This is a genomic window from Streptomyces sp. NPDC017095 (genome assembly GCF_044332325.1).
Lineage (GTDB): Bacteria > Actinomycetota > Actinomycetes > Streptomycetales > Streptomycetaceae > Streptomyces.
Genome location: NZ_JBIROU010000005.1, coordinates 378,963 through 435,561, shown reverse-complemented (window position 1 = coordinate 435,561; position 56,599 = coordinate 378,963). Strand labels below are relative to the sequence as shown.

Genomic DNA, 56,599 nt, shown 5'->3' with positions numbered 1-56,599 from the left:
TGCCCAGGTCGAAGACCTGCTGGCCCTTGAGCTGCTTGTTCTGGTTCAGCGAGTTCTCGATGATGACCGAGACGGCCTTGTCGGCGCCGATCAGGTTCGGCAGCAGGGTGCAGCCGCCCCAGCCGGGCACCAGGCCGAGGAAGACCTCGGGCAGCGAGAACGCCGGGATCGCCTTGGAGACGGTCCGGTAGGAGCAGTGCAGGCCGACCTCGACGCCGCCGCCCATGGCCGCGCCGTTGTAGTACGCGAAGGTCGGCACGGCCAGCTTCGACAGGCGCTTGAAGACCTCGTGGCCGCCCTTGCCGATGGCGAGCGCGTGCTCGTGCTCCTTCAGCAGCTCGACGCCCTTGAGGTCGGCGCCGACCGCGAAGATGAACGGCTTGCCGGTGATGCCGACACCGACGATCCCGCCCTCGGCCGCCTCCTTCTCGACCTGGTCGACGGCGGCGTCCAGGTTCGCCAGCGAGGCCGGGCCGAAGGTGGTCGGCTTGGTGTGGTCCAGGCCGTTGTCCAGCGTGATCAGCGCGAAGCGGCCGGCGCCGAACGGCAGGTCGAAGTGGCGTACGTGCGCGGAGGTGACGACCTCGTCGGGGAACAGGTCCGAGGCCTGCTGCAGAAGCTGGGCGGTGGTGCTCACTTGTCCCCCTCGAAGTGCGGGTTCTCCCAGATGACCGTCGCGCCCATGCCGAAGCCGACGCACATGGTGGTCAGACCGTAGCGGACGTGCGGCTGGTCCTCGAACTGGCGGGCCAGCTGCGTCATCAGACGGACGCCGGAGGAGGCCAGCGGGTGGCCGAAGGCGATGGCGCCGCCGTACTGGTTGACGCGCTCGTCGTCGTCCGCGATGCCGTAGTGGTCGAGGAAGGCCAGCACCTGCACGGCGAAGGCCTCGTTGATCTCGAACAGGCCGATGTCGGAGATGGACAGGCCCGCCTTGGCGAGGGCCTTCTCCGTGGCCGGGATCGGGCCGTAGCCCATGACCTCCGGCTCGACGCCCGCGAAGGCGTACGACACCAGGCGCATCTTGACCGGCAGGCCGTTCTCGCGGGCGAACTCCTCGCTCGCGATGATCGACGCGGTGGCGCCGTCGTTCAGACCGGCCGCGTTGCCGGCGGTGACCCGGCCGTGCACACGGAACGGCGTCTTCAGACCCGCGAGGTTCTCCAGCGTGGTGCCCGGGCGCATCGGCTCGTCGGCGGTGACCAGACCCCAGCCGGTCTCGCCGCCCTCCGGGCTCGTCCGGCGCACCGAGATCGGCACCAGGTCCGCCTGGATCTTGCCGTCGGCGTACGCCTTGGCGGCCTTCTCCTGGGAGCGCACCGCGTACTCGTCCGCGCGCAGCTTGGTGATGTGCGGGTAGCGGTCGTGCAGGTTCTCCGCGGTCATGCCCATGAACAGGGCGGACTCGTCGACCAGCTTCTCGGAGACGAAGCGCGGGTTCGGGTCCACGCCCTCGCCCATCGGGTGGCGGCCCATGTGCTCCACGCCACCGGCGATCACGGCGTCGTAGGCACCGAACGCGATCGAACCGGCGGTGGTCGTCACGGCGGTCAGCGCGCCGGCGCACATGCGGTCGATGGAGTAGCCCGGCACGGACTGCGGCAGGCCGGCGAGGATGCCGGCCGTACGGCCGAGGGTCAGGCCCTGGTCGCCGATCTGCGTGGTCGCGGCGATGGCGACCTCGTCGATCTTCTTCGGGTCCAGCCCGGGGTTGCGGCGCAGCAGCTCCCGGATCGCCTTCACGACCAGGTCGTCGGCGCGGGTCTCGTGGTAGATGCCCTTCGGGCCCGCCTTGCCGAACGGGGTGCGGACGCCGTCGACGAAGACGACATCCCTGACGGTACGAGGCACGATGGCTCTCCTCCAGGGTGCGGGACGCTGAGCGCTTGCTTAAGCCCATGCTACTTGCCGGTAATGTAGCTGCCCAGTCCCCTCGCTTCCAGCGGTGAACATCACACCGCCGGGCCGGGGTCACCGCCGCGTCCGCCTGCCGCCGCCGGGCTCGACCTGTACATGTCATAGTTCCGACCGCAGCAGGATCTTGGCGTGATATCGCCGTTCCTCCTGCTGCTGCGCGACCCCGGCGGGCCCCCGCCGGAAAGCCGTCCCGGCGGGCCCGGACCCGCCCGCGCCCGTGCCGCCTAGGCGCCGGCGCCCTTGACCGCCAGCGCGTCCACCAGCACCGGCGTCACCAGCTCCACCTGCCACGGCCGCGCGCCGTACCCCGTCAGCGCGGCCTCCACGGACCCGGGGTCCACCACGGCCGGCGGCTCCCAGCAGATCCGCCGCACGGTGTCCGGGGAGATCACGTTCTCCTGCGGCATGGCGAGCCGCTCGGCCAGGGCGGAGACGCCCGCCCGCGCGGCGGACAGCCGGGCCGCGGCGGCCGGATCCTTGTCGGCCCAGGCCCGCGGCGGCGGCGGTCCGGTCACCTGCTGTCCCGGCTGCGGCAGCGCGGTCTCCGGCAGGGTCTTGGCCCGGTCCACCGCGGCCTGCCACTGCTCCAGCTGCCGCCGTCCCATCCGGTGCCCGAACCCGTTCAGCGCGGCCAGGGCGTGCACGTTGCCCGGCAGAGCGAGCGCGGCCTCCACGATGGCCGCGTCGCTCAGCACCTTGCCCGGCGAGACGTCCCGGCGCCGGGCGATCCGGTCCCGGGTCTCCCACAGCTCGCGCACGACGGCGAGCTGCCGGCGGCGGCGCACCTTGTGCATCCCGGAGGTGCGGCGCCAGGGGTCCTTGCGCGGCTCGGGCGGCGGCGCGGTCGCGATCGCGTCGAACTCCTGGAGCGCCCACTCCAGCTTGCCCTGCCGGTCCAGCTCCTTCTCCAGGGCGTCGCGCAGGTCGACCAGCAGCTCCACGTCGAGCGCGGCGTACCGCAGCCAGGGCTCGGGCAGCGGCCGGGTGGACCAGTCGACGGCGGAGTGGCCCTTCTCCAGGACGTAGCCGAGGACGCCCTCGACCATCGCGCCGAGGCCGACCCGGGGGAAGCCGGCCAGCCGGCCGGCCAGCTCGGTGTCGAACAGGCGGGTCGGCGTCATGCCTATCTCGCGCAGGCAGGGCAGGTCCTGGGTGGCCGCGTGCAGCACCCACTCGACGCCGGACAGGGCCGCGCCGAGCCCGGACAGGTCGGGGCAGGCGACGGGGTCGATCAGCGCGGTGCCGGCGCCCTCGCGGCGCAGCTGCACCAGATAGGCGCGCTGGCCGTAGCGGTAGCCGGAGGCGCGCTCGGCGTCCACGGCGACCGGGCCGGTGCCGGCGGCGAAGGCGGCGGTCACCCGGGCGAGGGCCGCCTCGTCGGTGATCACGGGCGGAATGCCCTCGCGGGGTTCGAGCAAGGGAGTCGGCGCCCCCGGCACAGAAGATCCGGCGTCGTCCGGAGGAGTGCCTCCGGGTGTGCGCAGGGAGCTGTCTGCTGCGGTGTCTTGGGCGTCGGTCACCTGTCAAGGGTATCCGTGCGCGCACGGCGCCCGTCGACGGAACGTTCCGCCGACGGGCGCGGGAGGGGCGTAAACCAGTCAGTGCCGGGCCTGGTCCGCTTCACCCGGGTGAACGCGGATTGCGCCGAAGGGGGCAGCGGGCGGGCTCGGTGGGCGAATGCGGTACGGGGTGCTCGGTGGGCTCGGCGGGCTGAATGGGCTCGGTGGGCTCGGTGAACTCGATGGGCTCGACGGGTGGGCTCGGTGCGGGGGCGGCGGATCGGGTCGGCGGGTGGTCACGGCAGGGGGAGTGGTGAGCGGGGTCAGTGGATGATTCCGGTGCGCAGGGCCACGGCCACCATGCCGGCGCGGTCGCCCGTGCCCAGCTTGCGGGCGATGCGGGCCAGGTGGCTCTTCACGGTGAGGGCGGACAGGCCCATGGACACGCCGATCGCCTTGTTCGACTGGCCCTCCGCGACCAGTCGCAGCACCTCGACCTCGCGTCCGGACAGCTCCCGGTAGCCGCCCGGGTGGCTCGGGGCACCCGGGGGGCGGCGGTGCATACGGGCGGCGGCGCCGAGGGGAGCGGCGCCGGGCCTGGGGGGCAGGCCGATGTTGGTGCGGGTGCCGGTGACGACGTAGCCCTTGACGCCGCCGGCCAGCGCGTTGCGCACCGCGCCGATGTCGTCGGCGGCGGAGAGGGCCAGTCCGTTGGGCCAGCCCGCGGCCCGGGTCTCGGACAGCAGGGTGAGGCCGGAGCCGTCGGGGAGGTGGACGTCGGCGACGCAGATGTCGCGCGGGTTGCCGATGCGGGGACGAGCCTCCGCGATGGACGAGGCTTCGATGACATCGCGCACGCCGAGCGCCCACAGATGGCGGGTGACGGTGGAGCGGACGCGCGGATCGGCCACGACCACCATGGCGGTCGGCTTGTTCGGGCGGTAGGCGACCAGGCTTGCGGGTTGCTCAAGGAGAACGGACACCAGGCCTCCTGGGTGGGGGACGGGGCCGGCTTGGGGGATGAAGCCGGGACGAACCGTGCTTTCAAGGTCACAGTCGTCTTCGGCAGCAAACTCGTCCGCCTTTAGAGAGTGATCACGATCTAGTGAGTAACAATCTGTGCAATTCGGACACGCGATCGATCATCCGAAGATCGAATCGGTTCGAGCTGGTGCGATTCGAGTACAGAAAGTGGCCGTATCGACAAAGAGATGGTCAATACGGCGTTTCGTGCGACCGTTTCAGCGGGACTGCGGGCCCCGGCGCTGCGGCAGGGTCACCACCGACGCGTCCCCGGGACCCGCCGGCGGCAGGCCCGCGACCTGCGCCAGCAGATCGCACCAGGACACCAGGTGCGCGGCGGTGTCCGGCACGCCGCCCAGGCCCTCGCGCGGCGTCCACGAGGCGCGGATCTCGATCTGCGAGGCGGCCGGCCGCTCCGCCAGCCCGCCGAAGTAGTGCGAGCCCGCGCGCGTGATCGTGCCGCTCGCCTCGCCGAAGGCCAGCCCGCGCGCCTGGAGCGCCCCGGTCAGCCACGACCAGCACACCTCCGGCAGCAGCGGATCGGCCGCCATCTCCGGCTCCAGCTCCGCCCGCACCAGCGTCACCAGCCGGAACGTGCCCCGCCACGCCTCGTGCCCGGCCGGGTCGTGCAGCAGCACCAGCCGGCCGTCGGCCAGCTCCTGCTCCCCGTCGACCACCACCGCCTCCAGCGCGTGCGCGTACGGCGCCAGCCGCTGCGGGGCGCGCACCGGCTCCACCTCGACCTGCGGCCGCAGCCGTGCCGTCCGCAGCGCGTCGACCGCGGCCCGGAAGGCCGGCGGCAGCGAACTGCCCGCCCGCCCCTGAGCGGTGTCCTCCGCGTCGTCCATTCCGTCAGCGCCGTCCGACAGTCGTCCCTGAGCCGCAGCCATGCGGGGAAGAGTAAGGGGAAGCGGGCCTGAGTGCGGGGCAAGACACCCCGCGCCGCCGGTCACCGGTGTCATGCGAGACTTGCCCCGTGACCGCCAACGACACCTCCACGGGCCAGCCGCCCGCCGCCACGTACGACAGCGCGTTCCTCAAGGCGTGCAGGCGCGAGCCCGTGCCGCACACCCCCGTGTGGTTCATGCGCCAGGCCGGCCGCTCCCTGCCCGAGTACCGCAAGGTGCGCGAGGGCGTCGCCATGCTGGAGTCCTGCACCCGGCCCGAACTGGTCACCGAGATCACGCTCCAGCCCGTGCGGCGGCACGGCGTGGACGCGGCGATCTACTACAGCGACATCGTCGTCCCGCTGAAGGCCATCGGCGTCGACCTCGACATCAAGCCCGGAGTCGGCCCGGTCGTGGAGCAGCCGGTGCGCACCCGCGCCGACCTGGCCCGGCTGCGCGACCTCACCCCCGAGGACGTGCCGTACGTCACCGAGGCCGTCGGCCTGCTCACCCGCGAGCTGGGCGGCACCCCGCTGATCGGCTTCGCGGGCGCGCCGTTCACCCTCGCGAGCTATCTGGTCGAGGGCGGCCCGTCCCGCACGTACGAGAACGCCAAGGCGATGATGTACGGCGACCCCGCACTCTGGGCCGACCTGCTCGACCGCCTCGCCGACATCACGGCCGCCTTCCTGAAGGTGCAGATCGAGGCCGGCGCGAGCGCCGTGCAGCTCTTCGACTCCTGGGCCGGCGCCCTGGCCCCGGCCGACTACCGCACCTCGGTGATGTCCGCCTCCGCGAAGGTCTTCGACGCGGTCGCCGGCTACGGCGTCCCGCGCATCCACTTCGGCGTCGGTACCGGTGAGCTGCTGGGCCTCATGGGCGAGGCCGGCGCGGACGTCGTCGGCGTCGACTGGCGCGTCCCGCTGGACGAGGCGCAGCGCCGCGTCGGCCCCGGCAAGGCACTCCAGGGCAACCTGGACCCGACCGTCCTGTTCACCGACAAGGACACCGTCGCCGCCAAGACCCGCGAGGTGCTGGACGCCGCCGCCGGCCTGGAGGGACACGTCTTCAACCTCGGCCACGGCGTCCCGCCGAACACCGACCCGGACGCCCTGACCCGGCTCGCGGAGTACGTCCACACCGCCACCGCGCGCTGACTCACCAGGTGGGGCGGGGCCGCGCGCGCCTGCCGAACAGCAGGCCGGGCGGCTCCGGCGGGGGCGGCGTGCCGGGCTTGAGCGGCCAGGCCAGCAGCATGCCCGCGAGGAAACCGGCCACGTGCGCCGCGTACGCCACCGTGCCCGCGCCGGACACCCCGTGCCCGGAGGAGTACACCGCCTGGAGTGCGAACCAGAAGCCCAGCACCAGCCAGGCGGGCAGCCGCAGCGGCAGGAAGACCAGGAACGGCACCAGCACCCACACCCTGGCCCGCGGATACAGCACCAGATAGGCGCCGAGCACCCCGGCGATCGCCCCGGACGCGCCGATCAGCGGGTCCGGGGAGGCCGGGTCGAGCAGCGCGAAGCCGTATCCGGCCGCGTAGCCGCACACGACGTAGAAGAGGAAGAAGCGGATGTGGCCCATCCGGTCCTCGACGTTGTTGCCGAAGATCAGCAGGAAGAGCATGTTGCCCAGCAGGTGCGGCCAGCCGCCGTGCAGGAACATCGCGGTGAACACCGACAGCGCCGGCGACTTGTCGTAGCCCGGCGGCGCCACGACACAGCCCGGGCCGTGCGGGCCCACGCCGGTCTGTCCGGTCGGCACGAGCCGGGGCAGCTGATCGTGGATCAGCTCCCGGGGCACCGCCGCGTAGTGGTCCATGAACGCCCGCAGCCGGCAGAGCTGTGCCAGGTCGCCGCCGCCGGTCACGGAAGCCGCTATGCCGGGCATGCCGAGGAACACCAGCACGTTGGCGGCGATGAGCGCGTACGTCACCCAGGGCGTGCGGCGCACCGGGTTCACATCATGGACGGGGATCACCACACAGGAGGTGTGCCCCCGATCGGACGGGCGAACCGGTGCCCACCGCCGGGCGGGCGTGGGCCGGACCACAGCCGGCCCGGCACGCTGCGGACCGCTACCCGGCCTCCCGCACCTTCGCCGTGGCCTTCCGTGCGGCCACCAGCACCGGGTCCCACACCGGTGAGAACGGCGGGGCGTACCCCAGGTCCAGGGATGTCATCTGTTCCACCGTCAGCCGCGCGGTCAGCGCCACCGCCGCGATGTCGACCCGCTTCGCCGCGCCTTCCCTGCCGACGATCTGCACCCCGAGCAGCCGGCCCGTACGGGTCTCGGCGAGCATCTTCACCGTCATCGGGGCGGCACCGGGGTAGTAGCCGGCGCGGCTGGTCGACTCCACGGTGACCGTCTCGAACCGCAGGCCCACCCGGCGGGCGTCCTTCTCCCGCAGACCGGTGCGGGCGATCTCCAGGTCGCACACCTTGCTCACGGCGGTGCCGACGACACCGGGGAAGGTGGCGTACCCGCCGCCGGCGTTGGTGCCGATGACCTGGCCGTGCTTGTTGGCGTGGGTGCCCAGCGGGACGTACTGCTCCTGCCCGGAGACCAGGTTCAGCACCTCCACGCAGTCGCCGCCCGCCCAGATGTTCTCCTGCCCGCGCACCCGCATCGCGAGGTCGGTGAGCAGACCGCCGTGCGCGCCCAGCGGCAGCCCGGCCGCCCGCGCGAGGGCGGTCTCCGGGCGGACGCCGATGCCCAGGATCACCACGTCCGCCGGGTAGGCGGCGTCCTGCGTGGCCACCGCGCGGACCCGGCCGTCCTCGCCGGTGAGCACCCGGGTCACCTCGGCGTCGTTCACCATGGTGATCCCCAGGCCCTCCATCGCCCGGTGCACCAGCCGGCCCATGTCCGGGTCGAGCGTCGACATCGGCTCCTTGCCGCGGTTGACGACGGTCACCTCGAAACCCCGGTTGATCAGCGCCTCGGCCATCTCGACGCCGATGTAGCCGGCCCCGACGACCACGGCCCGGCGGCCCCGCGTGCGCCCCAGCGTGTCCAGCAGGGCCTGGCCGTCGTCGAGGGTCTGCACACCGTGCACGCCGGGAGCGTCCACGCCGGGCAGGTCCGGGCGGACCGGGCGGGCACCCGTGGCGATCACCAGCTTGTCGTACGGCGTCCAGGACTCGGCGCCGGAATCGACGTGGCGCGCGCGTACCCGCTGCCCGGCCACGTCGATCTCCGTGACCTCCGTGCGCATCCGCAGGTCGATGTCCCGCGCGCGGTGCTCCTCGGGCGTACGGGCGATCAGCCGGTCCCGCTCCGGGACCTCGCCGCCCACCCAGTACGGGATGCCGCACGCCGAGAACGAGGCGAAGTGACCGCGCTCGAAGGCCACGATCTCCAGCTCGTCCGGACCCCTCAGCCGCCGCGCCTGCGACGCCGCGGACATCCCCGCGGCGTCACCGCCGATCACGACCAGTCGCTCTCCGCCGCCGCCCCGCGCACCGCTCATGCTCATGGGCACACGCTACGGGCAGCGCCCCGCCCGCTCCCGGCCGCCCCTGTCGTCCCCGGCCGGGTCCCCGAGGGCGGTCCCGCGGGGTCTGAGAGAGTGGGGACATGAGCACAACGGGTGAGGATCTGGGGCACGTCGTCGTCATCGGGGCCGGCATCGCCGGGCTGGCCGCCGCGCACCGGCTGCTCGGGCGCGGAGCGCGGGTGACCGTCCTGGAGGCCGCCGGCCGGGTCGGCGGCAAGCTGCTGCCCGGCGAGATCGCCGGCGTACGGGTCGACCTGGGCGCGGAGTCGATGCTGGCCCGCCGCCCCGAGGCGGTCGCCCTCGCGCGCGAGGCCGGGCTCGGCGCGGCGCTCCAGCCGCCCGCCACCGCGACCGCCTCGATCTGGACCCGGGGCGCCCTGCGGCCCATGCCCAAGGGCCATGTCATGGGCGTGCCCGGCACCGCCGCCGCGCTCCGCGGCGTCCTCTCCGACGAGGGCGTGGCCCGCATCGAGCGCGACGCCGGCCTGCCCCGCACCGAGATCGGCGACGACGTGGCCGTCGGGGAGTACGTGGCGGTCCGGCTCGGCCGCGAGGTCGTCGACCGGCTGGTCGAACCCCTGCTCGGCGGGGTGTACGCGGGCGACGCGTACCGGATCTCGATGCGCTCGGCCGTCCCGCAGCTCTTCCAGGCCGCCCGTGCCCACGCCTCCCTCACCGAGGGCGTCCGCGAGATCCAGGCGCAGACCGCGGCACAGCAGCGGACCGGGCCGGTGTTCATGGGCATCGCCGGCGGGGTCGGCCGGCTGCCGCTCGCGGTCGCCGAGTCGGTGCGCGCCCGGGGCGGCGAGATCCTCACCGGCACGCCCGCCCGGGAACTGCGCAGGGAGCCGGCCGGCTGGCGGATCACCGCGGGGGAGCGGGTGCTGCGCGCCGACGCGGTGATCGTCGCCGTACCCGCGCCGGCCGCCGCCGCGCTGCTGCGCGCCGAGTCCCCGGGCGCCGCCGCCGAGCTGGCCGCCGTCGAGTACGCCTCCATGGCCCTGGTCACCCTCGCCTACCGGCGCGCCGACGTGCGTCTGCCCGAGGGCAGCGGCTTCCTCGTCCCGCCCGTCGACGGCCGCACCATCAAGGCGTCCACCTTCGCCTCCCACAAGTGGGGCTGGATCGCCGAGGAGGACCCGGACCTGCTGGTGCTGCGCACCTCCGTGGGCCGCTATGGCGAGACGGAGATCCTCGGCCGGGACGACGCCGGCCTGGTGGAGGTCTCCCGGCACGACCTGCGGGAGGCCACCGGCCTGGACGCCGCGCCGGTCCGCACCCGGGTCACCCGCTGGACCGACGGCCTGCCGCAGTACCCGGTCGGACACCACGCGCGCGTGGCCCGCGTCCGCGAGCGGATCGCCGGGCTGCCCAGGCTCGCGGTGTGCGGCGCGCAGTACGACGGCGTCGGCATCCCGGCGTGCGTGGCGAGCGCGTACGCGGCCGTCGACCAGCTCGGCGGCGACGCGCGCGGGGTGCGGGAGCTGACGGCCAACCCGGTGCAGAGCCTGCACGGCGGCGCGGGAGAATAGGGGCCATGAGTGACGACGCCCCCACCACCGAGTCCGGCAGGATCCCGAACAAGGGCAAGCTGGCCAAGGACCTCAACGAGGTCATCCGCTACACCCTCTGGTCGGTCTTCAAGCTGAAGGACGTGCTGCCGGAGGACCGCGCGGGATACGCCGACGAGGTCCAGGAGCTGTTCGACCAGCTCGCAGCCAAGGACGTGACCGTCCGCGGCACCTACGACATCTCGGGCCTGCGCGCCGACGCCGACCTCATGATCTGGTGGCACGCCGAGACCAGCGACCAGCTCCAGGAGGCGTACAACCTCTTCCGCCGCACGAGGCTGGGCCGCGCCCTGGAGCCGGTCTGGTCGAACATGGCGCTGCACCGCCCGGCCGAGTTCAACCGCTCGCACATCCCGGCGTTCCTCGCCGACGAGACGCCCCGCGACTATGTGAGCGTCTACCCGTTCGTGCGCTCCTACGAGTGGTACCTGCTGCCCGACGAGGACCGCCGCCGCATGCTCGCCGACCACGGCAAGATGGCCCGCGGCTACCCGGACGTGCGCGCCAACACGGTCGCCTCGTTCTCCCTCGGCGACTACGAGTGGGTCCTCGCCTTCGAGGCCGACGAGCTGCACCGCATCGTCGACCTCATGCGCCACCTGCGCGCCTCCGAGGCCCGCAGGCACGTCCGCGAGGAGGTCCCGTTCTTCACGGGCCGCCGCAAGAACATCGCGGACCTGGTGGCGACCCTCGCCTGAGACGGCCCGAAGGGGCGCGGGGAGCGGCGCGGGAAGCCACGGCGCGCCCCGAGCCGCCCCGCGGGGTCAAGCGCCGCCCCCGCGGGCGGTCCGGCGCCCGCCGGCCTCGGCCGCCAGGCCGTCCCGCTGAGCGGTTGCGCCGGCCGGACCGCCGGAGGCGACCGGTTCCGGGCGCGGCGCGCAGAACGCGTGCCGCGCCGGCAGCCGGCCCTCCAGCAGGTACGCGTGCAGATGCCCGTTGACGCAGCCGTTGGGCCCGCCGGCGGTGCCGTGCGTCCCCGCGTCCCGTTCCGTCACCAGCACCGAGCCGGCCAGCCGCCGCCTCAGCTCCAGCGCGCCCTGGTACGGCGCCGCCGCGTCCCGCTCGGCCGCCAGGATCAGCACCGGCGGCAGCTCGCCCGGCCCGGTCCGCACGTCCAGCGGCCGCTGCCGGGGCGCCGGCCAGTAGGCGCACGGCAGGTTCATCCACGCGTTGTCCCAGGTCTCGAAGGGCGCCACCCGGGCGAGCCGGGTGTTGTCGCGGTCCCACACCCGCCAGTCCGTGGGCCAGGGCGCGTCGTTGCACTCGACGGCCGTGTACACCGCGCCGGCGTTCTCCGCCTCGGTGGCCGTCGCCGGGTCCGGCGTGCCCAGCCGGACCAGCGGCCCCGGGTCGCCGCGCAGGTACGCCGACAACGCCGCGGCCCGGCTCGGCCAGAAGTCGTCGTAGTACCCGGCCGACAGGAACACGTTCTGCAACTGGCCGGGGCCCACCTTCCCGCCCGCCGCCCGTCCGGCCAGCCGCTCGCGCGCGGTGTCGTAGGAGCGCTGCACCGCGGCGGGCGTGGCGCCGAGCCGGTACACGTCGTCGTGCCGGGCGGCCCAGTCCCGGAAGTCCGCCCAGCGCTCCTCGAACGCCGCCGACTGCTCCAGGTTGCCGCGGTACCAGATCTCCCGCGGGTCCGGGTCCACCGGCGCGTCCAGCACCATGCGCCGCACGTGCGAGGGGAACATCGCCGCGTACAGCGCGCCGAAGTAGGTGCCGTACGACGCGCCCAGGTAGGTCAGCCGGTCCTCGCCCAGCGCGGCCCGCAGGACGTCCAGGTCCCGGGCGTTGGCGAGCGAGGTGTAGAACCGCAGCCGGTCCCCGGAGCGTCGGGCGCAGCCGCGCGCGTACGCCTTCGCCTGGGCGATGCGCTGCCGCTTGTACGACTCCGAGGGGTGCTCCGGTGACGCGGTGGGCGCCTTGAAGAACCGCGCGGGGTCCTCGCAGGACAGCGGCGCCGAGCGGCCCACCCCGCGCGGGGCGTAGCCGACGAGGTCGTAGGCGGCGGCGATCCGCTGCCACTTCGGGACGGCGCCGATCAGCGGGAAGTACATGCCGGTGGCGCCGGGGCCGCCCGGGTTGAAGACCAGGGCGCCCTGCCGGGGCACCTTGCGCTTGCTGTTGTGCGGGTCCTTCTGGCTGGCCCGGGCGCGGCTGACGGTCAGCTTGATCTGCCGGCCGTCCGGGTGGGCGTAGTCCAGCGGGACGCTCACCGTGCCGCACCGCACCCCGGCCGGGGTGCCGGGCGCGTCGGCCGGGGCGCACGGGCCGAAGTCGATGCCGGCCGCGCGGGCGCGGGCCACGGCCACCGCGGTGCCGCGCAGCTCGGCCGAGCCCGCGGCCGGAGTGCCCGGGGCGCCGGACGCGCCGCCCGCCGGGGCCGCGATCAGGGAGGTCAGCAGCAAGGACCCGGCGGCCGAGCAGCGGGCGGCGGCTTTCATCGCGTATCCCTTCGGTGCGCGGCGGCGATGGCACGGCTGCCACGGCCCGGCGGCGACAGAAGGGATGTTTCGTACGGCGGTGCCGGAAGGCAAGCACCGCCCGGCCGGTGTCGGCGCCAATGCCCCCTACGCGCCCCCGCGGTCCGCCGCGCTCCCGCCGTCCCCCAGGCTCACTCGGAGCCGGGCCGGTCGCGGTGGGCGAAGGCCGCGCGCAGTTCCGGCTCGCCGATCGCGCGGACCCCGCGGACGGCGACCGAGGTGAGGAAGGACCGCTCGTCGCCGGCCGGCCGCCCGGGCAGCGCGCTCAGCAGCCGCTGCCCGGCCGGCGAGGCCCGGCGCGGGTAGGGATGCATCTCGAACCGGGCGATGGCCAGACAGCTCAGCACCAGGGCCAGAGGCAGCGCGAACCACGCGCCGACCAGCGTGCGCGGCGTCCCGCTCGGGACGGGCAGCAGGACGGCGGTGACACCCAGCACGGCCACCGCGGGCGCGGCGGCCCGCACCCGGCGGACGGCGGATCCCACCGTCGTCCCCGCGCCCTCCGGCACCGCGAGGCCCGCGCGGACCAGGCCGTCGGCCAGCCGGCGCACCGCCTCGGCGCCGGCCGCCCGCGCCCGCGCCGCCGCGATCCGCGACTGACCGGCGGGCCCGATGGCCCCTATGACGGATCGTTCCATCTCGTCCCGGCCGCGCGGGTCCACGACCGTGGCCCAGCCGGTGTGCGCGAGCAGCAGCCGGCGCTGGCGGGCCATGGAGACGAGGGTCACCTCGGCGACCCGGGCGGGGCCGCCGGCGAGGAACGCCGCCTCGTACAGCGACAGCTCGCGCGCGCCGTCCACGGTTGCGTCCCGCGCGTCCGCGGCGGCCGCGCGCACGGCCGCCAGACACAGACGGGCGCAGGCCGTACCGGCGAAACCCCAGGCCAGGAGCAGGAGAAGGACCCAGAACATGACGTGTTTGTATGCCAGGAACCAGGGCGAACGCCATGGCCTGTTCACGATCCGGACGCCCGGTGACCGGTATGTGGCGTTCCGTTACCCCTGCCGGTCAGGGCGCGGCGAGGCACCGGCGGCCGGGGGCGGGGAGGACGGCTCGCCCGAGGACGGTACGACGGGGACGGCGGCGCCCGGATCGGCCGCGGGCGGGGCCGGCACCGGGGAGGCGGAGACCGCCAGCTCCCTCGCCAGCGCGGCGAAGTCGACGTAGCCCGTCGCCTCCAGGACCCTGATGTGGTCAAGGACGGTCGCGTTGGCGTCGTCGGCGAGATCGCGGACCAGGGAGTTCTGGGTTCCGGCCCGGATCTGGGCGACCAGCGAGAACACCCGGCCGTGGGCCAGCCGCAGCAGACCGGCGAACCGCCGGTCGAAGTCCTGGCCGCCGGCCGCCTCCAGGGTGGCGAGCCACTGTTTCTGCTGCGCGTTCGGCTCGTTGGGCAGCGGCACGCCGAGCTGGAGGGCGACGGTGCGGACATGGGCGTCCAGGGCGGTGTGGCCGTCGACGAGGTGCCGGCCGGCCGTGCGGACCGCCGCTGTCGTGCCCTTGCGCTCGGCCAGTTCCCCGGCCGGCAGCTCCCACAGTCCGGCCAGCCGGACCTTGGTGACGAAGTCCCGGTCCGCGGCGGACAGCGGGCCGTACGGCGTCGTCACCGTGCGCGCGCTCCGGGGGCTCGCGGCCGCCGGGTCCGGCCGGCCGGCGTAAAACCACAGCGGCACGAGCAGGGCCGCGGCGGTGGCCGCGAGGGCGGTGACGATCAGCCCGGTGCCGCTGAACACGCCTCGGCCGGTGACGGGGGGACGCGGTCGCATGGTGCCTCCTGCACCGCACGCCGGGGAACTGGGGGCGGGTGCGGGGTTGGCATAGTACTGGTGCGCCACGAGGGTTCTCGCGGCGCGGGAGCGGGACGGGACACCGCCGGGCCGGGGGCGGGACGCGGACCCGGGGCGGGGTGCGGGTGCGCTGTGGCCGGCCGCCGCGGTTGCCCGCACCCCCGGCGGAACGGCCCTCGCCCGCGCTGGCCCGGACGTTCTGCGCAGTGCCGGACGTTCTACGCGCTGCCCCGGACGTTGCACGCAGCGCCCCGGACGTTCTACGCGCTGCTCCGGACGTTCTGCGCAGTGCCCCGGCGGTGCAGCAGCCGGGCGGTGAGGCGCTGTTTGCGCGGGGCCGGGCCCGCCCGGTCCAGCCACCATTCCCGCAGCGCCCGGCGCGTGTCCGGCGTGGAGGGCCGGCCCCGGTCCAGGAGCTGTCCGGCGAAGTCGAGCGCGTCCCGGCGGTAGCCGCCGGTCATCGGGCGCCGCCGGGCGTACTCCAGGAACGTCTCCCGGTAGTCGGGGCCGAGGATCACCGGCAGTTCGGGTGCCACCTTGGCCACCACGTCCGCGCGCTTCGCCGCGAGCGTGCGGGCCTGCACCCCCATCCGGACCCGGTCGAAGCCCTCCGGCACCGGCGTCCCCGCCACCAGCGACGACAGCACGGCGGCCTGGGCCACCCCGAGCCGCTCGCGCGCCCCGGCCACCGCCCCCGCCGGCACCCCGGTGCCCTCGGCCTCCGTGCCGGCGGTGTCCGCCCCCGCCGGGACCCCGGCGGACGCGCCGTCCGCTGCCCGTGCCCGGCCGTCCGCTGCCCGTGCCCGGCCGTCCGCTGCCCGTGCCCGGCTGTCCGCTGCCCGTGCCCGGCCGGCCGCCACGGCCCGGCGGATCGCGGTCAGCTCGCCTTCCAGTTCCGCCGGTTCCGGGAAGTTCTCGTCCCGTTCCAGCAGTACGCCGGGTGGTGCCACCCGGGCGGCGAGGCCGGTCAGGATGTCGAGCACCGGGCGCGGCACGGGATGGGCGTGGCTGTCGTGCCAGACCCCGTCGCGTTCGACACCGCCCGCGACATGGACGTAGGCGAGCGCCTCCAGGGGCAGCGCGGCCAGCTCCTCGGCCGGGTCCTCTCCCCGGTTGACGTGGTTGGTGTGCAGGTTGGCCACGTCGATCAGCAGCCGTACGCCGGTCCGCTCCACCAGCTCGGACAGGAACTGCCCCTCCGTCAGCTCCTCGCCCGGCCAGGAGAACAGCGCGGCGATGTTCTCCAGCGCCAGCGGCACCGGCAGCGCCTCCTGGGCGATCCGGACGTTCTCGCACAGCACGTCCAGCGCGTCCCGGGTGCGCGGCACGGGCAGCAGGTGGCCGGCCTCCAGCGCGGGGGAGGCGGTGAGCGCGCCGCCCGCCCGGACGAAGGCGATGTGCTCGGTGACCAGCGGGGCGCCGAGCGCCTCCGCCCGCTCGGCGAGCGCCGTCAGCCGTCCCTCGTCGGGGCGGTCCGCGCCGCCGAGGCCGAGGGAGACACCGTGCGGGATCACGGTCACCCCGCGCTCGCGCAGCCGCAGCAGCGACGCGGGCAGATGACCGGGGCAGACGTTCTCCGCCACGACCTCCACCCAGTCGATGCCCGGCATCGCCTCCACCGCGTCCGCGATCTCCGGCCGCCACCCGATCCCGGTCCCCAGTCCCCGCATGCCGCCTCCCCCTCCTCGCCCCGTACGCGTGCGTCGGGTGAGGGCACTATGGCCCGGCCGACCGGCAGCGAACCACGTCTCGGAGGGCGTTCAGAGCAACATTTGAGGTTCCACGCTGCAACGCGGTCCGGCGGCGGAGGGGACCGGGGCCCCGGCCACCTCCGGGCGATCCGGACTTGACCATGATCTCCGGGTTGCCGGTGGCGGCCCGGCTTCGATCCTCCTTGACCGTCTACCGGCTTCGAGGTCGGTCAGTGGCTTCGCCGGGGTGTACGGGAGCGGAAGCTGTGGCCGAGTTCAGGGCCCAGTCCGTAGTAGTGGCGGAAGTTGTAGATCAGTGGGCTCCAGGCGGCCGGGTCGATGTGCTGGGAGCCGGGGACGACGATGCGCGGGTCGGCGTGGACCTTGAGCACTTGGGCTTCGACGATGAGGAAGGTCCCGGAAGCATCGGGTTGCACCCGTGCGGCGCGGGCCTCCAGCTGGAGGGGGCATTCGGCGGCCCTGGGGGGCCTGACCAGCTCGGAGTGTTCGGGTCGCAGGCCGGCGGCGGCGAACTTGTCCGGCTCGAAACGGAAGGCGCCGCGCTTTTCCACGGGTATCGGCGTGCGTCCGGTCAGCGGCGCCAGCCGCTCCACCGCCGGCCACTGGGCCGGCGCGGGGAGGTTGACCACGAGATCGGGTCGGCTGCGGAGATTGTGCGCGGTCTGTCCCTCGGGGCCCAGACCGAGGACGATGACGTGGCCGAGTGCCCAGGCCGAGGACATCGGCGCCAGGTTGAAGGAGCCGTTCTCGTTCTCTGTCGAGAGCAAGACGACCGGCGTGCCGAAGTACAGGATGCTCGGCTCGACGGCCACATGGGCGGCCGACGTGCCGTCGGGCGTGGTGCCGGGTGTCGCGGTGTTCATGAGAGCCGACCGTAGAGTGAGGACTCTTCGGCCCTCGCCGAAGGATCGCCGGGGAATGATGGACGACCATGAGAGACCGTGACGCGCACGTGGAAGGTCCGGACCTGGCCGCTCTGGCCGGACTCCTGGCGGACGGCACCCGCGCGAGTTTCTGCCTGGCCCTGCTGGACGGCCGGGCATGGACCGCGACCGAGTTGGCGCGTCATGCCGGGGTGGCCGCCTCGACCGCGACCGAACACCTGAACCTCCTGGTCGGCGGGGGATTGCTCGCCCAGGAGCGTCAGGGTCGTCATCGCTACGTCCGCCTCGCCGATCCCGAGACGGCCCGACTGATCGAGACCCTTGCCTCCATGGCGCCCCGGCGCGTCACTCCGCCACGCTCACTGCCCGCTGTGAATCGGAGTCGGGCGCTGGCCCGCGCCCGGACGTGCTACGACCACCTTGCGGGCGCCCTCGGGGTCGCCATCACCGAGGCGATGACCGACCGCGGGCTGCTGGACTGGGAGCAGGGGCCGACGCTCACCGGCGACGGGGTCGCCTGGCTGGCCGACCTCGGCATCGTGCTGCCGCCCGCCACACGGCGTCCGCCCGTCCGCTCGTGCCTGGACTGGACCGAACGCCGCCCACATATGGCCGGCGCCGTCGGTGCGGCCCTGTGCCGTCACGCCTTCGGCTCCGGGTGGATCACCCGGATCGGCACCAGCCGCGCCGTCGCTCTCACCGAGATCGGCTGGCGCGCGCTTCGGGACCACCTCGGCCTGTCCGAGGAGATGCGCCCTACTGGGGCTACGGGGAGATGAACACCGCTCCCACCCGGTCGGACACCGTCATTACTCGCGCCTCATGCCGCCGCACAGGTCGGCGTGGCCGAGACACGCTCCTTCCGCCGAGCCTGACCAACCGTCACCGGGTGGGGCCGGGAGCCCCCGCAGGCCCGGCTCAGCGCAGTGCCGGGTGGTCCGCCGCCACCGTGCAGGAACCCGGGGCGATCTCCGTGAAGCCGGCGTCGCGGACCACCGGCAGGCCGCTCGTGGTCAGGCGCGGCCAGTCGGCCGGGGCGGCCGTGCGGACGGCCAGCGGGTAGCCGGCGTCCCGCCACGCGGCGCGCTCCGCCCCGGACAGCGCCCACCAGGCCAACTGGGCGCCGTGGCCGGCCTGCGCCATCGCCTTGCCGGCCGACATCTCCAGCTCCGGGTTGAGCCAGAGCACCGGCTCGGCGGCCGGGTCGGCGGCCGCCGGCGGCTCCGGGTCGTCCAGTTCGGTGCCGGACACCTGGAGCTTCGCCAGGTCCTTGGGCCAGCCGTCCAGCGGGACGGGCGGGAAGACCCGGACCTGTGCCGACTTGCCGGTCAGGGTGATCCCGGGCAGTGCCTCGGCGCGCCGCCACTCGGCGCCGCGGGCCCGCCGGACCACCTTCCTGATGCGGGCGTCCTCCCAGTTCCGCACCGCCTCGGCCCACTCCCCGCCCTCGTGTGCCCGCTCGTCGCCGAGCAGGGTGAGCACGGCCCGGGCGGCCGTCTCCAGCGCGTCGGTACGGGCGGGCGGGTCGCCGCGCTCGATGCGGACGACGAGCGGCAGCACGAACTGCGGCGCCTCGTCGCGGGCGTCGGGTGCGGGGCGGGCGGGCGCGGGTGCGGGATCGTGGCTCACGGGAGCCCAGCCTACGAAGCCGCGGGCGGCCCGATCAACGCGCGGGCCCCGAGGGAAACCCCGGCGACCGGCGGACCCCCCGCGGGCTACGCTGACCCGGCCCGGCCGGAGGGAGCCGCGGCCGGACGGGGAGCGAGCGCGCGTGAGCCAGTACTTCGACATCGGTGACGAGACGCTGTGGAACCCGTCCAACGGGGCCGCGCGGCTCTTCCTGCGGCAGGTCGCGGTCTTCGAGGCCGAACTGGACCTGCCGTCCGGCTTCGGGCCGATGGAGAACGACGAGTGCCGGATCGACCCGGAGGCGTTCGCGGTCTTCGTGCACGCCCTCCTCGCCTGGCACCGGCGGACCGGCCACGCCGTCGTCCTGGCCCTCGGCGAGGGTTTCGTCGGCGTCGTCGTCGCCCTCGCCGAGCGCGCCGGGATCGCCGTCGACTGGGCCCGGCTCGCGGCGTTCCCGGACGGCCCCGCGGTGGATGTGCAGGTCTCGGCGGCCGGCGTCTCGGGGCCGGCGGACGGGGGCGCGTGGGCCGCGGCGGTGCGGGCCCGGGCGGCGGAACTCGGCCGGGGCATGGCCCGCTGAGCCGGGACGCGGCCGGCGGCACCCCGGACCCGGCCCGCCGCGCGGCGCCCGGGGAGCGGGCGCCGCGCCACAATGGCCCCCATGCACCGTGACCACGAGCGTGACCTGCGCCTGACCGCCGTAGGCCGTCGCTACGGCGTCCGCGGCCCGTGGGTGTTACGCGGCGTCGGCCTCGCCGTCGCACCCGGCACCCTCACCCGGATCGACGGGGCGAACGGCAGCGGCAAGTCCACCCTGCTGCGGCTCCTGGCCCGGCTCGACACGCCCAGCGAGGGCCGGATCACCGGCCGGCCGCGCACGGCGTACGTACCCGAGCGATTCCCCTCCGCCCTGCCCTTCACGGCCGCCGGCTATCTGACCCACCTCGGCACCGTCCACGGCCTCGGCCGGAACGCCGCCGCACGCGCCGCGCACGCGTGGCTGGAGCGGTTCGGCGCACAGGAGCACGCCGGCACGCCGATGGCGCGGCTGTCCAAGGGCGGCAGCCAGAAGGTCGCCGTCGCCCAGGCCCTGGTCGGCGCCCCGGAGTTGCTGGTGCTGGACGAGGCGTGGACGGGGCTCGACGCGGCGGCGCGGGCCGAGCTGGACCGGGTGGTCGCCGAACGGACCGCCGCCGGCGGCGCGGTGGTGTTCGTGGACCACGACCCGCGACGGCTCGCCGGGGCGGAGGACGCGACGTACACCGTGGCCGGCGGCGGGCTGAGCCGCCGTACCGAGCGGGCGCTCGTGGCGGACGGGCCGCTCACCGTCGTCGTCGCGCAGGGATCGCCGGGCGGGCGGCTGCCGGCGGACGCGCTCCAGGCCGCCGTCCGCGCGGAGGAGACGGCGCCCGGCAGCCACCGGCTCACCGTCCCCGCCTCCCACTCCGACCTCCTGCTGCGCGCCCTGCTCACGGCCCGCCCGCCGTGGCACGTGGTGCGCGTCGAACCCGGGAGCCGTCCGTGACCGCCCTGCTGCGCTACCAGGCCGACCTGCTGCTGCGTTCCCAGCGCTGGCTGCCGCCGGTGATCCTGTACGCCGTCTTCCTCACCGTCGGCGTGGGCGCGGGCCAGCCGGTGCTGGACTCGCTCGGCTACACGGCCGCCGCACTGCTGCCGGTGGCCGCCTGGCTGGTCCGGATCTGCGTCACCGGCGAGCCGCCCGCGGCCCGCGCCTGCGTCGCCACCGCGCGCGGCCCCGCCCGGGCGCACCTCGCCTGCCTGCTGACCGCCCTGCTCGCGGCCGTGCTGCTCGGGCTGGCGGCCACCGTGGTGGTGATCCTGATCAGCGACCCCGCGAGCAACGGCCACCGCGTGCGGATCGCGCCGCCGCGGGCGCTGGCCGCCGGGCTGCCGGCCGTCCTCGTCTGCGCCCTGCTCGGCACGGCCGTCGGCGCGCTCACCCACCGCCCGGTGCTGCGCTCCACCGGACGCGCGGTGCCCGCGATGCTGCTCGGGGCGCTGCTCGCGGTGGTGTGGGCCGGCTCCCCGGCGCAGGCCGCGGTCAGCGGTCTGGTCACCGGCTCGCAGACCGGCCGGGCGCCCCTGGCGCTGCTGCCGACGGCCGGCGCGGCCCTGGTCACGGCCGGCGCCTTCGCCGCCGCGGCCTGGCTCACCGGCCGCCGCTCACCCTGAACAGGCGGTGCGCTGGGCCTCCTGCCACTCGCACACCGGGCACAGCGTGATGCCCTTGTACGACTCCGGGTACTCGGTCGGCTCCCGGCACAGCACACAGGCCGCGTACGGCGGGCCGTCGGCCGTGGCCGGCCGCGCCGCGTCGGTGATCGTGCAGTAGTCCTCGTCGCTCATGCCTCCAGCGTAGGACGGTCACCGGGCGGGGCGGGTCTCGGCGATCAGCTCGGAGACCTTGACGAAGCGGTAGCCGCGCCGGCGCAGTTCCGGTACGACCGCGCGGACGACCCGCTCGGTGGTCGGGGCGGCGCTGCGGGTGCAGTGCAGGACGACCACCGAGCCCGGTTTCACCCCGTCCAGCACCTGTCGCACCACCGCGTCGGCGTCCGTGGCGAAGGCGTCACCGCTCACCACGTCCCACTGCACCGCGGTCACCCCGAGCCCGCTGAGCGCGCGCAGCGCCTGCTGGTCGTAACAGCCGCCGGGGAAGCGGAAGTACGGCATCGGGTGGGGTACGCCGGCCGCGCGCAGGGAGTCGTAGGCCCGCTGGACGTCCGCGCGCATGCGGTCGGCGGCCACGGTCGGCAGGCCGTAGCAGTCGGCGGTGAACGCGTAGTGGCTGAAGGAGTGGTTGGCCACCTCGAACCGCGGGTCCCGGCCCAGGTCGCGGGCCTCGGCCGGGTACTGCTCGGCCCAGCTGCCGGTCATGAACACGGTCGCCGGCACCTTCAGCGCGCGCAGCGCCGTGATCAGGCCCGGGTTGTCGAAGTGCTCGCCGGCGGCCGCGCGGGGCCCCTGGTCCGCGGTCATGTCGGCGTCGAAGGTGAGCGCGACGGTCTTGCCCCGGGTGCGCGGGCCGTGCGCGAACACCGGGGTCAGCCCGCCGGGGCCGGGCGCGAGGACGGGGGTGCGCGCGGAGGCGGAGGGGGAGGAGGCGGCCGGGGCGGGGCGCGGGGCGGTCGCGGTGCCGCAGGAGGCGAGCGCCGCGCCCAGGGCGCAGAGGGCGGTGACGGTGGCGAGACGGTGTGCTGGTGGGATCACCGTACCAACGTAGGACGGAAAGTACGTTTATATGACGATCCGTCCCGAGTGTGGTGCTGCCGTCACCCGGCCGGCGGGCCTTCTTCCGTCGCCTGGTCCAGCTCGCGCCGCTCCAGCGGTTCGACCGCCGGGCCCTGGATCACCGTGCCGTCCACCGCGAACCGCGAGCCGTGGCACGGGCACTCCCACGCGCGTTCGGCGCGGTTGAAGGAGACCAGGCAGCCGAGGTGGGTGCAGCGGGCGGACACGGCGTGCAGGGCGCCCTCGTCGTCGCGGTGCACCGCGAGCCGCTCGCCGCCGCACCGGACCAGCGCGCCGTCGCCCGGCTCCAGACCGGCCACCGAACCCGGCGGCTTCAGCCGGTCGCCCACGAAGTGCCGGGCCACCTCCGCCTGCGTCTTCAGCAGCGTCGGCGCCTCCCGGGCCACCGACTTCAGCCGGCGCGGGTCGTACAGCTCGCGCCAGGCGCACTCCCGGCCGGTGATCAGCGCGGTCAGCAGCAGCCCGGCCATGATGCCGCCGCTCAGGCCCCAGCCGCCGAAGCCGGTGGCGACATAGGTGTGCCGGGCGCCCGCGTGGAACGGGCCGACCAGCGGGACGGAGTCGGTGGACTCGTTGTCCTGGGTGGCCCAGGCGTGGTCCAGGCTCACCCCGGGGAAGTGCTCCCGCGCCCAGGCGGCGAGCCGGTCGAAGCCGGCCTGCGGATCGCCGGTGCCGGGCGTGAAGTGCTCCCCGGTGACCACCAGCAGCCGCTGCCCGTCCGGGCCGTAGGGCGCGGTGCGCACCGAGCGGGTGTTCTCGTCCGGGGTGATGTACATGCCGCCCGGGTCCGGGCCGTCGCCCAGCGGTCCGGCGACGACCAGTTCCCGGCGCGGGGACAGCCGGGTGAACAGCAGGGCCCGGTCGAACACGGGGTAGTGGGTGGCGATCACCACGTCCCGCGCGGTCACCGTGAGGCCCGCCTCCGTGGTCAGCCGGCACGGCTCGCCCTCCGTGAGCCCGGTGACCCGCGTGTGCTCGAACACCTGGCCGCCGTGCGCGAGCAGGTCCGCGGTGAGCGCCCGCAGGTACTTCACCGGGTGGAACTGCGCCTGCCCGGTCACCCGGACCGCGCCCGCCACCGGGAACGGCAGCCCGGTCTCCGTGGTGAACGCGGCCGGCAGCCCCGCCTCCCGGGCGGCCTCCGCCTCCGCGCGCACCTCCGCGACCCGCGCGGGGTCCCGGACGTAGGTGTACGCGTCCCGGGTCTCCCACTCGCAGTCGACGCCCAGCTCCGCCGCCAGCGCCGCCGCGTGCGCGATCGCCTCCGACTGCGAGCGGGCGTACAGCCGGGCCCCCTCCGGTCCCCGGGTGCGCCGCAGCCGGTCGTAGACCAGGGTGTGCTGGGCGGTCAGCTTCGCGGTGGTGTGACCGGTGACCCCGGCCACCGCCCGCCCGGCCTCCAGCACCGCCACCCGTCGCCCGGCCCGGGCCAGCTCGTGGGCGGTGCTCAGCCCGGCGATGCCGGCGCCGACGACGGCCACGTCCACGTCGAGGTCCGCGTCCAGGACCGGGTGCTCCGGCCCGGGAGCGGTCCGCAGCCAGTACGAATCGGTGACCTTCCGCTGTTCGCGCATGCCCGTCGGGTACCCCGGCCCGCCCGCCTCACGTCCCCTCCAGCAGCCGCTCCCGGCACTCCGCCACGTCGAAGCGGGCCGGCGGATAGCGCGGGTCCAGCTCCCGCAGCCGCTCCAGCAGCAGCCGGCTGATCGCCCAGTTGCGGTACCACTTGCGGTCCGCCGGGACGAGGTACCAGGGCGCGTGCGGCGCCGCGCAGCGCTCCAGGGCCGTCTCGTACGCCTCCTGGTAGGCCGGCCACAGGGCGCGTCCCTCCAGGTCGGCCGGGTCGAACTTCCAGTGCTTGTCGGGGCGGTCCAGGCGGCGCAGCAGCCGGCGCCGCTGCTCGTCGTAGGAGAGGTGCAGGAAGCACTTGACGACGGTCACGCCGTCCTCGGCCAGCTCCCGCTCGAAGTCGTTGATCAGCCCGTAGCGGCTGCCGATCTCGGCGGGCCGCGCGAGATGCCGGACCCGGGCCACGAGCACGTCCTCGTAGTGCGAGCGGTCGAAGATGCCGATCTCGCCGGGTCCGGGCAGCGCGCGCCGCACCCGCCACAGGAAGTCGTGCCGCCGCTCCTCCTCGGTGGGCGCCTTGAACGCCCTGACCCGGCAGCCCGCCGGGTCGAGCCGGCCGATCACGTGCCGGACCGTGCCGCCCTTGCCGCTGGTGTCCATGCCCTGGAGCAGGAGCAGCACCCGGCGGCGGTCGCCCGCGGTGCCCGCCGCCCACAGCCGCTCCTGGAGCTTGGCCAGGTGCCGGCCCATGCGGTCGGTGTCGGCCAGCGCGGCCTGTTTGCCGTCCGGGGCGCCGGGGGTGGCCCGGGGGTCGTACCCGCCCAGGTCGACCCGCTCGCCCGGGGGGAGACGCAGCAGGTCCCCCAGTGTGCTGTCCTTCTCGGCCGGGTGCTTGGGCACGGGCGCTCCTCTCGTCCGGTGGGCCGGGTGCCCTCACGGGTGCCCGGTCCGCCGGCCGGGATGCGGCCGCGTGCCCGTCGGAGCGCGGTGCGCGCCGGCCCCGGCGCGGTGCGCCGCTATCCGGGACGCGGGCCGCCGTCGGTGTGCGGCAGGGGGTGGGGCGTCCGGTCCGGCTCCGGGACGGGCGGCTGCGCGCCGCGTTCCAGGAAGTGCAGCAGCTCGACCGGGATGGGCAGCACCAGGGTGGAGTTCTTCTCGGCCGCCACCGCCATCACCGTCTGCAGCAGCCGCAACTGGAGCGCGGTCGGGGTGTCGGCCATCTGCTGGGCGGCCTCGGCCAGCTTCTTGGAGGCCTGCAACTCGGCGTCGGCGTTGATGATCCGGGCCCGGCGCTCGCGGTCCGCCTCGGCCTGGCGGGCCATCGACCGCTTCATCGTGTCCGGCAGGGACACGTCCTTGATCTCCACCCGGTCCACCTGGACGCCCCAGCCCACCGCCGGGCTGTCGATCATCAGCTCCAGGCCCTGGTTGAGCTGTTCGCGGTTGGAGAGCAGGTCGTCCAGATCGCTCTTGCCGATGATCGACCGCAGGGAGGTCTGCGCCATCTGCGAGACCGCGAACTTGTAGTCCTCGACCTTCACCAGGGCGCTCACCGCGTCGACCACCCGGAAGTAGACCACCGCGTCCACCCGGACGGTGACGTTGTCCCGGGTGATGCCCTCCTGGGCCGGGATCGGCATGGTCACGATCTGGAGGTTGATCTTCCGCAGCCGGTCCACGAAGGGAATGACCAGGTTCAGGCCCGGCGTCCGTACGTCCCCGGTGACCCGGCCGAGCCGGAACAGCACCCCGTGTTCGTACTGCTTCACCACCCGCGCCGCCGCCGCCAGGTACACGACACCGAGGGAACCCACCGTCGCAATGGCCACCACAAGGTACTCGACCATGGTGACCTCCTCACCAGAGGCCCGTTTTATCCGTTGTTGCCACGATAGGCCCGTGGGGCCGGGATGCCGAGAGGTCCCGGCATCCCGACCCCACGGGCGGACGGTCACGCGGCCGTGCACAGCCTCACGGTCGCGCGGCCGTGAGCGGCTGCCCGGTCACGCGGCCATGAGCAGCTTCACCGGTTCCGTGCCGGCCGCGCTGTGCCGCTCCGCCCAGTTGTCCAGCGCCGTACGGCAGGCGTGGTCCAGGTGGTGCAGCCCGGACAGGTCGAGCCGGACCGGGCGGTCCTGGGGCAGCGACTCCAGGCTGTCCAGGATCTTCGGCAGCCGCAGGAAGGTCGCGTTGCCCGACAGATGCGCCTCGACGGGACCGGCGCCCTTGTCCACGACCTCCAGCCTGACGGCCGAGGCGTCCCAGGCGGTCTTCACCACCGCCAGCGCCAGCCCGATCAGCACGCCCTCGAACATGCTGACCGCCACGATGGAGACGGCCGTGACGGCGAGGACCAGCGCCTCCCCGCGGTGCTCGCGCCACAGCCCGGTCAGCGCCCGGACCGGGACCAGCTTGGCACCCGCGTGAATCAGGATGCCCGCGAGGGCCGGGATCGGGATGTAGGCGAGCACACCGGGCAGCAGCGCCGCGAACAGCAGCAGCCACACGCCGTGCAGCACGCGGGATGCCTTGGTCCGGGCGCCGGCCTGCACGTTGGCCGCGCTGCGCACGATCACCGCGGTCATCGGCAGCGCGCCGAGCACCCCGCACAGCACGTTGCCCGCGCCCTGGGCGACGAGTTCCTTGTTGTACTGGGTGCGCGGCCCGGAGTGCAGCCGGTCCACGGCCGCCGCGCTGAACAGGGACTCGGCGGACGCGATCAGTGTGAAGGCGACGACGGTGCCGAGCAGTCCGGCGCCGGCCAGTTCGCCGAAGGCGCTCAGCGGCGGCGGCTGGACGGAGCCGAGCAGCCCCTGCACCTCCACGGTGGCCACCGGCAGGTCCAGCGCGAACGCGGCCAGCGTGGCGAGCCCGACCGCGGCGAGCGGGCCGGGCACCGCGCGCACCTTGGCCGGGGTGTGCTTCCACAGCAGCAGCACCGCGACGGTGCCCGCGGCCACCGCCAGCGAGGCCAGGGCGCCGGTGTCGCCCAAGGCGTCCAGGAAGGCGCCGGGCAGCCCGGCGATCTTGCCCAGACCGGAGTCGGGAGCCTTCGTGGCCAGCGCCGGGTAGAGCTGTCCGGCGATGATCACCAGGCCGATTCCGGCCAGCATGCCTTCCACGACGGAGACGGAGATGGCACGGAAGTAACGGCCCAGCCGCAGCAGGCCCATGGCCACCTGGAGCACTCCGGCGGTGAGCACGATCACGCCGAGCACCGGCAGTCCGAACTCCTTGACCGCCTCGAAGACGAGCACGGTCATGCCGGCGGCCGGGCCCGACACCTGAAGGCTGCTGCCGCGCATCAGCCCGGTCACGATGCCGCCCACGATGCCGGTGACCAGGCCGAGTTCGGCCGGCACCCCGGAGGCGACGGCCACGCCCACGCACAGCGGCAGCGCGACCAGGAAGACGACGAGGGAGGCGGCGAAGTCCTGCCGCAGGTACGGGAAACGGGATATGCGGGCGGAGTGGTCGGTCATCGGCGCGCTCACAGGGCCTCGAAGGTGTCGGACTGCGGGCGGTGCGTCCGTACGGTGCCGGTGTGCACCTCGTAGTACCAGGCGTGCAGGCCCAGCCGGCCGTCCGCCAGTCTCCGCTCCACGCACGGGTACGAGCGCAGCCGGAGCAGCTGGGTCAGGACGTGGCTCTGCACGCCCTCGGCGACCTCCGGGTCCTCGGCCGGGCCGGCCGGGCGCGGGGTGGCGGAGACCAGCCAGTCCCGCACGGCCGGTACGGCGGTCAGGTCGTCGCCGCGCACCAGCGCGCCGACGGCGCCGCAGTGCGAGTGCCCGCAGACCACGATGTCGCGGACGCCGAGCACCTCCACGGCGTACTCGATGGTGGCGGCCTCGCTGGTGGGGTGCGCGGAGGCGTGGGGCGGGACGATGTTGCCCGCGGTGCGCAGCTCGAAGAGCTCGCCGGGGCGGGCGCCCGTGATCAGGGCCGGGACCACCCGGGAGTCGGAGCAGGTGATGAAGAGCACCTGCGGGGACTGCCCTTCGGCCAGCTTGGCGAACTCCTCAGGGCGCTGTCCGAAGGTACGGGCGTTGTCGATGAGGGGCTGCATGTGTGTGGGTTCCTCCTGGCGCGCCTGTCCGGCGCGTCGGACTCGGACGACGGTCGTGTGGGGGAGAGGCGGGGGTGTGGCGGGAGGCGGGCGGGAGCCCGGCCCTCAGCAGCGGAAGACCTGGAGCGCGGCCGGTGTGTGGGCTCTGAGGGCTCCGGCGGCGGGGCGGTGCGGGACTCCTGCGGGTCGCGCCGGCTCCGTCCCGGCGGCCCGCACGGGTATCCCGGGGCGCGCCGGGGCGCCGACGGGCACGGGGCCGCGGTGCCGGTCGCGCATCTGCGGGACGCCCGCGGGAGCGCCCGCCCGGCCGGATGTGCGGACCGTCTCCGCGTCCTCGTGCGCCGAGCGCGCGAGGGAGGTGGTCCCGGTCTGCGTCGCGGTCAGCGCCGGGCCGGCGGTGACCGCGGCCGCGAAGGGCGCGCCGGGAGCGCGGAGCTGGAGCGCGAGCAGGAGCACGCCGAGGAGGGCGAGCAGGATGCGGGCCGTCGTACCGCGGAACATGAGCCCCCCTCCGCTCCGTTCACGTTCTAGTCCGTACCAAGGGTTGGTCAACGCTTGGTCAAGAAATACGTTAGCGGGATGCGGCCCCACGCCGGGTTAACGGCACGTTACGCGCGGAAGAGAGCGTGAAAAGCGCGGGTCGCGTGGCGGAAACCCGCCCTTGACCCGCGCTCGTTGATCCGCTATTGGGGGATGGTCAGGAGCCGACGAGCCCCTTCGCGTCCCGGGCCAGTGCCGTGAGCCGGGATATCGCGCGGAAGTACTTCTTGCGGTAGCCGCCGTTCAGCATCTCCTCGCTGAACAGCCTGTCGAACGGCAGCCCGGAGGCCAGCACCGGCACCTCGCGGTCGTAGAGCCGGTCGGCGAGCACCACCAGCCGCAGCGCCGTCGACTGGTCCGGCACGGGCCGCACGCCGGTCAGGCACACCGCCCGCACCCCGTCCGTCAGCGCGCCGTACCGGCTCGGGTGCACCTTGGCCAGGTGCTCCAGCAGGCCGGGGAAGTCGTCCAGCGAGGCGCCCTCCGTGGCGAAGGCCGTCTTCATGACCTCCTCGTCGGAGAAGGGCGCCGGCGCCTCGGGCAGGCCGCGGTGGCGGTAGTCCTCGCCGTCGATGCGCAGGGCGCGGAAGTGGGCCGACAGACCCTGGATCTCCCGCAGGAAGTCGGCCGCCGCGAAACGGCCCTCGCCCAGCTTGCCGGGCAGCGTGTTGGAGGTCGCGGCGAGCGCCACGCCCGCCTCCACCAGCTTGCCGAGCAGGGTCGACACCAGCACCGTGTCGCCCGGGTCGTCCAGCTCGAACTCGTCGATGCACAGCAGGCTGTGCCCGGAGAGCGTGCGCACCGTCTGCTGGAAGCCGAGCGCGCCGACCAGGTTGGTCAGCTCCACGAAGGTGCCGAACGCCTTGCGGGACGGATCGGCCGGGGCGGCGTGCCACAGGGAGGCGAGCAGATGGGTCTTGCCGACGCCGTAGCCGCCGTCCAGATACACCCCGCGCGGCCCGGCCGGGGTCTTGGGCGCCTTCGCCCGGCCGAAGCCGAAGAAGCCGCGCCGGCCGGCGCCGGCGGCCCGGTCCCCGCCCAGGCCGGCGGCGAAGTCCGCCAGCACCCGGACGGCCTCCGTCTGGCTGGGCTGGTCCGGGTCCGGGAGGTACGTGGCGAAGCGCACCGAGTCGAAGCGCGGCGGCGGCACCATCTCGGCGACCAGCCGGTCCGCGGGCACGTGCGGCTCGCGGGCGCACAGGGAGAGGGGGCCCGCGTCGGGCAGAGGACCGGGGGTGCTGGTGGAGGACGACACGGTTATCCATGCTAAGCGCCGTGTCACACTGCACGGATGCGACGCCTCTTCCCTGTGACCGAAGAAACAGCAGCCCAGGCCCCCGCCGCCGGCGGAGCGCAGGCCGCACCGGGCACCGCCGGGGCCGCGGCGAACCGGGAGTGGGACCTCGCCGAGCTGGCCGCCGCCTACGCCTACCCGGAACCCGCGCCGGGCGCCCCGCGGCCGTGGCTGCGGGCCAACATGGTCTCCTCGCTCGACGGCGCCGCCCAGCACGAGGGCCGCTCGCAGCCCCTCTCCAGCGCCGCCGACATGCGGATCTTCGGCACGCTGCGGGCGCTGGCGGACGTGGTCCTGGTGGGTGCGGAAACGGTACGGCAGGAGGGGTACCGCCCCGCCCGGGTGCGGGCCGAGTTCGCCGGCGCGCGCTCGGCCGCCGGACAGGCCCCGGTCCCGGCGGTCGCCATCGTCAGCGCCGGCCTGGAGCTGGACTTCACGCTGCCCCTGTTCACCTCGCCCCTGGTCCCGACGCTGATCCTCACCGGAGCGGCCGCCGCTCCCGACCGGGTCGCCGCCGCGGAGAAGGCGGGCGCGCGGGTGGTGGTCGCCGGCGAGGGGATGGGCGTGGAGCCCGCGCGCGCCGTCCAGGCCCTGGCCGGCCTCGGCCACACCCGGCTGCTCACCGAGGGCGGCCCCCGGCTGCTCGGCCAGCTGATCGCGGCCGAGGTGCTGGACGAGCTGTGCCTGACCGTCTCGCCGACGCTCACCGCGGGCGGCGCGCAGCGCATCGCGGGCGGGCCGGCGGTCTCCGTCCCGCACCGGTTCGCCCTCGTGTCCCTGCTGGAGGAGGAGGGATTCCTGTTCAGCCGCTACTGCCGGTCCTAAAGGAGCGGAATCTGCCGTTCCGGTCAGCTTCGGGCGGGCAGACTTAAGTCCGGCAGTACCCGTGCGATCACGGGGAAGGATGGTTTCCGCACGGGCCCCTGGCGGGCCCCTCTAGAAAGAAGAGGCGCCTGGTGTTCACAAGCGTTCTGATGATCGAGAAGGCCCTGACGTCCGCCGACGTGGAGTTCGTCACCACCTTGCACGGAGACGAGCCCGTCTCCTTCCACGTACTGCTCCAGCCGCGCGGCGACCAGGCGGACCGGCTGCTGCGGGCCATCGACGACATCGCGCTCGGCGAACTCGACGAGGCGGTGCGGGAGGGCGGGACGCCCGAGGGGCACGAGGCGCTCAGCGTGGGGCGGCAGGCCCTCGACGTGTCGCTCCAGGCGCTGCGCGCGGCCGGGAGCGGGGCGGAGGGGCGGCTGGTGGAGGAGCACCCGCTGGACGCGCTCAAGGGGCTCGTGGCCGAGGTGGGCGCCGACGAGGTGATCGTGCTGACCGATCCGCACTACGTGGAAGAGTTCTTCCACCGGGACTGGGCCTCCCGGGCGCGGCACAAGGTGGGTGTGCCGGTGCTGAAGCTGTTCTCGCACAGCAAGGCGTGATGCGGCGCCCCCGCGCCCCCGCGGCGGGGCCGGCCCCCTCGCTGCACGGCGGCCCGGCCTCCAGCGCATAGGCTAGGCGTGCTCTGGCTCGTACCGTCTCTGGGGAGAAACGCATGGCACCCGGCCTTCCTACCGCCATGGACCGACCGCACTTCATCGGCATCGGCGGCGCCGGAATGTCGGGAATCGCCAAGATCCTGGCCCAGCGCGGGGCCGAGGTGGCCGGCAGCGACGCCAAGGAGTCGGCGACCGCCGGGGCGCTGCGGGCGCTCGGCGTCACCGTGCACATCGGGCACGCCGCCGCGCACCTCGCCGACGACGCCAGCTGTGTCGTCGTGTCGTCGGCGATCCGCGAGGACAACCCCGAGCTGGCCCGCGCCGCCGAGCTGGGCATCCCGGTGGTGCACCGCTCCGACGCGCTCGCCGCGCTGATGGACGGGCTGCGCCCGGTCGCCGTGGCCGGCACCCACGGCAAGACCACCACCACCTCCATGCTGGCGGTCTCCCTGGCCGAGCTGGGCCTGAAGCCGTCGTACGCCATCGGCGGCGACCTGGACGCGCCCGGCTCCAACGCGCTGCACGGCGCGGGCGACCTCTTCGTCGCCGAGGCGGACGAGTCCGACCGCAGCTTCCACAAGTACGCGCCCGAGGTCGCCATCGTCCTCAACGTGGAGCTGGACCACCACGCCAACTACGCCTCCATCGACGAGATCTACGAGTCCTTCGAGACGTTCGTGGGCAAGATCACCGAGGGCGGCACGCTGGTCGTCTCCGCCGACCACGAGGGCGCCCGGGAGCTGACCCGGCGGGTGCGCGCGGGCGCGGTGCGGGTGGTGACCTACGGCGAGGCCGAGGACGCCGACGCGCGCGTGCTGTCGATCGTCCCGCAGGGCCTGAAGAGCCGGGTCACCGTGGTGCTGGACGGACAGGAGCTGACCTTCACGGTCTCCGTCCCCGGCCGGCACTACGCGCTCAACGCCGTCGCCGCGCTCACCGCCGGCGCCGCCCTCGGCATCCCGGCCGCCGAACTGGCGCCCGCGCTCGCCGCCTACACCGGCGTCAAGCGGCGCCTCCAGCTCAAGGGCGAGGCGGCCGGCGTCCAGGTGATCGACTCCTACGCCCACCACCCGACCGAGATGACGGCCGACCTGGAGGCCATGCGCGCCGCCGCCGGTGACGGCCGTATCCTCGTCGTCTTCCAGCCGCACCTCTTCTCCCGCACCCAGGAGCTGGGCAAGGAGATGGGGCAGGCGCTGGCCCTCGCCGACGCCTCCGTCGTCCTCGACATCTACCCGGCCCGCGAGGACCCGATCCCCGGTGTGACCAGCGAGCTGATCTTGGATGCCGCGCGCGCGGCCGGCGCCGGCGTGACCGCCGTGCACGACAAGGCGGAGATCCCGGCCGTGATCGCGGGAATGGCGAAGCCCGGTGATCTCGTTCTCACCATGGGCGCGGGCGATGTGACCGACCTGGGCCCGCTGATCCTGGACCGCCTTGCGCAGGAGCAGCAGTAGCAGCGAAGGGGCTGAGAGCTGATGTCGTACGACGTCGAGAAGCCGGACGAGCAGTGGCGCGCGGAGCTGACCCCCGCCGAGTACGCCGTACTGCGCCAGGCCGCCACCGAGCCGGCCTTCACCGGTGAGTACACGGACACCAAGACCAAGGGCGTCTACTCCTGCCGTGCCTGCGGCGCGGAACTGTTCACGTCCGACACCAAGTTCGAGTCGCACTGCGGCTGGCCGTCCTTCTTCGACCCGAAGGACTCCGACGCCGTGGAACTGATCGAGGACCGCTCCCACGGCATGGTCCGCACCGAGGTCCGGTGCGCCCGCTGCGGCTCCCACCTGGGCCACGTCTTCGCCGGCGAGGGCTACCCGACCCCCACCGACCAGCGGTACTGCATCAACTCGGTCTCCCTGCGCCTGGAACCCCAGGAGAGCTGAGCCTCCGCCCGAACCCGGCCCGGCCACGCCCGCCCGCACCGGAGCGCCCCGGGGCCGGTGCGCCGTAGGACCGGGGGAGCGGCGCCCGGCCCGTCACCGGGTGCCGGCGGCCGTCCGTGCGGGCGTGGCGGCGTGGAGGGGGGTGTCGCGCACCCGCGCGTCGAAGTGCCGCAACACTCGCCGTCTAGACTCTCCCTCCACCAGCCCAGGCACGGTCGGACCCGGAGGGTACGCGGCGTTTTGATACGGATAGAGGCAGTCACGAAGCGGTACCCGGACGGCACGGTCGCGGTCGACCGGCTGTCGCTGGAGATACCCGACCGCGCGATCACCGTCCTGGTCGGACCGTCCGGCTGCGGCAAGACGACGACCCTGCGGATGATCAACCGGATGGTGGAGCCCACCGAGGGCGCCATCCTCCTCGACGGTCAGGACATCCGCAAGCAGCCGGTCAACACGCTGCGCCGGTCCATGGGCTACGTCATCCAGAACGCCGGTCTCTTCCAGCACCGCACCATCCTCGACAACATCGCCACCGTGCCCCGCCTGCTCGGCTGGACCAGGCAGAAGGCGCGGGCCCGGGCCGCGGAGCTGATGGAACGGGTGGGGCTCGACACCGCGCTCGCCAAGCGGTACCCGTACCAGCTCTCCGGCGGCCAGCAGCAGCGCGTCGGCGTGGCCCGCGCGCTCGCCGCCGACCCGCCCGTGCTGCTGATGGACGAGCCGTTCTCCGCCGTCGACCCCGTCGTCCGCAAGGGCTTGCAGGACGAACTCCTGCGCATCCAGGACGAACTGGGCAAGACGATCGTGTTCGTCACGCACGACATCGACGAGGCGATCAAGCTGGGCACCAAGGTCGCCGTGCTGCGCACCGGCGGCCGGCTCGCCCAGTTCGCGCCGCCCGCCGAACTGCTCAGCGCACCCGCCGACTCCTTCGTGGAGGACTTCCTCGGCGCCGACCGGGGCATCCGCCGGCTCTCCTTCTTCCCGTCCGCCGGCCTGGAGTTGCAGACCGCGCCCATCGTCGCGGCCGACGCCGGCGCCGACCGGATCGCCGCCCGGGCCACGGCTCCCTACCTCCTCGTCACCGACGCCGACGGCAGGCCGCTCGGCTGGAGCGAACCGGACCGGCTCACCGCCGGCGCCGTCGACCGGGACCGGCTGCTGGACTTCGGGCGGCCGTTCGTGCCCGGCACCGACTCGCTGCGCACCGCGCTCGACGGCGCCGTCCTCTCGCCGACCGGGTGGGCCGTCGCGGTGGACGGCGAGGGACGCGCCGTCGGCGTGGTCTCCCAGCAGGTCATCGGCGAGGCGATCCGCGAGGCCCACAGCCGGGTCGCGGAACAGGCCGACGTGAAGGCCGGGCGATGAGCGGCTTCTTCAACCTCCCGAGCGACCTCCAGCACAGCTGGTCCGGGCTCGTCGCGCTGCATCTGCGCGAGGCCCTGCTGCCGGTGCTGGCCGGACTGCTGATCGCGCTGCCCGCGGCCCAGCTGTGCGTGCGGTTCCGCTGGATCTACCCGCCTGTCCTCGGCATCACCACGGTGCTCTACGCCATCCCCTCGCTCGCCTTCTTCGTCGTCCTCATCGACTACTTCGGGCAGAGCGAGACCACGGTGATGGTCCCGCTCGCGCTCTACAGCCTGGTGGTGCTGGTCCCGGCGATCGTGGACGGCGTCCGCTCGGTGCCGCCGGAGACCCTGGCCGCGGCCCAGGCCATGGGCTTCGGCGCCGTACGCCGGTACTTCCAGGTCCAGTTGCCCATCGCCGTACCCGCCATCATCGCCGGCCTGCGGGTGGCGACGGTGTCCAGCATCTCCCTGGTCAGCGTGGGCATGCTCATCGGCAACCAAGGCGCCCTCGGCAACATGCTGTACGCCGCCCAGACCTACGACCGGCCCGCCCTGGCCGTGAACGCGGTCCTGACCATCGGGGTGCTGGGCATGCTCGCCGACGCGGCGCTGGTCGCCCTCCGGCTCCTCCTCACGCCGTGGATGCCGAGGAAGGGGGTCCGCCGGTGAACATCCTGGACTTCGCGCGCGCCTTCTTCGGCGACGGCGCCCACTGGCACGGCTACGACGGCATCCCCACCCGGTTCGCCGAGCACGTCGGGTACTCCCTGGAGGCCCTGCTGATCGCCGCCACGATCGGGCTGCCCGTCGGCCTGCTCACCGGCCACACCGGCCGTGGCGGCAACGCCCTCGCCCTCCTCGCCACCGCCGGCCGGGCCCTGCCCAGCTTCGGCCTGCTGGTGCTGATGTTCATGTGGATCGGCATCGGCCTGCTGCCGGTGATGATCCCGCTGGTCGTGCTCGCCGTACCGCCCATCCTGGTCACCACCTACGAAGCGATCCGCTCCGTCGACCCCTCCCCGGTGGACGCCGCGCGGGGCATGGGGATGCCCGAGACGAGGGTGCTGTTCCAGGTGGAGGTGCCGGTCGCGCTGCCGCTGATCCTCGGCGGTCTGCGCACGGCGGCCATCCAGATCGTCTCCACCGCCACGATCGCCGCCTACGTCAGTCTCGGCGGACTCGGTCGCTACATCATCGACGGCCTCTACCAGAGGGACTACGAGAAGGTCGTCGGCGGCGCCACCCTGGTCGCCGGTCTGGCCCTCGTCACCCTGGCCGTGTTCTGGGCGGCTGCCCGGTGCACGGTGTCACCGGGCGTACGCCGGGCCCGCTGACGGCTGTTGCCGTCCGCTGCGGGGTCCGCCAGGCCGGTGCGCGTAAGTGACCGCAGATCGACACCGATTGGTGATCTATGGGACTTGACTGACCGAGAACCGGCTGGCTTGGATCGATGGGTGACTTATATGACCCAGATCAGCGGATCCATCCGAAGGAGCAGGGGCGCGGCGGTGGTCGCCCTCGCGGCGGCGACGGCTCTGCTGGCGGGCTGTTCCTCCAAGGACGACAACCCCCTCTCGGGCGACGAGGCGAGCGGCGACAGCGTGGTCGTCGGAGCCAACAACTTCCCCGAGAGCACCCTGCTCGCCGACATCTACGGCGAGGCGCTCAAGGCCAAGGGCGTCAAGGTCACCTACAAGCTGAACATCGGCAGCCGCGAGACCACCTACGGAATGATCAAGAACGGCTCCGTCTCGGTGATGCCCGAGTACAACGGCGCGCTGCTGGCCTACCTGGACAAGAAGGCCACCCCGAAGACGCTGGAGGAGACCACCAAGGCCATCAACGCCGGGCTGGACTCCAAGCTCACCCTGCTGGACCCGGCGTCGGCGCAGTCCAAGGACTCCGTCACGGTCAACGCGGCCACCGCGGCGAAGTACCACCTCACCGGCGAGTCGACCATCGCCGACCTGAAGCCCGTCGCCAAGGACCTCGTCATCGGCGGCTCGCCGGAGTTCCAGGCCCGGCAGCAGGGACTGGTGGGCCTGAAGTCCGTCTACGGCCTGGAGTTCAAGTCCTTCAAGGCGCTGGACACGGGCGGCCCGCTGACGCGGACGGCGCTGAAGAAGGACGCCGTGCAGGTCGCGGACATCTTCACCACGGACCCGAACATCACCAAGGAGAAGTTCGTCGTCCTCCAGGACCCGAAGAACCTCTTCGGTTTCCAGAACGTCCAGCCGCTCGTCCACAAGGGCGCCCTGTCGCAGAAGGGCGCCGACGCGCTCGACGCGGTCTCCGCCAAGCTGGACACCGAGACCCTGCTGAAGCTGGACACCGAGGTGCAGGCGCAGGACAAGGACCCGCTGGACGTCGCCAAGGCCTGGCTGAAGTCCGCCGGACTCGTCTGACGCCCCACCGCCCACCGCCTCTCCTGCCCGTGGCCGGACCGCGGGTGCCCCGGGCCACCGGGACACCCGCGTCCGGCCGACGAACCCGGCCGCGGGCCCGTCGCACCGCTCAGAGGTCGAACTCGTGCGGCGGCAGATCCAGCGCGTAGCACGCCTCGCGCACCACGGCCTGTTCGTCCTTGTCGAAGTGGCCGTCCGCGCCGCCGATGACGATGCCGATCTGGATCACCGCCCGCGCCTCCGCCGGCTTCTTCTTCGCCTTGGCGACCTCCTGGAGCACGCTCACCTTGCCGAAGGCGAAGTCGGCCGTCAGCTTGTTCAGGTTGTCGTCGAAACGGCGCCGGAGGTCGTCCGCCGGGAAGTTCTGCAACACCTCGTTCGAGGCGATGAGCTGGGCGACCCGCTGCCGCTCCGAGGGATCCACCGTGCCGTCGGCGGCGGCCACCAGCGCGCACATCGCCATGCTCGCATCGCGGAACGCGCCGCTCTTCAGGTCGTTCTTCTTCGCCGTCAACTGCGTCTGCATCTGTGACGCCGAGTCCTTGATGCGGTCCCACAGGGCCATGCCCACTCCTCGTATCGGCCGCCAGACGCCCGCACGGCGTCCGGCCAAATCTTCTACAACACTGTAGAAACTAGCAGGGTGACCGGAAAGTTCCGGAGCACCGGCCCGGGTCCCGCCGCGGCCGGCGGACGCCCGACGGCCGAGCGGTCAGGCGTCGTCGTCCCGCTACCCCTCGTCCCCCTCGTCCCCTTCGTCTTCTTCTCCCTCGAAGAAGTCCCCGATCTCATCGACGGCCTCGGCGGCCACCATGCCGCCCACCACGCCCACGGCGAGGCCCGCCGCACCCGCGGCCACGGCCGTGCCCAGACCCGGGCCCGAGTGGTGCGCGGCGGAGTGGTGTCCGATCCCGGGCGCGCCGGGGTGGCCGTACGCCGCATGGCTGCCGTACACCTCGCGGTGCTCGGTCATCCGGCGGATCCAGCCGTCCACCTCGGTCTGCCAGTCCAGGGCCCGCGCGTCCTCATGGCGCACCACGAAACGGATGAGCGCGTCGTGCCCCGCGGAGAACGGTCCGCCGCGCTTGTCCGCCTCCAGGACGACCTCGACGCCGCCGGGGGAGGAGAGGAAGGTCAGCTCCAGCTCGTTCAGCGCGTGCGCGTACTGCGGGGCCGGGGTCAGCTCGATCTCCTGGTAGAACGGCAACTGCTGGCCCGTACCGCCGATGCGGCCGTATTCCAGGTCCGCCGAGCGGAACCCGAAGCCCAGTCCGCCGAACGCCTCCAGCACCGCCTCCTGCACCGGCAGCGGGCGGACGGCCAGCGGGTCCAGGTCGCCCTTGTCCCGGGCGCCGGCCACCCCGACCTCCGTGCGCACGCCCAGCACGATGCCGAGCGGCTGGCCGTACAGCTCCGTCACCGGGGTCTCCCAGGGCAGCGGCACGCTGAACGGCAGCTCGCGCTCCTCCTGCTCGCCGAGCCGGAAGCCGCCGCCGACGGTGAACCGCTCGAAGGCGACCGCGCCCTGGCTCTCGCCCTCAGCGTGCTCCGCCTCCACCCGGGCGATCAGCTCCAGGCCGATGTGCTCGATCTCCACGGCCGATCCGCCGCCCCGCAGCAGCACCCGGCCCGTCAGGGCGCCGCCGGGCAGGGCCGCGCCGCCGTCCAGCACGGTGTCCACGGAGGGGCCGCCGACCCCGATCGCACCCAGCAGCCTCTTGAACACCATGCCGTCGCTCCTTCGCTCATCGCTTCATCCGGACGGTGCTCCGTACCCGTCCGGCTGCCCGATGAACTCGCGACGCCGACGCAGAAGTTCCCAAGTCACCTGATCGAAGGACCCGGACTCACCGACTTGACGGCACCGGCCGCGAGCCGTGAGCCGAGCCGTAAGTGATGAGCCGTTAGCGTTGCCCGCAGGACCGCAGGACCGCAGGACCGCGTGCGGGAGGGCGTGTGCCGGCGGGCCGCGTGCCGGAGGGGGCGCCGCGTCTCGGCGCGGCGCCCCCCTCCGGAGCCGGTTACCTCAGGCCGTGGACCTCTCCGTCCCGTCCGGCGTCACGGTCCCCGCCGCCGGCGCCTGGGCCCGCCGGCGGCGTGCGCGGCGTTCCCGGTGGCTCGCGCGGGGCTCCTGGTCCGGGAGCCAGCCGAAGGTGAGGCAGCTGCCGACGGCTCCGAGGAGCAGGCCGATGAAGAAGCCGCCCAGGTTGGAGGTGAGCCAGGTGCCCAGGGAGAGCAGGATGCCGGTGAGGGAGTAGAACAGCCGCTGGGCCGGGTTGAAGAGGATCAACAGGCCCAGCAGCACCATGAGGGCCGGCAGCAGATAGCCGGCCAGGCCCTGCATGCCGATGTGGAGCACGACCTTCAGCGAGGCCTTCTCGGTGAGCAGGACCTCGCCGCCGCCGAGGGCGAGCAGCAGCCCGCCCCAGAACGGCCGGCGGGCCCGCCAGTCGCGGAAGGAGAGTCCCGGACGCGGACGGTCGGGCACGGCCGTCAGCAACCCGAGTCGCTGAAGCGCAGCTTGAGTCCGGGCAGCTTGAACACACCTGCCGTCGTCGCGTAGTTGACCTGGCGCAGATGGGCGATCCGCACCGTGTCGGCCTGCTGGCTGAAGACGCCGATCGGGCCCTTCGCGCGCGCCTTGGTCAGGGTGCTGGCGTCGTTGCCGATCTCGATGTTGTCGAACGCCGCGTCGCCCGACAGCTCGGTGGAGTCGGTGGTCAGATCGGTCGCGCTGACCTTCTGCGCCCCGCTGCCCGCGGTGATCAGCAGGTTGGTGCCGCCGAGGTCGACGCTCTGACACAGCTTGGTGAGGGTGGCGTTCTTCATGGCGGAGGTGACGACGAGCACCTGTCCGCCGCTGTCCCCGGCGTTCGGGCTGCCCTCCGCCATGTTGTCGAGCGCGCCGAACTGCTCGAAGCCGGTGCCGTTCAGTTCCGTCGCGGTGACCGTGAACGGCATGCCGGAGATGGCGAACTGCACACCCAGCGCGCCGTGCGCGGTGAGGACCGCCAGGCCGGCCGCGACCAGGGTGGCGGGTACGGCCATCACCGCGGCGCGGCGGGCCCTGACCCGCCCTCGTCTGGCGCCGTCGGCACGGGTGCCGGCGGTGTGCGGGGCTTCGGACGGGGTGTCGCTTCCCGGGTTCTCGGGGGTGTTGCCGGTGGACGGGACGTCCGGGGACGAGGCCATGGCTGCTCCCATGTGCATAGATGAATGCGGGTTGGGCTTCAGTGGCGCGGTGTCCTGGCGCGGACAGCGGATGCCGCGCACGCTCCTCGCGACCCCCGGCGGGTGCAAGGGCTTCCACGTTACGCGGCAGTAGCCTTCGAGGAAGTTACCGCCGGTTACTTTGAAGGGTCAAGGGAGATGTGGGAAAACGGTGTGGGCCGCACACCGGTCACACCCGTGTGCGACAACTCCCGTTAACAGCCTTGACGCTGACGGTTGATCAGGTCTACAACTTCCCCTGTTTCCACGGATCCGTGGCGCCGGATCCGGCAGCGCGTCCGTCGCGTCCCGCGGCGCTCACCGGCCGCGTCCCGCGGCGCACACCAGCCGTGTTCCCGGCCCTGGTACGGCAACCGCTCCATCGCGCAGCGCGGCTCCGGCACGGATCGTTCCTCTTCTTCGCTCTCCCCGTGCCCTGCCGCCCCCTTGTCCGGCCCGCCCGGAGGTCGTCCCCCGAGACCTCCGGCCGGTGCCCGGTGTGCCGCCGTCGCGGGTCCACCGCGTAAGGAGAAGGCGCTACGGCCCCGCGCCGGCGGCATGCCCGCACCGAACCGCCACCCCCCACGTCACCTCGTCCGTCCCCCACCTCGGAAGAGAGGCACCCGCATGCGCAAGCGCTCTTTCCTCGCCCTGGCCGGCACCGTCACCGCCCTCGGTCTCGCCTGGGCCACCCCGGCCTCCGCGGCCGGCACCGTCCTCACCACCGGCAGCGCCGGCGGCACCGCGGTCGCCGTCGGTGACACCCTCACCGCGCCGCTGGCCACCGGCACGCCCGCCACGTTCTACTCCAGCGCGACCGGCACCAGCGGCGTCAAGTGCACCGCCTCCCAGTTCACTGCCAAGGTCACCGGCAACCCCACCGCACCCGGCACGGCCACCGAGTCCGTCACCGGGCACACCTTCGACAGCAGCACCTGCACCAGCAACGTCACCGGTGTCGTCGGCGTCAACGGCATCACCATCAACAACCTGCCCTACGCGGCGACGGTCACCTCGGCCGGCACCCTCACCGTCACGCCCCCGAGCGGGTCCGTCATCCAGGCCACGGTCCAACTGCGCACCCTGCTCGGCACCGTGACCTGCGTCTACCAGGCGCCCAGCCTGACCGGCAAGGCCGGCAACGCCGACAGCAGCATCACCTTCACCAACCAGCAGTTCACCAAGTTCTCCGGTTCGTCGCTGTGCTTCGCCAACGGCTACTTCACGGCGAAGTACGCGCCCGTCACCGACGCGGGCGTCCGGGTCTACGTGAACTGACCGCCAGGCACCTTCCGTTCAGCGTCACCGCCGCGGCAGGCGGGCGGCGCCCCCCGGTGCCCACCGGCACCGCGGCGGCGCCGCCCGTCGGCGGCGGCGCCCCACCCGACGGGCCGCCCCGCGCGGCCCGACGTCGCGCCTTTCGTGCTCCAGAACCCCCACGCGCCGGACACCAGCGTCACGTGTCCGGCGCGTCGCCGTTCCCGCGGTCCGTGCGTCCGCCGCCCCGTCCGCCCGGGCGGGCGCGTGCAATTGCGGAGGCGTGGGAACACCGACCGGCTCTGCTGTTTCGGGTCTGTTCCGACGACCCGTTGAAGACCGGGCGTCCGCCTCGTATCGTGACGATCATGGATGCGGCACCCGCTGCCCCGGGTCCGCGGTCCGTGGCCGTCGACCGGGGAGGAATCGGGGTGTTCCCGCCTGTTTCCCGGGTTGTCGCGGCGCCGGCCGCTTTCCGGGCGCGCCGCTGACGCGTGTCGTTCCGGCGGATGCGGGCCACTGGATCCCCATACGCCTGCGGTGAGTTATCGTATGCGGGGGGCCGGAAACAAACCGCATGTCCCGTTCTTTTGAGGTGCGAGGAGGGGTCCGGGGATGGCGAGGCAGTTACGCGCTGAACAGACCCGCGCAACGATCATCACGGCCGCCGCCGACCTGTTCGACCGGCATGGCTACGAATCCACCAGCCTGAGCGATATCGTCGCACACGCGAAGGTCACCAAGGGCGCTCTGTACTTCCACTTCGCCGCCAAGGAGGACCTGGCCCACGCCATCCTGGAACTCCAGTCCAAAGCGGCGCGACAGCTCGTGGCCGACGTCGAGAGCCGTGGCGGTTCGTCGCTGGAGACCCTGATGCGCACCACGTTCGGGATCGCCCGGCTCGCCGTGGAGGACCCGGTGCCGCGTGCCGGGCTGCGCCTCGCGACCGCGGACATCACCGTACGGCCGCCGCTGCGGCATCCGTTCACCGAGTGGCTGGAGTTCGCCACCCGCAAGTTCAGCGGAGCCGTCCGGGAAGCCGATGTGCACGGGGACCTGGACGTCGGGATCGTCGCCCACTCCCTCGTCTGCTTCTTCATCGGCACCCGGGTCGCGGGCCGTTCGCTGGAACCGGTCGGACGGCTGCCGCGCCGGGTCACCGAGATGTGGCACCTGGTGATCCGCGGTCTGGTCCCGGTGCACCGCCGCCCCCGCTACGTCACCCTCGCCACGCAGCTCGAACGGGAGGTCCGTGCCTGCTGACGCCGGGGCGGTACGGTGACGGGCATGCCCGACACCGTGTCCGCGCCCGTGATCCTCGGCAACGAACCCGGCTCCTTCCCGCACAGCGTGCTGGCCGAGCGGCACCCCGCGATCATCCGGCAGGTGCGCGACGACCTCCCGTACGGCCCCGCACAGCACCGGGCGCTGGACGAACTGCTCCACAGCTGCGCCGAGGGCACGGTCGGGCCGCTCCCCGGCACCGCCCCGGACCGGGACCGGTGGCGGGAGTGGGGCCTGCCCGAGCACACCGGGCGGTCCTGGTACGACGTGCCCTGGCTGTGGTCGGAGAGCTACTTCTACCGCCGGCTGCTCGACGCCGTCGGCTACTTCGGTCCGGGCGCCTGGCGGGGCGTCGACCCCTTCCGTCCCGCCAAGCGCGCCGAACTCGACGCCCCGGAGACCACGGAGGAACTGGCCGCCCTGGAGGACCTCACCGGCCTGCCGGAGCCCGAGCGGGCCCGCGCCCTGCTGCACGGCTCGCTCTGGGGCAACCGCGCCGACCTCGGCTTCCGGCTCTCCGCCGCGAGCGAGGGCGCGGGCGCGCGGGAACAGGCCCCCGCGCTGGTCGCCGACGACAGCGAGACCCTGTGGTCGCTGCTGCCGCCCGGCGGGAGCGGCACCCTCGTGCTCGTCGCCGACAACGCCGGCCGCGAACTGGTCCCCGACCTCCTGCTGATCGCCCACCTCCTGGCCGAGGGCCGCGCGGCGCGGGCGGTGCTGCACGTCAAGCCGTACCCGTACTACGTCTCCGACGCCACCACCGCCGATGTGGCCGACGCCCTGCGCCGGCTGCGCGCGGCCCCCGGCCCGGCCGCCGGCCACGCGCGCGTGCTCTGGTCGGCTATGGCCGACGGGCGGCTCACCGTCCGCGCCCACCCCTTCTCCTGCGCCCCGCTGCCGTACGCCGAGATGCCGGACGACCTGCGCGCGGAGTTCGCCGCGGCCACCGTGACCGTCGTCAAGGGCGACCTCAACTACCGTCGCCTGGTGTGCGACCGGCGTTGGCCGCCCACCACGTCCTTCCAGGAGACCACCGCCTACTTCCCCGGCCCGGTCGTCGCGCTGCGCACCCTGAAGTCCGAGGTGATCACCGGTCTGTCCGCCGCGACCGAGGCCGCGCTGGTCGCGGCCGAGGGGCAGCGCTGGCGGACGAGCGGCACACACGCGCTGATCCAGGCGGGCCCGCGGCAGTGACCTGACGCGCCCCGGGCGCCGCCGTGCCGCCCCTCGCGGGCGGGTCCGGGCGCGCGGGCGGACCGGCCGTCCACGGCGGACACCTCGCGGGCGCCGTCGCCGCGCACCTCGCGGGGCGGCACGAAGCAGGCCATGCGCCCACCGCGGCCTGCGCGCGGACCCGGCAAGGGCACCAACGCCACACCGCCCCGGCGGAGTTCCCGCTTTCCCGGGCGGTTCACGCGATGGTGTGATCATGTGCCGCAGGACGGATGCGGGTCCCGGACCACGGGTAGGGCCCGGCCATGACGCAGCCGTTCGAACTCCCGCGCTTCTACATGCCGTATCCCGCGCGGCTCAACCCGCACCTGGACGAGGCCCGGACCCACTCCACCCGGTGGGCACGCGAGATGGGCATGCTGGAGGGCTCCGGGATCTGGGACCAGGCCGACCTGGAAGCGCACGACTACGGGCTCCTGTGCGCCTACACCCATCCCGACTGCGACGGATCCGCCCTCTCGCTCATCACCGACTGGTACGTGTGGGTGTTCTTCTTCGACGACCACTTCCTCGACATGTTCAAGCGCACCCAGGACCGCGCCGCCGGCAAGGCGCACCTGGACCGCCTGCCGCTGTTCATGCCGCTCGACTCCGGCACGCCCGTGCCCGAGCCGGAGAACCCGGTGGAGGCGGGCCTGAAGGACCTGTGGGCGCGGACGGTGCCGGCGATGTCCGCGCACTGGCGCCGCCGTTTCGCCGTCGCCACCGAGCACCTGCTCAACGAGTCGATGTGGGAGCTGTCCAACATCAACGAGGGGCGGATCGCCAACCCCGTCGAGTACATCGAGATGCGCCGCAAGGTGGGCGGCGCGCCCTGGTCGGCCGGGCTCGTGGAGTACGCGACCGCCGAGGTGCCCGCCGCCGTCGCCGGCACCCGGCCGCTGCGCGTGCTCATGGAGACGTTCTCCGACGCCGTCCACCTGCGCAACGACCTGTTCTCCTACCAGCGCGAGGTCGAGGACGAGGGCGAGAACAGCAACGGCGTGCTCGTCCTGGAGACGTTCTTCGACTGCACCACGCAGGAGGCCGCCGACACCGTCAACGACGTCCTCACCTCCCGGCTGTACCAGTTCGAACACACCGCGCTCACCGAAGTCCCCGCCCTCGCCCTGGAGAAGGGCCTCACGCCCGGCGAGATCGCCGCGGTCGCCGCCTACACCAAGGGACTCCAGGACTGGCAGTCCGGCGGCCACGAGTGGCACCTGCGCTCCAGCCGGTACATGAACCAGGGCGCGCGGCCCGCCGCGCCCTGGCAGACGCCCGGCGGCCCCGGCACCTCCGCCGCCGACATCGGCGCCCTCCTCGCCGCCGCCGCGCGGGACCGCCTGCGCGCCTACTCCCACGTGCCGTACCAGAAGGTCGGCCCGTCCCGCATCCCCGACCTGTACATGCCGTTCGAACTCCGGCTCAGCCCGCACCTGGACGCGGCCCGGCACCAGCTCGTGGGCTGGTGCCACCGCATGGGCATCCTCCAGGAGGGCGTCTGGGACGAGGACAAGCTGGCCGCGTACGACCTGGCGCTGTGCTCCGCCGGCCTGGACCCGGACGCCACCCCGGAGGCCCTCGACCTCAGCGCGTGCTGGCTCGCCTGGGGCACCTACGGCGACGACTACTACCCGCTGGTGTACGGCCACCGCCGGGACCTCGCCGCCGCCCGGCTGACCACGGCCCGCCTCTCGGCGTGCATGACCGTCGAGGGCGAACCCTCCCTGGTCCCCGGCAACGCCATGGAACGCGCGCTGACCGACCTGTGGGCGCGCACCACGGCCGCCATGACCACCGCCCAGCGGCGCACCCTGAAGACGGCCGTGGACAAGATGACCGAGAGCTGGGTGTGGGAGCTGTCCAACCAGCTCCAGAACCGCGTCCCGGACCCGGTCGACTACCTGGAGATGCGGCGCGCCACCTTCGGCTCGGACCTCACCCTGAGCCTGTGCCGCATGGGTCACGGCCCCGCGATCCCCGCCGAGGTGTACGCCAGCGGCCCGGTGCGCTCCCTGGAGAACGCCGCCATCGACTACGCCTGCCTCCTCAACGACGTCTTCTCCTACCAGAAGGAGATCGAGTACGAGGGCGAGATCCACAACGCCATCCTGGTCGTGCAGAACTTCTTCGGCGTCGGCTATCCGGCCGCGCTCGGCGTCGTCCACGACCTGATGACCCAGCGCATGCGGCAGTTCGAGCACGTGACCACGCACGAACTTCCGGTGCTCCACGACGACCTGGGACTGTCGGCCGAAGCCCGCGCCGCGCTGGACGGCTATGTGGCGGACCTGCGGAACTGGCTCGCTGGAATCCTCAACTGGCACCGGGAGGTGAACCGCTACAAGGCCGAGTGGCTCGGCCGCCGCGCCCACGGCTTCCTGCCCGGCAGCCCGCCCGCCGCGCCACGGCTGCCCCTCGCCCCGTCGTTCGGCTGACACGGGACACCGCGCACCCCGGTCCGGTACGGCGCGCGGACGGCGACACCGTCCGCACCCGCCGGGCGCGGCCCCCGGGACGCCTTCCCCGGCGCGAGGACACCGGCGGCGGGAGAGGCGGGCGCGCCGGTGGCCCGACGCCCGAGGCGCCGGACGGCCACGGCACCAACGGCCCCCCTGCACGACGCGAAACCCGCTGGTGACCCTCCGTCCCACGGATCATCATGAGTGCGTGCCGCACCTCTTCGCCGCGGATCGAGGAACACCTGTTCCGGCGACCGGCTCGCGTGGCCCCGTCCGGGCGGGCAGGATGCTGCCCGAGACGCCATCGACCCGCTGCCCCGGCAGCGCCCGGAGGTCCGGATGACCGGTATCACGCCCGCGCCCTTCACCGTCGCCGACTACCGGGCCCGCATGGAGCGCGCCGTGCGCTCCGCGGCCGGCGCCGGCCTCGCCGGGCTGCTCGTGGCCCCGGGTCCGGACCTGACCTGGCTCACCGGCTACACCCCCACCGCGGTCACGGAACGGCTCACCGTGCTGGTCCTCGCCCCCGGCCGGGATCCCGTGCTCGTCGTGCCCACCCTGGAGGCCCCGGACGCCGAGCGGGCGCCCGGCGCCGCCGCGCTGACCCTGTGCGACTGGACCGACGGCAAGGACCCCTACGCCGTCACCGCCGCCCTCCTCGACGGCCACGGCCGGTTCGGCATCAGCGACAACACCTGGGCGATGCACCTGCTGGGCCTCCAGCGGACCCTGCCCGGCACCTCGTACGCCGCCCTCACCGACGCCCTGCCCATGCTGCGCGCGGTGAAGGACCCCGCCGAACGGGAGCTGCTGGCGGCGGCCGGCGCGGCCGCGGACGCGGCGTTCGAGGAGATCCGGAAGGTGCCCTTCGCCGGCCGCCGCGAGTCCGACGTCGGCCGGGACCTGGCCGGGCTGCTGCGCCGCTTCGGCCACGAGCAGGTCGACTTCACCATCGTCGGCTCCGGGCCCAACGGCGCCAACCCGCACCACGAGGTCGGCGACCGGGTCATCCGGCCCGGCGACATGGTCGTCCTCGACTTCGGCGGCCTGAAGGACGGCTACGGCTCCGACACCACCCGTACGGTCCACGTCGGCGAGCCCACCGAGGAGGAGCGCCGGGTCCACGACGTCGTGCGCGCCGCGCAGGAGGCCGGATACCGGGCCGTGCGCCCCGGGGTGCCCTGCCAGGAGATCGACCGCGCCGCCCGCGCGGTGATCACCGACGCCGGGTACGGCGCGCACTTCATCCACCGCACCGGGCACGGCATCGGCGTCACCACGCACGAGCCGCCGTACCTGATCGAGGGCGAGGAGCAGCCGCTCGTGCCCGGCATGTGCTTCTCCGTGGAACCCGGCGTCTATCTGCCCGGCCGGTTCGGAGTGCGCATCGAGGACATCGTCACGGTCACCGAGGACGGCGGCCGCCGCCTGAACAACACCACCCGCGAGATGGTCATAGTGGAGTGAGACAGCCAGGGCGACCCCTCCCCGACGACACCGGAACGGCGACGCGCGCACCCATGACCCAGGCACCGACCCCCACCGTGGACACCGTCCGCAGACTGGTCCGTTCGCTGCTCAAGGAGAGCGGCGGCGCGGGACCCGAGGTGCGGCCCGTGGCAGAGGACCGCGCGCACACCTGGTGGGTCGGCGACCGCCATGTGCTGCGGCTCGCGCCCGACCGGGAGGCGTCCGTCCGCCGCCGCCGGGAACTGCGCCTGCGCGAGCTGGTCCGCCCGCACGTGCCGGTCGCCGTCCCGGTCAGCGTCGCCCACGGCGACTGGGCGCCCGGCCTCGCCTACACCCTGGACACCCGCGTGCCCGGCGGCACGGCCGACGAGCACGACGTCTCCGCCGTCGGCGAGGCCGACCTGGCCGGGCTGCTCGGCGGACTGCGCGCGGTGCCCGTACGCCAGGCCGAGGCCCTCGGCGTGCCCCGCGCCGCGCCCCGCTCGCTGGAGGCGCTGCGCCGGATGGCCGTGCACGCGGCCGGCCGGCTCGCCGCCGCCGACGAGTTCGACGCCGGCCGGCTGCACCAGCTCACCCCGCCCGGCGCGGCCCAGCTCGCCGCGCAGGCCGGCACCGCCGTCCTCACCCACCACGGGCTGACCGGAGCGCACGTGGTGGTCAGCGACGACGGCCGGGTGCGGGGCGTCCTGGACTGGACCGCGGCGGCCCTCGGCGACCCGGCCGAGGACATCGCCGGGCTCGCCGTCGCCGTCGGCTCCCCGGCGGCCGTCCGCGCCGCCACCCTCGCCGGCTACGGCGTCCGCCCCTGCCTGCGCGGCCTGTGGCTCGCCCGCTGCGACACGGTCATCGCCCTCACCGGCCGCCTGGACGGCCGCACGGGCGGCTCCCCGGCGCTGCTGCGCAGCCGCCTGCGGCGCGCCTGGGAGCCGATCCTGCTGGAGCGGGTCGCCGACCTCCCGGCGGACGAGCCGGAACCGTAGGGAGCCGCTCAGAGCTGCCTGAGCACCACGCACGACTCCCCGGGCACCTGGAGCAGTCCGTCCGGGCCCGGCGCCGCCACCGGCTCCCAGGCCGCCAGCACCTCCGCCCGGCCGGAGCCCAGCGGGATCGCCGCGGTCCCCGCGCCGAGGTTCACCGCCACCCGCACGTCCCCGCGCCGGAAGGCCAGCCAGCGGGCTTCCGTGTCGTAGGCCACCTTCGTGTCGGCGAGGTCCGGGTCGGTGAGGTCGGGCTCGGCGTGGCGCAGCGCGATCAGCCGCCGGTACCAGGCCAGCACGCGCGCGTGCGGCTCGCGTTCCGGCTCCGACCAGTCCAGGCAGGACCGCTCCCGGGTAGCCGGGTCCTGCGGGTCCGGCACGTCCTCCTCGGCCCAGCCGTGCGCCGCGAACTCCCGCCGCCTGCCCCGCCGTACCGCCTCCGCCAGCTCCGGGTCGGGGTGGTCGGTGAAGAACTGCCACGGCGTGCCCGCCGCCCACTCCTCGCCCATGAACAGCATCGGCGTGAACGGCGCGGTCAGCGTCAGCGTGGCCGCGCAGGCCAGCAGCCCGGGGGAGAGGTGCGCGGCGAGCCGGTCGCCCTGGGCGCGGTTGCCGATCTGGTCGTGGGTCTGGCTGTAGCCGACCAGGCGGTGCCCGGCCGTCCGGGAGCGGTCCAGCGGACGGCCGTGGCGGCGGCCCCGGAAGGACGAGTACGTGCCGTCGTGGAAGTAGCCGCCGGTGAGGGTCTTGGCGAGCGCGGCGAACGGCTCCCGCGCGAAGTCGGCGTAGTAGCCCTGGGACTCGCCGGTCAGCGTGGTGTGCACGGCGTGGTGGAAGTCGTCGTTCCACTGCGCGTGCAGTCCGATGCCGTTCTCCGCGCGCGCGGTGATGAACCGCGGGTTGTTCAGGTCCGACTCGGCGATCAGGAACAGCGGCCTGTCCACCTCGGCGGCCAGCGCGTCCACGGCCGCCGACAGCTCCTCCAGGAAGTGGCACGCGCGCGTGTCGTACAGCGCGTGCACCGCGTCCAGCCGGAGTCCGTCGAGCCGGTAGTCCCGCAGCCAGGCCAGCGCGCTGCCGAGGAGGAACGCGCGCACCTCGTCGGACCCGGGCGCGTCCAGGTTCACGGCCGAGCCCCAGGGAGTGGTGTGCGTGTCCGTGAAGTACGGCCCAAACCGCGGCAGATGGTTGCCGGACGGGCCCAGGTGGTTGTGGACCACGTCCAGGACGACGCCCAGCCCGAGACCGTGCGCCCGGTCCACGAAGCGCTTCAGCGCGGCGGGCCCGCCGTACGGCTCGTGCACCGCCCACAGCGACACGCCGTCGTAACCCCAGCCGTGCCGCCCCGGGAACGGACACAGCGGCATCAACTCCACATGGGTGACGCCCAGGTCCACCAGGTGCTCCAGCCGCTCCGCGGCGGCGTCCAGGGTGCCCTCGCGGGTGTACGTGCCCACGTGCAGCTCGTACAGCACCGCACCCGGCAGCCCGCGCCCGGACCAGCGCGCGCGCCACTCGTGCCGGCCGTGGTCCACGACCGCGCTCAGCCCGTCCGGGCCGTCCGGCTGGCGGCGCGAGCGCGGGTCGGGCAGCACGGGGCCGTCGTCCAGCGCGAACCCGTACCGCGCGCCGTCCGCCGCCTCCGCCTCACCCGTCCACCATCCCTCACGCGCCGGATCGCGCGCCAACGCGTGCGTGGCGCCCTCGCAATGGAGCGTCACTCGGTCTGCCTGCGGTGCCCACACCTCGAACTGCACGGACGGTTCCCCTTCGTCTGTTCACCGTGATGTCCCGCACCTCCATCGTGCCGTCCGGGACGATCAATCCGTTCCCGAATCGCCGCCCTTCACCGACCGGCGTCGGGAAGTGCCCCTACACCCGCACCGGTTCCCCCTTTCTGGACACCCGCCTCCCGCTGTCCGACAATCACCAGCGTGACGTCGTCCTTCGAGTTCTCCACCTACCCCGCGCGGCTGTCCGACGAGGAACGGGACAAGGCGCTGCGGGTGCTGCGCGACGGCGTCGCCATGGGCCGGCTCTCGCACGACACGTTCGTGCGCCGCATGGAGCTGGCGCTCACCGCGCGCCGCTCCGACGAACTCGCCGTCCTCGTCGCCGACCTGCCCCAGGAGAATCGCTTCTCCCGCGCGGTCCTCGGCACCGTCGAGGCCGTGTCCGGCTTCACCGTACGGCTGCGCCGCGCCTGGCAGGCCGAGCGGCTGCCCAAGCTGCTGCTGCCGCATCCCGAGCACACCCATCCGCTGCGCATCGGCCGCGACCCCGCCAACGGGCTGCGCCTGAACCACGACACGGTCTCCCGCGTGCACGCCGAACTCCGCCGCCAGGGCGGCCTGTGGGTGCTCAGGGACCTGGGCTCCACCAACGGCACCACCGTCAACGGCCGCCGGGTGACCGGCGCGGTCGTCGTCCGCGAGGGCGACCAGGTCGCCTTCGGCAGAATGGCGTTCCGGCTCGCACTGCACTAGGGCCTCTCGTGCGGACCACACCGGACTTGCGGACCTCGATCCGGCCTGGTCCCCAGGGTGCCCGCTAATTTCGTTGAGCCCACGCCCTGCCATCGTGTTGGCTGGCGGCACCGGACTGTCAGTACCGCAGGTGTCTGCTTTGCTGTAGCAGGGAGTTGAACGTGCAGGACGTTGTTGTCGACCCCGTGGCCCACAATCGGGCGGCCTGGGACAGGTATGTCCAAGAGGGCAGCGAGTGGTCGAGGCCGGTGAGCGCTGAGGTGGTCGAGCGCGCCCGCAGGGGCGACTGGTCGGTCGTTCTCATCGGGCATGAGCCAGTCGACCGCTCCTGGCTGCCGACGGACCTGACCGGCAAGGACGTGTTGTGCCTGGCCTCCGGCGGTGGCCAGCAGGGTCCGATCCTCGCCGCCGCAGGGGCGCGGGTCACCGTGTTCGACAACTCGCCCCGCCAGCTCGGCCAGGACCAGATGGTGGCGGCGCGCGACGGACTCGAACTGCGCACCGTCCTGGGCGACATGCGCGACCTCAGCGCCTTCGGCGACGCGGCATTCGACGTCGTGTTCCATCCGGTCTCCAATCTCTTCGTACCGGACTTGGCACCGGTGTGGCGTGAGTGCTTCCGCGTCCTGCGACCGGGCGGGACTCTGCTCGCGGGCTTCCTCAACCCCGATGTGTACTTGTTCGACCACGAGGCGCTCGACGAGCGCGGCGAGATGATCGTCGTGCACAAGCTGCCCTACAGCGATGTCACGCAGTACTCCGCCGAGGAACGCGCCACGAAGTTCGGCGCGGATGCCGCTCTCGAATACAGCCACACCCTCACCGACCAGATCGGCGGGCAACTCGCCGCGGGGTTCGTCCTCACCGGCTTCGCGGAAGCGCCGCACCAGTCCAACGCATCCGCTTCATACATGTCGAACTACTTCGCGACGCTGGCGGTCAAGCCAGGCTGACCCGGCCGTGGGACCGCATGGCCAAGGGGGGTGCCGGGCCCGCGGCCGGTTCTCTTCGAACGGACGGTCGCTCGCGGATGCGGATCCTCCCGATCGGGTGAGCCGCGCTGCGGAAGACCGGCCGCCGTGCCGATGCAACGGACATGACTCTCCTCACCCGAGCGGCAGCGGCGGCCGGCGCCCTGCTGGCCGCCGCCACCCTCCTCACCACGGGCCCCGCCCAGGCGGCCTCCCCCGACGCCCTCCGGGGCACCTGGCTCCACCTGACGGTCGCCAAGGGCGAACCCCGCACCGGCGCTCCCCAGCGCGCGCTGCTGCTGTGCGACCCGCCCCGGGGACACGCCCACGCGGCCGACGCGTGCCGTGAACTGACCACCGCCCGCGGCGACATCGGCCACATCCCGGCCCAGAACGTGTTCTGCCCGCTGATCTACGCCCCCGTCACCGCCCGGGCCCGCGGGCAGTGGAACGGCCACGCGGTGGACTTCCGCGAGACCTACACCAGCGCCTGCGTCATGAAGGCGCGCACCCGGCACGTCTTCGCCCTCGACGGCTGACGCGCGGCCCCGGCCGGGTGGCGCGGGCCGGCCCCGGCTCACGCCACCCGCTCCCGCGCCTGCCGCGCCGCCACCAGCACCGTCCGGGACTGGTGCTCCACCTGGTGTTCCAACGGCACCCAGCGGGCCCGGAACCGCTGGGCGAAGGCGTCGCACCAGGCCGCCACGAGCCGCTCCAGACGCGGCGCCGCCCGGTCGTCCGCCTCCCGCAACACCCGGAGCAGCATCGACGCGGCCCGCAGCGGCAGCCGCCGCCCGAAGGCGTCCACACTGCCGACGTACGCCATCGTGGAGCCCGCCGGGGCGGTGTGCGTCCAGTCCTCGGCCAGGCCCGGGATCAGCTCAAGCGCCCACTGGGCGGCCCGCAACAGCGGCCCGTCCACGCCCTCCAGCCGGGGCAGCGCCTCGGCGAGGATCCGCTCCACCTCCCGGGCGTCCCGCAGCAGCCGGGCCGCCAGCCGCCGCAGCGCCGCCGCCGGCGCCGGATGCGGGGCCGGGTCGTCCACCAGGTCGCTGGCCCACATCGGCACCTCCACCACGGCCGTCAGACCGCCGTAGCGGTGCGCGTGGTACCAGGTGCTGTGCCGGGCGTCGTCCGGCATGCTCGGATAGGCCGCGCCGGACTCCGGGCCGGGCATCACATGCACCCCGGGACCCGAGGCCGGCCAGCCCGCCGCGTCCGAGGCACCCGTCTCCACCGGTATCCGCAGCTCCGCCGCCGACTTGGCGAACGGCTCGGCCAGACCCGGCACGTCCTTGGTCAGCTGCACCCAGCTGCCGCCCAGATCGGTGCCGTGCAGCGTCACCTGGAGGTACGGCCGCAGCTCGTCGATCACCCCGGTCAGCGTCCGGGTCTCGGGCGGCAGCCGGTCCGGCGGCAGCACCGACGGCGACCACTCCGGCTGCTCCGCGCCCGTCGGCCGGTAGAAACCGAGGTGGTAGTCGAGCAGGCTGCGCGGCGCCGGCGTCACATGCAGGCTCGCGCCGTCCGGGTCCGCGCACAGCAGGAAGTGCCAGGAGGTGCCCGCCCGCAACTCCGGTTCACCCGAGACGCGTTCGGCGAGCACCCGCAGTGTGGAGCCGCCCGTCGGCTCGTTGGCGTGGGCGCCGGCGACGACCAGCACCGCACGGCGGGCGTGCCCCACCGACAGCAGGTGCAGGGGTCTTCCCGCGCGCGAGACGCCCACCTGGCGCAGCGCGCACAGCCCGGGCTCCCGGGCCGCCAACGCGGCGGCGTGGGCGACCAGTTCGGGAACACTGGGATAGCGCGGCTCCGGCAGTGGACTCACCCCCGACTCGTCCGCCCGGTTTCGCCCTCCCAGTCCCGCACGCGGCGGGTGAACTGTCAAGCAGTCGGCGGGCCTCCCCGGGGCGCCCGGCAGCGGGACCAGCGGGCGTCCGGGTCCCCGCGGGCCGGGAGAGCACCACTGATGCGGCAGACCACGGATGCGACGGGCGGCGCACGAGCACGGCTCCGGCGCAGTGCGGTGCGCCCGGCGATCGACGCGCTCCGTCCCGCCGCAGGCCGCCCGGCCTTCTCCCCGCGCCGCGACCCGCCGCGACCCGCCTCAAGCCGTCCCGCCAGTTCCTCTCAGTCCTCCGCGACCCGTTCCAGCAGGGCCACCGGCAGCGCGTCCAGCAGGTCCGCCACGCGCGCGTGGCCGGTGAACTCCCGGTCCGGCACGAGCACGTCCGCCCAACGGCCGGGCGGCAGCGGCAGCAGCGTCTCCCGCCAGCCGCCCGCCTCCGCGAGCCGCAGCGACAGCCGGGTCACCACCGTGACCACCTCACCCGAGCGCGCGAACGCCACACAGTGCTCGGCCGCCGGGCCCTCGGCGGTCAACGGCTCGTACGTCCCGCCCGCGCCGAACGCCTCCGGGCGCCGGGCGCGCAGCCGCAGCGCCGCCGCCGTCAGCGCGTCCTTCTCGCCGGGCACCTCGGGCGGGAACGCCGCCGGCCGCCGGTTGTCCGGGTCCACCAGTGCCCGGAACTCGCCCTCCGCGCCCTGGTACACATCCGGCACGCCCGGCATCGTCAGGTGGACCAGCGCGGTGCCCAGGACGTTGGCCCGCACCTGCGGCTCCAGTGCCTTGCGGAAGGCGGTCACCCGCTCGCCGGGCGGCCCGCACGGACCAGCGGCGACGAAGGCCGCCACCGCCTCCTCGTACGGCGGCTCCTGCTCGGTCCAGCTCGTGTACATGCCCGCCTCGCGCACGTGCTTCAGCAGCGCCTGCCGTACCCGGTCCTCCTCCGCCGGGCCCAGCCCGAACACCGTCTGCCAGGCCGCCCAGGCGAGCTGCCCGTCCGGCGCGCCCCCCTCGGCCCCGCTCACCTCGGCGAGCAGCCGGACCCAGCGGTCCGGGCACTCGGTGAGCACGGCCAGCGCGGCGCGCACGTCCGCGCTGCGCTTGGTGTCGTGCGTGGTGACGACGGTGCCGGTGAGCGGCCAGTCGCGCTGCACGCGCGCGCAGTACGTGTGGAAGTCCTCCGGGTACGTCCCCGGGCTGCCCGGGTCACCGCCCACCTCGGTCGCCGACAGCAGCGGCACGTAGCGGTAGAAGGCGGTGTCCTCCACCGACTTGGCGCGCAGCGCGGACGCGGTCTGCGCGAACCGGGTGCGGAACTCCACCCGGTCGGCGTGGTCCGGCGCCGACGGGTCGGGCGGCTCCACCAGCAGCCGGCGCACGATGCCGACGGCCTCGGCCTCCTGAGGCACCACGAACGCCAGCCGGGCCTCCGCTGCGGCCTCCTCGGTGATCACGGCGGCGGCGTCCCCGGAGGCGTACGGCCGGTAGACCCGCATCCGGACGAGCAGTTCCTCCACGGCCGTGCGCAGCGCCCAGGGAGCGCGGTCGCGCAGCGACAGGTCGGGCGAGACGGCGCACAGCCGGGCGGCCACCCGGGTGAGCCGGTCGGTCTCCGCGGCCAGCTCGTGCGTGAGGACCTTGTACGCGGCCCGCCGGACCGTGGCCTCCCAGTTGCCGCCCCGGTCCGTCTGCGGCGCCGCGAAGGCCCGGTAGCGGCCCAGCAGCTCGTACGCCCCGGTGCGGTCCGTGAACAGGCCGTCGATGTGGCGCAGCGCGTCGTAGCCCGTGGTGCCCGCCACGGGCCAGGAGGGCGGCAGGTGCTCGTCCTCGGCGAGGATCTTCTCCACGACCGTCCAGCGCCCGCCGGTCGCCTCGTGCAGCCGTGCGAGGTAGCCGTCCGGGTCGGCGAGCCCGTCGGGGTGGTCGATCCGCAGCCCGTCGAACACGCCGTCCGCGAGCAGCCGCAGGATCGTGGCGTGGGTGGCGTCGAACACCTCCGGGTCCTCCACCCGCAGCCCGATCAGCTCCGAGACGCTGAAGAACCGCCGGTAGTTCAGCTCGGTGCGGGCCAGCCGCCACCACACGGGCCGGTACCACTGGGCGTCCAGCAGCTCCGGCAGCGGCAGGTGGGCGGTGCCCGGACGGAGCGGGAAGACGTGGTCGTGGTAGCGCAGGACGTCGCCGTCGGCCACCAGGTGCGCCTGCTGCGAGCCGACCGGGCCGCCGAGCACCGGCAGCAGCAGCCGGCCGTCCTGCGCCTCCCAGTCGATGTCGAACCAGCGCGCGTACGGCGACTCGGGGCCGTCGCGCAGCACCTCCCACAGGGCACGGTTGTGCCGGGGCGCCAGCGCCATGTGGTTCGGCACGATGTCCGCCACCAGGCCGAGTCCGTGCTCCCGCGCGGTGCGGGCCAGCGCGCGCAGGCCCGCCTCGCCGCCCAGCTCCTCGCGCACGCGCGAGTGGTCCACGACGTCGTAGCCGTGCGTGGAGCCCGGGACGGCCTCCAGGACCGGGGACAGATGCAGATGGGAGACGCCGAGCGACGCCAGGTAGGGTACGGCCGCTTCGGCGGCGGCGAACGGGAACGCGGGCTGGAGCTGCAGCCGGTAGGTGGCCGTGGGCACCCCCGGTCCGGGTCGCGCAGAAGTCATGGGA

53 protein-coding genes (1 of these 53 running past the window's edge) are annotated in these 56,599 nt (G+C 74.0%); 24 read left to right on the top strand and 29 right to left on the bottom strand.

The window, feature by feature from the left end; all coding sequences use genetic code 11:
- The 5 genes from ACH4OA_RS13300 to ACH4OA_RS13280 all read right to left on the bottom strand — a co-directional run.
- Positions 1-637, bottom strand: partial view of a 3-hydroxyacyl-CoA dehydrogenase NAD-binding domain-containing protein gene (locus tag ACH4OA_RS13300; RefSeq protein WP_397968997.1) — the 5' end (the start) only. The gene continues 1,493 nt to the left of window position 1, outside the view; 637 of the gene's 2,130 nt are visible here — the first part of the coding sequence; the start codon lies at positions 635-637; the stop codon falls past the left edge of the window.
- On the bottom strand, positions 634-1,851 hold the full coding sequence (locus tag ACH4OA_RS13295) for an acetyl-CoA C-acyltransferase (protein ID WP_365871100.1): 1,218 nt from the start codon (positions 1,849-1,851) through the stop codon (positions 634-636). Before ACH4OA_RS13295 ends, ACH4OA_RS13300 begins: the two co-directional genes overlap by 4 nt.
- Positions 1,852-2,141: 290 nt before the next feature.
- On the bottom strand, positions 2,142-3,437 hold the full coding sequence (locus ACH4OA_RS13290; RefSeq protein WP_397943150.1) for a ribonuclease D: 1,296 nt from the start codon (positions 3,435-3,437) through the stop codon (positions 2,142-2,144).
- A 302-nt stretch (positions 3,438-3,739) separates the two neighbouring features.
- Complete coding sequence (locus ACH4OA_RS13285; protein ID WP_365871104.1) at positions 3,740-4,399, bottom strand: response regulator transcription factor; 660 nt, start codon at positions 4,397-4,399, stop codon at positions 3,740-3,742.
- Between the two features lie 258 nt (positions 4,400-4,657).
- Positions 4,658-5,329: a DUF3000 domain-containing protein gene (locus ACH4OA_RS13280; RefSeq protein WP_365871106.1), complete on the bottom strand. Its 672-nt coding sequence runs from the start codon at positions 5,327-5,329 to the stop codon at positions 4,658-4,660.
- An 86-nt stretch (positions 5,330-5,415) separates the two neighbouring features.
- On the opposite strand from ACH4OA_RS13280, the gene hemE reads away from it, so the two are divergent.
- Entirely contained in the window at positions 5,416-6,483 is a 1,068-nt protein-coding gene (gene hemE, locus ACH4OA_RS13275) for a uroporphyrinogen decarboxylase (protein WP_365871108.1), read from the top strand.
- Position 6,484: 1 nt separating this feature from the next.
- On the opposite strand, the gene ACH4OA_RS13270 is transcribed toward hemE, so the two are convergent.
- Positions 6,485-7,309 (bottom strand): rhomboid family intramembrane serine protease, encoded by an 825-nt coding sequence (locus ACH4OA_RS13270; protein ID WP_397943148.1) that lies wholly within the window; start codon positions 7,307-7,309, stop codon positions 6,485-6,487.
- Between the two features lie 94 nt (positions 7,310-7,403).
- Entirely contained in the window at positions 7,404-8,804 is a 1,401-nt protein-coding gene (locus tag ACH4OA_RS13265; RefSeq protein ID WP_397968995.1) for an FAD-dependent oxidoreductase, read from the bottom strand.
- Between the two features lie 101 nt (positions 8,805-8,905).
- Here ACH4OA_RS13265 and hemG point away from each other — a divergent pair, with 101 nt between their 5' ends.
- Positions 8,906-10,357, top strand: a complete 1,452-nt coding sequence (gene hemG, locus ACH4OA_RS13260) for a protoporphyrinogen oxidase (RefSeq protein WP_397968994.1) — start codon at positions 8,906-8,908, stop codon at positions 10,355-10,357.
- A 5-nt stretch (positions 10,358-10,362) separates the two neighbouring features.
- Complete coding sequence (gene hemQ / locus ACH4OA_RS13255; protein ID WP_365871116.1) at positions 10,363-11,094, top strand: hydrogen peroxide-dependent heme synthase; 732 nt, start codon at positions 10,363-10,365, stop codon at positions 11,092-11,094.
- A gap of 66 nt (positions 11,095-11,160) precedes the next feature.
- Here the strand turns inward: hemQ and ACH4OA_RS13250 are convergent, their stop codons facing one another.
- The 5 genes from ACH4OA_RS13250 to ACH4OA_RS13230 form a co-directional block, all read right to left on the bottom strand.
- Positions 11,161-12,840 carry an alpha/beta hydrolase gene (locus tag ACH4OA_RS13250; protein WP_397968992.1) on the bottom strand — a complete coding sequence of 560 codons (1,680 nt, stop codon included), beginning with the start codon at positions 12,838-12,840 and terminating at the stop codon, positions 11,161-11,163.
- Positions 12,841-13,010: 170 nt separating this feature from the next.
- Positions 13,011-13,790, bottom strand: coding sequence for a TIGR04222 domain-containing membrane protein (locus tag ACH4OA_RS13245; RefSeq protein WP_397968991.1), 780 nt, complete (start codon positions 13,788-13,790; stop codon positions 13,011-13,013).
- 84 nt (positions 13,791-13,874) lie between these two features.
- Complete coding sequence (locus ACH4OA_RS13240) at positions 13,875-14,645, bottom strand: DUF4142 domain-containing protein (protein ID WP_397968989.1); 771 nt, start codon at positions 14,643-14,645, stop codon at positions 13,875-13,877.
- A 281-nt stretch (positions 14,646-14,926) separates the two neighbouring features.
- Positions 14,927-16,336 carry a DUF692 domain-containing protein gene (locus ACH4OA_RS13235; protein ID WP_397968987.1) on the bottom strand — a complete coding sequence of 470 codons (1,410 nt, stop codon included), beginning with the start codon at positions 16,334-16,336 and terminating at the stop codon, positions 14,927-14,929.
- 251 nt (positions 16,337-16,587) lie between these two features.
- Entirely contained in the window at positions 16,588-17,241 is a 654-nt protein-coding gene (locus ACH4OA_RS13230) for a flavin reductase family protein (RefSeq protein WP_397968985.1), read from the bottom strand.
- A 68-nt stretch (positions 17,242-17,309) separates the two neighbouring features.
- On the opposite strand from ACH4OA_RS13230, the gene ACH4OA_RS13225 reads away from it, so the two are divergent.
- A complete protein-coding gene (locus ACH4OA_RS13225) occupies positions 17,310-18,041 on the top strand; it encodes a winged helix-turn-helix domain-containing protein (protein WP_397968983.1) in 732 nt (243 codons plus the stop codon).
- 139 nt (positions 18,042-18,180) lie between these two features.
- On the opposite strand, the gene ACH4OA_RS13220 is transcribed toward ACH4OA_RS13225, so the two are convergent.
- Positions 18,181-18,891 (bottom strand): peptidyl-tRNA hydrolase, encoded by a 711-nt coding sequence (locus ACH4OA_RS13220; RefSeq protein WP_397943134.1) that lies wholly within the window; start codon positions 18,889-18,891, stop codon positions 18,181-18,183.
- Positions 18,892-19,033: 142 nt separating this feature from the next.
- Here ACH4OA_RS13220 and ACH4OA_RS13215 point away from each other — a divergent pair, with 142 nt between their 5' ends.
- From ACH4OA_RS13215 to ACH4OA_RS13205, 3 genes are all read left to right on the top strand, one after another.
- Positions 19,034-19,471, top strand: a complete 438-nt coding sequence (locus ACH4OA_RS13215; RefSeq protein WP_397968982.1) for a DUF6086 family protein — start codon at positions 19,034-19,036, stop codon at positions 19,469-19,471.
- Positions 19,472-19,552: 81 nt separating this feature from the next.
- Complete coding sequence (locus ACH4OA_RS13210) at positions 19,553-20,416, top strand: ATP-binding cassette domain-containing protein (RefSeq protein ID WP_397943131.1); 864 nt, start codon at positions 19,553-19,555, stop codon at positions 20,414-20,416.
- Positions 20,413-21,084 (top strand): ABC transporter, encoded by a 672-nt coding sequence (locus ACH4OA_RS13205; RefSeq protein ID WP_397968980.1) that lies wholly within the window; start codon positions 20,413-20,415, stop codon positions 21,082-21,084. Before ACH4OA_RS13210 ends, ACH4OA_RS13205 begins: the two co-directional genes overlap by 4 nt.
- On the opposite strand, the gene ACH4OA_RS13200 is transcribed toward ACH4OA_RS13205, so the two are convergent.
- The 9 genes from ACH4OA_RS13200 to zapE all read right to left on the bottom strand — a co-directional run bounded on the left by ACH4OA_RS13200 (position 21,076) and on the right by zapE (position 29,597).
- Positions 21,076-21,258 (bottom strand): hypothetical protein, encoded by a 183-nt coding sequence (locus tag ACH4OA_RS13200; protein ID WP_397943129.1) that lies wholly within the window; start codon positions 21,256-21,258, stop codon positions 21,076-21,078. The two genes, ACH4OA_RS13205 and ACH4OA_RS13200, sit on opposite strands and share 9 nt — an antisense overlap.
- Positions 21,259-21,276: 18 nt before the next feature.
- Positions 21,277-22,122, bottom strand: a complete 846-nt coding sequence (locus tag ACH4OA_RS13195) for a polysaccharide deacetylase family protein (protein WP_397948022.1) — start codon at positions 22,120-22,122, stop codon at positions 21,277-21,279.
- Between the two features lie 62 nt (positions 22,123-22,184).
- Positions 22,185-23,738, bottom strand: coding sequence for an FAD-dependent oxidoreductase (locus tag ACH4OA_RS13190; RefSeq protein WP_397968979.1), 1,554 nt, complete (start codon positions 23,736-23,738; stop codon positions 22,185-22,187).
- 28 nt (positions 23,739-23,766) lie between these two features.
- Entirely contained in the window at positions 23,767-24,633 is an 867-nt protein-coding gene (locus ACH4OA_RS13185) for a PPK2 family polyphosphate kinase (RefSeq protein WP_365871147.1), read from the bottom strand.
- 116 nt (positions 24,634-24,749) lie between these two features.
- Positions 24,750-25,580: a slipin family protein gene (locus ACH4OA_RS13180; protein ID WP_365871149.1), complete on the bottom strand. Its 831-nt coding sequence runs from the start codon at positions 25,578-25,580 to the stop codon at positions 24,750-24,752.
- 156 nt (positions 25,581-25,736) lie between these two features.
- Entirely contained in the window at positions 25,737-27,215 is a 1,479-nt protein-coding gene (locus ACH4OA_RS13175; protein ID WP_397948019.1) for a SulP family inorganic anion transporter, read from the bottom strand.
- 8 nt (positions 27,216-27,223) lie between these two features.
- Positions 27,224-27,802 (bottom strand): carbonic anhydrase, encoded by a 579-nt coding sequence (locus ACH4OA_RS13170; RefSeq protein ID WP_365871155.1) that lies wholly within the window; start codon positions 27,800-27,802, stop codon positions 27,224-27,226.
- A gap of 105 nt (positions 27,803-27,907) precedes the next feature.
- The gene (locus tag ACH4OA_RS13165) at positions 27,908-28,303 is read right to left on the bottom strand and encodes a hypothetical protein (protein WP_397968978.1); all 396 of its coding nucleotides are present in this window, start codon (positions 28,301-28,303) and stop codon (positions 27,908-27,910) included.
- Positions 28,304-28,499: 196 nt separating this feature from the next.
- Positions 28,500-29,597: a cell division protein ZapE gene (gene zapE / locus ACH4OA_RS13160; RefSeq protein ID WP_397943120.1), complete on the bottom strand. Its 1,098-nt coding sequence runs from the start codon at positions 29,595-29,597 to the stop codon at positions 28,500-28,502.
- A gap of 36 nt (positions 29,598-29,633) precedes the next feature.
- On the opposite strand from zapE, the gene ACH4OA_RS13155 reads away from it, so the two are divergent.
- From ACH4OA_RS13155 to ACH4OA_RS13120, 8 genes are all read left to right on the top strand, one after another.
- Complete coding sequence (locus ACH4OA_RS13155) at positions 29,634-30,461, top strand: pyrimidine reductase family protein (RefSeq protein ID WP_397948015.1); 828 nt, start codon at positions 29,634-29,636, stop codon at positions 30,459-30,461.
- 131 nt (positions 30,462-30,592) lie between these two features.
- Entirely contained in the window at positions 30,593-31,066 is a 474-nt protein-coding gene (locus ACH4OA_RS13150) for an indole-3-glycerol phosphate synthase (protein WP_365871164.1), read from the top strand.
- Positions 31,067-31,179: 113 nt separating this feature from the next.
- Positions 31,180-32,580, top strand: a complete 1,401-nt coding sequence (gene murC, locus ACH4OA_RS13145; RefSeq protein ID WP_397968977.1) for a UDP-N-acetylmuramate--L-alanine ligase — start codon at positions 31,180-31,182, stop codon at positions 32,578-32,580.
- A 21-nt stretch (positions 32,581-32,601) separates the two neighbouring features.
- Positions 32,602-33,009 carry a peptide-methionine (R)-S-oxide reductase MsrB gene (gene msrB, locus ACH4OA_RS13140; RefSeq protein ID WP_397943115.1) on the top strand — a complete coding sequence of 136 codons (408 nt, stop codon included), beginning with the start codon at positions 32,602-32,604 and terminating at the stop codon, positions 33,007-33,009.
- Positions 33,010-33,249: 240 nt separating this feature from the next.
- Positions 33,250-34,380 (top strand): ABC transporter ATP-binding protein, encoded by a 1,131-nt coding sequence (locus ACH4OA_RS13135; RefSeq protein WP_365871172.1) that lies wholly within the window; start codon positions 33,250-33,252, stop codon positions 34,378-34,380.
- Complete coding sequence (locus ACH4OA_RS13130; protein ID WP_397948011.1) at positions 34,377-35,030, top strand: ABC transporter permease; 654 nt, start codon at positions 34,377-34,379, stop codon at positions 35,028-35,030. Before ACH4OA_RS13135 ends, ACH4OA_RS13130 begins: the two co-directional genes overlap by 4 nt.
- Complete coding sequence (locus ACH4OA_RS13125) at positions 35,027-35,695, top strand: ABC transporter permease (RefSeq protein ID WP_397968975.1); 669 nt, start codon at positions 35,027-35,029, stop codon at positions 35,693-35,695. The genes ACH4OA_RS13130 and ACH4OA_RS13125 overlap by 4 nt, the downstream gene beginning before the upstream one ends.
- 129 nt (positions 35,696-35,824) lie before the next feature.
- Positions 35,825-36,766, top strand: coding sequence for an ABC transporter substrate-binding protein (locus tag ACH4OA_RS13120; RefSeq protein WP_365871181.1), 942 nt, complete (start codon positions 35,825-35,827; stop codon positions 36,764-36,766).
- A 109-nt stretch (positions 36,767-36,875) separates the two neighbouring features.
- Here ACH4OA_RS13120 and ACH4OA_RS13115 read toward each other — a convergent pair whose 3' ends face one another.
- The 4 genes from ACH4OA_RS13115 to ACH4OA_RS13100 form a co-directional block, all read right to left on the bottom strand.
- On the bottom strand, positions 36,876-37,331 hold the full coding sequence (locus ACH4OA_RS13115) for a TerB family tellurite resistance protein (protein ID WP_365871183.1): 456 nt from the start codon (positions 37,329-37,331) through the stop codon (positions 36,876-36,878).
- Positions 37,332-37,496: 165 nt separating this feature from the next.
- Entirely contained in the window at positions 37,497-38,495 is a 999-nt protein-coding gene (locus tag ACH4OA_RS13110) for a sporulation protein (RefSeq protein WP_397968973.1), read from the bottom strand.
- Between the two features lie 297 nt (positions 38,496-38,792).
- A complete protein-coding gene (locus ACH4OA_RS13105) occupies positions 38,793-39,254 on the bottom strand; it encodes a DUF6114 domain-containing protein (RefSeq protein ID WP_397943105.1) in 462 nt (153 codons plus the stop codon).
- A gap of 5 nt (positions 39,255-39,259) precedes the next feature.
- Complete coding sequence (locus ACH4OA_RS13100) at positions 39,260-39,958, bottom strand: DUF6230 family protein (protein ID WP_397969041.1); 699 nt, start codon at positions 39,956-39,958, stop codon at positions 39,260-39,262.
- Between the two features lie 645 nt (positions 39,959-40,603).
- Here ACH4OA_RS13100 and ACH4OA_RS13095 point away from each other — a divergent pair.
- The 6 genes from ACH4OA_RS13095 (at position 40,604) to ACH4OA_RS13070 (ending at position 48,644) form a co-directional block, all read left to right on the top strand.
- Complete coding sequence (locus ACH4OA_RS13095) at positions 40,604-41,254, top strand: Tat pathway signal sequence domain protein (protein ID WP_365941533.1); 651 nt, start codon at positions 40,604-40,606, stop codon at positions 41,252-41,254.
- A 594-nt stretch (positions 41,255-41,848) separates the two neighbouring features.
- On the top strand, positions 41,849-42,496 hold the full coding sequence (locus ACH4OA_RS13090; protein WP_365883776.1) for a ScbR family autoregulator-binding transcription factor: 648 nt from the start codon (positions 41,849-41,851) through the stop codon (positions 42,494-42,496).
- A gap of 24 nt (positions 42,497-42,520) precedes the next feature.
- Positions 42,521-43,711, top strand: a complete 1,191-nt coding sequence (locus ACH4OA_RS13085; RefSeq protein ID WP_397968972.1) for a damage-control phosphatase ARMT1 family protein — start codon at positions 42,521-42,523, stop codon at positions 43,709-43,711.
- A 284-nt stretch (positions 43,712-43,995) separates the two neighbouring features.
- Positions 43,996-46,170: a germacradienol/geosmin synthase Cyc2 gene (gene cyc2 / locus ACH4OA_RS13080; protein ID WP_397943101.1), complete on the top strand. Its 2,175-nt coding sequence runs from the start codon at positions 43,996-43,998 to the stop codon at positions 46,168-46,170.
- Positions 46,171-46,533: 363 nt separating this feature from the next.
- Positions 46,534-47,661, top strand: a complete 1,128-nt coding sequence (locus ACH4OA_RS13075) for a M24 family metallopeptidase (RefSeq protein WP_397948005.1) — start codon at positions 46,534-46,536, stop codon at positions 47,659-47,661.
- Between the two features lie 53 nt (positions 47,662-47,714).
- Complete coding sequence (locus ACH4OA_RS13070) at positions 47,715-48,644, top strand: aminoglycoside phosphotransferase family protein (protein ID WP_397968970.1); 930 nt, start codon at positions 47,715-47,717, stop codon at positions 48,642-48,644.
- Positions 48,645-48,652: 8 nt separating this feature from the next.
- Here ACH4OA_RS13070 and treZ read toward each other — a convergent pair whose 3' ends face one another.
- Complete coding sequence (treZ, locus tag ACH4OA_RS13065; protein ID WP_397968968.1) at positions 48,653-50,398, bottom strand: malto-oligosyltrehalose trehalohydrolase; 1,746 nt, start codon at positions 50,396-50,398, stop codon at positions 48,653-48,655.
- A 177-nt stretch (positions 50,399-50,575) separates the two neighbouring features.
- Between treZ and ACH4OA_RS13060 the strand changes: the two genes are divergently transcribed.
- From ACH4OA_RS13060 to ACH4OA_RS13050, 3 genes are all read left to right on the top strand, one after another.
- Entirely contained in the window at positions 50,576-51,127 is a 552-nt protein-coding gene (locus ACH4OA_RS13060) for a DUF1707 and FHA domain-containing protein (RefSeq protein ID WP_365871819.1), read from the top strand.
- Between the two features lie 161 nt (positions 51,128-51,288).
- The gene (locus tag ACH4OA_RS13055) at positions 51,289-52,080 is read left to right on the top strand and encodes a class I SAM-dependent methyltransferase (RefSeq protein WP_397968966.1); all 792 of its coding nucleotides are present in this window, start codon (positions 51,289-51,291) and stop codon (positions 52,078-52,080) included.
- A gap of 143 nt (positions 52,081-52,223) precedes the next feature.
- Positions 52,224-52,637: an SSI family serine proteinase inhibitor gene (locus ACH4OA_RS13050; RefSeq protein WP_365871823.1), complete on the top strand. Its 414-nt coding sequence runs from the start codon at positions 52,224-52,226 to the stop codon at positions 52,635-52,637.
- A gap of 38 nt (positions 52,638-52,675) precedes the next feature.
- On the opposite strand, the gene ACH4OA_RS13045 is transcribed toward ACH4OA_RS13050, so the two are convergent.
- Both ACH4OA_RS13045 and treY read right to left on the bottom strand, forming a co-directional pair.
- The gene (locus tag ACH4OA_RS13045; protein WP_397968965.1) at positions 52,676-53,926 is read right to left on the bottom strand and encodes a M14 family zinc carboxypeptidase; all 1,251 of its coding nucleotides are present in this window, start codon (positions 53,924-53,926) and stop codon (positions 52,676-52,678) included.
- Between the two features lie 302 nt (positions 53,927-54,228).
- Positions 54,229-56,595, bottom strand: a complete 2,367-nt coding sequence (gene treY / locus ACH4OA_RS13040; RefSeq protein ID WP_397968963.1) for a malto-oligosyltrehalose synthase — start codon at positions 56,593-56,595, stop codon at positions 54,229-54,231.
- Positions 56,596-56,599 lie beyond the last annotated feature (4 nt).

Excerpts from the sequence above, each read along its gene's own strand:
- ACH4OA_RS13280 (WP_365871106.1), bottom strand. The coding sequence starts at position 5,329 with ATGGCTGCGGCTCAGGGACGACTGTCGGACGGCGCTGACGGAATGGAC.
- ACH4OA_RS13265 (WP_397968995.1), bottom strand. The coding sequence starts at position 8,804 with ATGAGCATGAGCGGTGCGCGGGGCGGCGGCGGAGAGCGACTGGTCGTG.
- hemG (WP_397968994.1), top strand. The coding sequence starts at position 8,906 with ATGAGCACAACGGGTGAGGATCTGGGGCACGTCGTCGTCATCGGGGCC.
- hemQ (WP_365871116.1), top strand. The coding sequence starts at position 10,363 with ATGAGTGACGACGCCCCCACCACCGAGTCCGGCAGGATCCCGAACAAG.
- ACH4OA_RS13250 (WP_397968992.1), bottom strand. The coding sequence starts at position 12,840 with ATGAAAGCCGCCGCCCGCTGCTCGGCCGCCGGGTCCTTGCTGCTGACC.
- ACH4OA_RS13245 (WP_397968991.1), bottom strand. The coding sequence starts at position 13,790 with ATGTTCTGGGTCCTTCTCCTGCTCCTGGCCTGGGGTTTCGCCGGTACG.
- ACH4OA_RS13240 (WP_397968989.1), bottom strand. The coding sequence starts at position 14,645 with ATGCGACCGCGTCCCCCCGTCACCGGCCGAGGCGTGTTCAGCGGCACC.
- ACH4OA_RS13235 (WP_397968987.1), bottom strand. The coding sequence starts at position 16,336 with ATGCGGGGACTGGGGACCGGGATCGGGTGGCGGCCGGAGATCGCGGAC.
- ACH4OA_RS13230 (WP_397968985.1), bottom strand. The coding sequence starts at position 17,241 with ATGAACACCGCGACACCCGGCACCACGCCCGACGGCACGTCGGCCGCC.
- ACH4OA_RS13225 (WP_397968983.1), top strand. The coding sequence starts at position 17,310 with ATGAGAGACCGTGACGCGCACGTGGAAGGTCCGGACCTGGCCGCTCTG.
- ACH4OA_RS13210 (WP_397943131.1), top strand. The coding sequence starts at position 19,553 with ATGCACCGTGACCACGAGCGTGACCTGCGCCTGACCGCCGTAGGCCGT.
- ACH4OA_RS13200 (WP_397943129.1), bottom strand. The coding sequence starts at position 21,258 with ATGAGCGACGAGGACTACTGCACGATCACCGACGCGGCGCGGCCGGCC.
- ACH4OA_RS13190 (WP_397968979.1), bottom strand. The coding sequence starts at position 23,738 with ATGCGCGAACAGCGGAAGGTCACCGATTCGTACTGGCTGCGGACCGCT.
- ACH4OA_RS13180 (WP_365871149.1), bottom strand. The coding sequence starts at position 25,580 with ATGGTCGAGTACCTTGTGGTGGCCATTGCGACGGTGGGTTCCCTCGGT.
- ACH4OA_RS13175 (WP_397948019.1), bottom strand. The coding sequence starts at position 27,215 with ATGACCGACCACTCCGCCCGCATATCCCGTTTCCCGTACCTGCGGCAG.
- ACH4OA_RS13170 (WP_365871155.1), bottom strand. The coding sequence starts at position 27,802 with ATGCAGCCCCTCATCGACAACGCCCGTACCTTCGGACAGCGCCCTGAG.
- ACH4OA_RS13165 (WP_397968978.1), bottom strand. The coding sequence starts at position 28,303 with ATGTTCCGCGGTACGACGGCCCGCATCCTGCTCGCCCTCCTCGGCGTG.
- ACH4OA_RS13155 (WP_397948015.1), top strand. The coding sequence starts at position 29,634 with ATGCGACGCCTCTTCCCTGTGACCGAAGAAACAGCAGCCCAGGCCCCC.
- murC (WP_397968977.1), top strand. The coding sequence starts at position 31,180 with ATGGCACCCGGCCTTCCTACCGCCATGGACCGACCGCACTTCATCGGC.
- msrB (WP_397943115.1), top strand. The coding sequence starts at position 32,602 with ATGTCGTACGACGTCGAGAAGCCGGACGAGCAGTGGCGCGCGGAGCTG.
- ACH4OA_RS13130 (WP_397948011.1), top strand. The coding sequence starts at position 34,377 with ATGAGCGGCTTCTTCAACCTCCCGAGCGACCTCCAGCACAGCTGGTCC.
- ACH4OA_RS13120 (WP_365871181.1), top strand. The coding sequence starts at position 35,825 with ATGACCCAGATCAGCGGATCCATCCGAAGGAGCAGGGGCGCGGCGGTG.
- ACH4OA_RS13115 (WP_365871183.1), bottom strand. The coding sequence starts at position 37,331 with ATGGCCCTGTGGGACCGCATCAAGGACTCGGCGTCACAGATGCAGACG.
- ACH4OA_RS13110 (WP_397968973.1), bottom strand. The coding sequence starts at position 38,495 with ATGGTGTTCAAGAGGCTGCTGGGTGCGATCGGGGTCGGCGGCCCCTCC.
- ACH4OA_RS13100 (WP_397969041.1), bottom strand. The coding sequence starts at position 39,958 with ATGGCCTCGTCCCCGGACGTCCCGTCCACCGGCAACACCCCCGAGAAC.
- ACH4OA_RS13095 (WP_365941533.1), top strand. The coding sequence starts at position 40,604 with ATGCGCAAGCGCTCTTTCCTCGCCCTGGCCGGCACCGTCACCGCCCTC.
- ACH4OA_RS13090 (WP_365883776.1), top strand. The coding sequence starts at position 41,849 with ATGGCGAGGCAGTTACGCGCTGAACAGACCCGCGCAACGATCATCACG.
- ACH4OA_RS13085 (WP_397968972.1), top strand. The coding sequence starts at position 42,521 with ATGCCCGACACCGTGTCCGCGCCCGTGATCCTCGGCAACGAACCCGGC.
- cyc2 (WP_397943101.1), top strand. The coding sequence starts at position 43,996 with ATGACGCAGCCGTTCGAACTCCCGCGCTTCTACATGCCGTATCCCGCG.
- ACH4OA_RS13075 (WP_397948005.1), top strand. The coding sequence starts at position 46,534 with ATGACCGGTATCACGCCCGCGCCCTTCACCGTCGCCGACTACCGGGCC.
- ACH4OA_RS13070 (WP_397968970.1), top strand. The coding sequence starts at position 47,715 with ATGACCCAGGCACCGACCCCCACCGTGGACACCGTCCGCAGACTGGTC.
- ACH4OA_RS13050 (WP_365871823.1), top strand. The coding sequence starts at position 52,224 with ATGACTCTCCTCACCCGAGCGGCAGCGGCGGCCGGCGCCCTGCTGGCC.
- treY (WP_397968963.1), bottom strand. The coding sequence starts at position 56,595 with ATGACTTCTGCGCGACCCGGACCGGGGGTGCCCACGGCCACCTACCGG.